Source organism: Aeromonas sp. Y318-3, assembly GCF_027706185.1.
Taxonomy (GTDB): domain Bacteria; phylum Pseudomonadota; class Gammaproteobacteria; order Enterobacterales; family Aeromonadaceae; genus Aeromonas; species Aeromonas veronii.
The window spans coordinates 1-52001 of record NZ_JAPDCN010000025.1; the positions used below are offsets into that span (position 1 = coordinate 1).

Consider the following 52001-nt stretch of genomic DNA (forward strand, 5'->3'; position numbering starts at 1 on the left):
CTGATGGATCCAACCCCTCCGCTGCTATAGTGCAGTCGGCTTCTGACGTTCAGTGCAGCCGTCTTCTGAAAACGACATCAATATAAATGGTTTCAATATTATTTTCGAGAGGGTATTGAGTGGTTTTTATGGGGTATACCTTTTTAGAACCACCACATGACGATCGAAACACAACCTTTCGATAGCCTTTTGATCTGACAGCACAAACTTTAAGTGTGATCCGTCATCACAAAGTCGCTTTTGAGTTGTATTTGAGTATTTAAGCGACGTTGCTCACCATTCCTGATCTGCTGAATGGGATGCCAAAGGAGGAAATCTACAGAAGCTGGGCTTTGAGGTGAGTCATCTTTTCGACTCACCTCAAAGCCAGCAGCCAAGCGTAGCGCGGCAGTTCTTTACCCCATGGCTTGGTAATCTCCCCGTCTGCTGTTCTCTTACCCGCTATAGGGGATAAATGTTAGATACCGCCTACAGCGTGTAAGTTACATTTACCTCCTATAACAGGTAAATATTGATATACCTGCCATAGCGTGTAAATTGGAAGAAGGCACGCTACCAGGTTGTCGAATCATGAAAGTAACCAGCGCCAAGCAGCTGAGCGCCTGTATCAAGGATGCCAGGCTTTCTCAAAAGCTCTCTCAAGGCAAAGTGGCCGAGAAAGTGGGGATTAGGCAAGACACAGTCTCCAGCTTCGAGCTCAATCCTGAGTCCACCAAGCTGGAAACCCTGTTCAAGATCCTCGCAGCACTCGAATTGTCAGTGGATATCAAACCCCGCAATGAGTCATCCGAGAGTCCGGCATCGGGCTGGAAGGAGGAGTGGTAATGGCCAATCTGGCTGTCTACATGAACGGCTATCGGGTAGGCACATTCACCAAAACTACCAGCGGCGCCCATCAGTTTCAGTACCATGAGTCATGGCTAGCACAACCGGGCAGCCGTCCGATCTCACTCTCCATGCCATTGCGCCATCAGGCCTACCGGGGCGATGAAACCTATAACTTCTTCGACAACCTGCTGCCAGATAATACGGAGGTGAGAAACAGGGTTGTAGCACGCTATCAAGCGGCATCAACCCAGCCCTTCGATCTGCTCAGTTGCATTGGCCAGGATAGCGTAGGGGCATTACAGCTGGTTACCGAAGGGCACGACGTTCCAGATGTCAGGCGAATCGACTACAAAGCACTTTCCGATGACGAGCTCGAGCAGATCCTGACCAGCTACAAATCAGGAATCCCTTTGGGGATGGTCAGAGAGCAAGAGGAGTTCCGGATCTCTATCGCCGGGGCGCAAGAAAAGACTGCGCTGCTCTATCTCGATGACCGTTGGTACTTGCCACTTAACGCAACGCCGACAACCCACATTATCAAACTCCCTATCGGCAAGATTGAAAGCCACTCCTACTCGATAGACCTCTCCCAGAGCGTAGAAAACGAATATCTCTGCACTCTGATTGCCAAGGAGTTTGGTCTACCCGTACCTCACTGCTTCATGATGCAGGCTGGCCAGGTCAAAGCACTGGCTGTGGAACGCTTCGACAGACGTTACGCTGCCGATCGCAGTTGGATCATGCGCCTTCCCCAAGAAGATTTCTGTCAGGTATTGAATGTTCCGTCAGCACGGAAATACGAGAACCATGGAGGACCGGGGATCACTGACATCATGAAAACCTTGCTGGGCTCTGCGACACCAGAACAGGATCGCTACCTATTCATGAAATCTCAGGTCCTGTTCTGGCTGCTGGCGGCCACCGATGGCCATGCAAAAAACTTCTCGGTCTTTATTGAGCCGGAAGGGCGTTTTCGCCTGACCCCTTTTTACGACATCCGATCTGTCTATCCAGTATTTGGCGGCCGAGGCCTCAACCGAAGGGACGCCAAGCTCGCTATGGGCCTAGCAAGCAGCAAGGGAAAGAAGTACGCCATTGAGCAGATATTCCCGCGTCATTTCTTCCAAACGGCGAAAGCTGTGGGATTTGAGCGTTCTGCTATGGAAGAGATCCTGACAGAACTGGCCAACTCCGTTGATTATGTTATTGAGCGCGTTACACAGCAATTGCCAGCAGGCTTCCCCGATACCATCAGCAGCACCATTCTAGAGGGCCTAAAAGCCCGCTCAGCCAGGCTGATAAAGGGCTGGGATTAAAATGGCGGTATGTGGGATGACTGCACGGTTAGCCAAACTACCTATGGGAAACTTGCACGGTTCGAAGAGTAAAGCGGCTTTCCAGGTTCCGGACGGTGCTACAGTCGGTTCAAAATATGTTCAAAACTCACCTAAAAAACGGTTTTAAGTGCGTGTGGTGGCATCACGTTGATTCATATGGGAAGGCTGCACGATCGAGAATGGACTATGTGGGAACGCTGCACGATAGCAGAAACCCGTGAGCGGCCTCTCAATATGCTGTTTTAGTTACTTTTACCCCAAGCGGCCCCCGAAAAGTCACTAACATATTGAAGATAATAAATTATTTACATTCTGCATCGGCAAGTAACTCTCCGCACAGCAGGCAACAAAAAGCCCGGGTTTATCCCGGGCTTTTTGTATGTTTTTTATCCGCAAACCTAGAGGCGACGCAGGCACCACATGAAGTAAGCGCCCCCTAACAGGGTGGATACCAGCCCGACCGGCACCTCCTGCGGGAAGAGGATCTGCTGGCCGACCCAGTCAGCCGATACCATCAGCAGTGCGCCGGAAGCGGCGGCCCCAAGCAGGTGCCAACGTGCCCGCACCAACCCCATCAGCTTGGCCATATGTGGCGCCAACAGACCGACGAAGGAGAGCGGCCCGACCACCAGGGTGGCACTGGCGGTGAGCACGGCCACCAGCAGCAGGATGGCGAGCTGGGCACGGTTGAGGCGAATGCCAAGCGCGGTCGCTACAGCACTCCCCATCGGCAGCAGATCGAGCCAGCGGCTCACCAACAGGCAGACGGCCAGCATCAACAGCGCCAGCCCCACCAACTCATAGGCCACCGGCAGGGTGACGTAGTAGGTGGAGCCGGACATCCAGGAGAGCAGTTGCTGCACCCGCAGGTCACCGTTGGCCAGCGCGATGGCCTGCAGCGGCTCAAACAGTGCCGTGATGGCGATACCGGAGAGCAGGATCCGCTCCGGCTGGAAGCCGTGCTTGCGATTGACCACCACCAGCAGCAAGAGACAAGCGAAGGCACCGAGCAGGCCACCGGACAGCATCAGCGGCAGGGGCAATGCAGGCAGCAACAGCGCCGTCGCTATCACCCCCATAAAGGTGCCACCGCTCACCCCCAGCAGCTCCGGGCTCGCCATCGGGTTGTTGCTGACCCGCTGCAACAGGGTGCCCGCCAGCGCCAGCAGCACACCGGCCGCCCCCGCCGCCAGAGTGCGCGGCAGCCGCCACTCCAGCTGGGCCTGCCAGCGGAGCCAGCTTGGCCAGCTCCAGCCCGTCATTCCCTGCCCAACCAGCAGGGAGGCGACCACGGCCAGCAGCAACCCGACCAGCAACAGGCCAATAAGGCGAGCCGGAGCCGGATGGCGAGCCACCAGCAGGCCGGCGTTTGCCTTCGGCGTACCCGACTTGATGCCAAGGCGCGGGATCAGCCAGAGCAGCAGCGGCGCCCCCAGCAGGGCGGTCATGGCGCCGGTGGGGATCAAGACTGGCCAGAAGCGGCTCAGGCTCTGCAACAACAGATCGGTCGCCGCCAGCAGCAGGGCGCCGAGGATCGGTGCCCACAACAGCCGCTGGCCAAGCTGGCGGATCCCGAGCAGCTGCACCATGGCGGGTGCGGCCAGCCCGACAAAGCCGATCAGCCCCACCACGCTCACCACGCAAGCGGTGACAAACACCGCCAGCCCAAGTCCGGCAAAACGCAGATGCTGAAGGGAGACCCCCAGACTGCGGGCGCTGGCATCATCCAGCTCCAGCACCGCCAGCGGGCGAACCAGTACCGCGGCCAGCAAAGCGGCTGCCAGCAGGCGGGGTAACAGGTAACTAACCCCGCTCCAGCTGTTCTGCACTAGCGAGCCACTGCCCCACACCAGCAAGCCTTTCAGCTCCTCCTGAAAGAACAGCAAGAGTCCCATGCTGATGGCCGCCAGATAGAGGTTGATCACCAGCCCGGCAAAGACGATGACCACCGGATTGAGCTGGCGACGCCAGGCCAGGGCAAACACCAGTGCCATCGCGAGGCTGCCACCGGCCATGGCGATCCACTCCCGCCCCAGCAGCAACCAGGAGGGGGCAAACAGGGTCACCATCATCAACGCCAGCTGGGCGCCGGAGGCCACCCCAAGAGTGGTGGGTGATGCGAGCGGGTTGCGCAGCACCTGCTGCATCAGGGTGCCTGCCAGCCCGAGCGCCGCCCCAGCCAGCAGGGTGACAACCAAGCGGGGCAGCCAGCTGAAATGCACCACCGCTTGGCTGACGTCATCCAGATTGGGGGCGAAGAGGCTCTGCCACCAGAGCGCACCGGGCAGCTGGCGAGCCAGCTCCCAATACGCGAGCAAGAGGATCAACCCCAGCAGGATCGAGACCGGCCGCAGCAGCGGCGATGTGAGCAGTCGCTTCATCGGCTCGCCTCCATACGCTCGGCATCTTGCAGCAATGCATCGCTGAGCAGACCGGCGAAACGGCGGGCTGCAAGTACGCCGCCAAAACTCCAGACCGCAGGCAGATGCAGCACGGGCGCCTGCCGTACCAGCGGCAGATGCTGCCACAGCCCAGGCTCCTGCAGCCGTTCGCTCACCCCTACCGGGATAGGATCGACCACCACCAGCCGCGCGGTTGGCAAGGTCATAAACTGCTCGATGCTGACCACCGAGAAACCCCAGTCATTGGTCTGCTCCTGCCAGCCATTGCGCAGGCCGAGCCGCGTCATCACCGCATCGAACAGGCTGTGGCGACCAAACACCCGCACATGGCGCTCATCGATAAACTGCACCACCAGCAGGGGCGGCAGATCCGCAGGCAATCTGGCCTGCATGCTGGTGAGATCCCGATCCAGCCCGGCCAGCAGCCGTTCGCCCTCGGCGGTTTTGCCCACCATACGGGCGAGGGTCAGTGTCACCTCGTGCAGCCGCTGCCACAGATCGGTTTGCCCATCATAGAGGGCGATGGTGCTCACCGGCGCGATGCGGGAAAGAGTTGGCGCCAGCGGGGCCGCCAGCGGCGAGATCAGGATGCGATCGGGTTTGAGCTCCGCCAGCAGCTCACGGTTGGGCTGGGTGCGCAGGCCGATATCCACCACTCCGGCAGGTAGCCGTGGCTCGCCGACCCATGCCTGATAGGGGCCTGCATCCCCCACCGCCAGCGGCGTCACCCCGAGTGCCAGCAGGGTCTCGGCTATGGTCCAGTCGACGGTGGCGATACGGGGTAGCGGCGCAGAGGCGATCGGGGATGTGTCGGCCTGCGCCGCTAGTGGCAGCAGCAGGCTAATAAGGCAAGGTGCCATCTTCTTCAATAAACGGTTCAAGAGAGCCCCCCGGTCAGACGATGGCGATGGGATGAGCATGAGCCGGGTGGCGAATGACCTCCATCGGAATGCCATAGATAGCGTGCAGGGTCTCGCTGGTCATGAGTCCCTCAGGTTCGCCGTGGGTGAGCAGGCGGCCAGAGTGGAGCGCCACCAGCCGATCACAGAAACGGGAGGCCATATTGATGTCGTGAATGACGATGATGACCCCAAGGTTTAGCTGACGGCTCAACTGCTTGACGAGCGTCAGCACCTCCACCTGATGGGCCACATCCAGCGCGGCCAGCGGCTCGTCCAGCAGGATGAAGCGGCTCTCCTGGGCCAGCAGCATCGCCAGCCAGACCCGGCCCCGCTCGCCGCCGGAGAGGGTATCCACCAGCCGCTCGGCAAAGCGTTCGGTATGGGTAAGGGCGATGGCCCGCTCGACCTGACGGTGATCCTCCGCCCCCATCCGGCCCAGCAGGCCGCGCCAGGGGTAGCGGCCCATCTCCACCAGCTCCCGCCCGAGCAGATTCTCGGCGCTCGGCAGATGCTGGGGCAGATAGGCCACCTGACGGGCAAACTCCCGGTTACCCCAGTCGGGTAGCGGCTTGCCATCGAACAGGATCTCGCCATCACTCAAGGGTTGCTGGCGGGCCAGCAGCTTGAGCAGGGTCGATTTGCCCGACCCATTGTGGCCGATGAGGCCATAGACCTGTCCCTGCTCGAAACGCAGGTCGGTGGGGTGCAGCAGCGTGCGGTCATTGACAGTGAAGCTGGCTGATTTCATCTCGAACATAAGCAATTCCTGTGCTGGCTTGCCGCCAGTCTCATCGGTGCCAGCATCAAGCCGGCACCTCGCAATCCAGATGGGCGATCGCATCGCGGCTCACTTCGGCACGGCGCGCGCCGGTCAGTTCGGTGAGCTGGCCCTGACGCATCTCCAGCAGGCGATCGGCCAGCGGGAAGTAGTGATCATCGTGACTGATGGCAATCACCGTCTTGCCCATCTCCTTGAGGCGCGGCAGCAGCACCTGATAGAAGATGCGGCGGAACTGGGGATCCTGATCCGCGGCCCACTCGTCAAACAGCATCACTTCGCGCTGCTCGGCCAGCGCCAGCAGCAGGGCGACCCGCTTGCGCTGCCCTTGGGAGAGCTCGATATCGGCGATAAAGCCATCCTCGATGGTGAGCTTGCTGCCCATCTGCAACCGCTCCAGCCACTCAGCCACCAGCTCATCCTTGGGTTCCGGCCCCAGCAGGTGCTGGAACAGGTGATAGTCGGTGAAGATGGCGGAGAAGAGCGCCAGATAGCCGTTGCGATCGGTGATCGGCTCACCATCCAGCAGGATCCGGCCCGATATCGGCTGGTAAAGGCCGGTCAGCAGCATGGCCAGCGTCGACTTGCCGGAGCCATTGCCACCGATGATGAAGATCTGCTCCCCCTTTTCGATGACCAGATCGATGGGGCCAACGGCAAAACCGCCCTCCCCCTGATAGTGAAAGCTCACCTGCTCCAACTCGATACGCTGCCAGGGGCGCATGGCGGGCGGCAGCGGGAAGTCCGCATCCGGCTCGGCCAGATTGAGGGCGGCGATCTTGTCGAACGCCACCTGAGCGGCAAGCAGGGTCGGCAGGGCGCCAATCCCCTGCAACAGCGGGGTGCGCAGGAACAGCAGGGTCAGGGCGAAGGTGGCGGCCACATTGGTGTTGGCCCAGCCAAGGCCGTTGGCCAGAAAGAAGACCAGACCGATGGCCCCCAGCATCATGATATTCGACCAGTTCACCGCGCTCAGGTGATAGGTGTCGGCGCGGATGATCTGCTGGCGGTAGTCACGGGCATTTTGTTCATAGAGCTGGTGGTAAACGAAGTGAGCCCGCTCGCGGTTGAGCGCCAGCTCCTTGCTGCCGGCGATGATGGCCTGATAGTTCTGATAGAGCCGATCTTCGGCCTGACGCATGTGGGAGAGATGGCGATAAACACGGTTCACCAGCAACCAGCCCACCACCATGGTAATCGTGACCCAGAGCGCGGTCACCCCGAGTAATGCAGGAGAGAGCCAGCCAAGGTAAAGGGCAGAACCCAGCGTGAGTACCAGCCCCTGCACCAGCTCCGGCAGGCGCACGAAGGCGATGGTAATCTGGCCGATATCGCTGGAGAGGGAGGCCAGCAGTGGCCCCTGACCAATCTGGCGGATGCGGGCGACATCGGTATCCAACAGTTGCTTGAGCAGACGGCCACGCAACCGGTAGACAAAATGGTGACCGAGAGTGGTCAGGGCCAGCTGAGATCCGAGTGTGATCACCAGCAGTAACACTATCAGGCTGACCAGCTGACCGAGGATCGGCAGCGGATCACCTATAGACTCGATTAGAGACTGATTGATAAAAGCAATGACGCCAATCCCGCTGACGGCACTGAGCAGACTGAGCAGGGTAATGGTGATAAAAGGCCAACGATATTGGCGATAAACCAGAGACAAGAGTTCCATAACGGACCGGTATTCCAGAGAGATCAGAACAACTGCGGGTGAAAAGAAGGGCGGGAATCCGGTTCCCGCCCGACTTCGATTACCAGCGGTAGTTGATGCTGCCCACTACGCTGCGCGGCTCGCCGTAGTAGCAGTAGTAGTCACAACTGGCAACGTAGGTTTCACCCAGCAGGTTGTTAACGTTGAGCTGGGCACGCCAGTTCTTGGCAAAGTCATACCCGATCATCGCATCCCAGACGGTATGGGCCGGCACCTCGGCAGAGCCGTAGATGGGGGTGTAGTCCGCATTCACGGCGCCAATACCCACGCTGGAACCGATATAACGCACACCGGTACCCAGCTCCAGACCCGAAGCCACCCCTTGCTGCACCTTGTAGTTACCCCAGAAGGAGGCCTGGTGGCGCGGGATCAGGCTGGCACGGCGATCGCCACTGCCAGTGTCGTTGGTTTTGGCATCTGTGTAGGTATAAGCAGCGGTCAGACGCAGCGCATCGGTCACCTGCACGCTCCCTTCCAGCTCAACCCCCTGAGAGGTCACTTCACCCGCCTGGGTCTGCTGGCCGGAACCGGTAGAGACCAGCGAGTTGGTCTGGGCCAGATCGAATAGCGCCAGATTGATGTAACCGTCGAGGAAGGCTGGCGCATACTTCACGCCGGTCTCGTAGAGCTTGCCCTTAAGCGGCTTGTAGGAACTCTTGGTGTTGGGATCTATCCCCGGCAGCACTTCGAACGACTCGGCATAGGCAAAGTAGGGAGAGAGGCCGTTGTCAGCCAGATACATCAGGCTGCCCGAGAGGGAGAGCTCGTGATCGTACTGGCGCTCGTCCTTGCTGGTATTGGTATTGTGGGTCTCCACATAGTCGAAACGGCCACCGGCAGTCAGCAACCAGCGATCGTCCCAGCGGATCTGGTGCTGGGCATAGAGGCCGCTCTGGCCCTTGCTGCTCTTCTGGTGAGTAGCAGTCGACTCATCAAAACCGGGGAAGCCGCTGTAATCCGGGTTCATGGTATTGATGGTGCCCATACCGTAGTTGTCGGCCTCGACCCCTTCATTGACGTGACGCTGCAGATCTACCCCCAGCAGCAAGGTCTGCTCGGTGCTGTCGGTGTTCCAGTAGCCCACCATCTGGTTATCCATGGTGGCACTCTTGGTATTGCCATCACGGTAAACCAGGCCACGACTGGCAGTTGTGCCTTCATAGGTCGGGAAGATATAGGTCTGACGCAGCAGCAGATCGTTGTAGTTGAAGCGGACGTTCTGTTTGAACTCCCAGGTCTGGTTGAGCTGGTGGGCCAGCTCATAACCGGTGGAGATCTGGGTATTGCGGTTGCGATCGTAATCCGGCTGACTCAGGTTGGTGGAGGGATCAATCTGGTCACCTGACGTATTCAGGGTGCCATAGACCGGGAAAAAGCCGTTGGTCGGGACCCCTTCGTCGTGCAGGAAGCTGGCCAGCAGGGTCAGACTGGTACGATCCGAAAGATCGAAGGTGACGCTGGGCGCCAGATAAACCCGATCGTTGTAAGTACCGGTAAGCACACCATCACGCTCTTTATAAAGAGCAACCATGCGGTAACGGCTGTTGTCGGAGAGCGCATCAGAGACGTCCACCCCGACCTGACGATGATCCCGGCTGCCAAGCTGCAGATCCACCTGCCCTTGCGGCGTGGCGGTCGGCCGCTTGCTGATGGCATTGATCACCCCGCCCGGAGGCGCCTCACCGTAAAGGATCGAGGCTGGCCCCTTCAGCACTTCCACACTCTCCAGACCAAACGGTTCGGGCGTCCAGACGTAGTAGCCGGTGCCAAACAAGCGGTTGCCATCCAGATAAGAGGCGGCATCGAAGCCACGCACCTTGAACCAGTCGGTGTTGTTGTCGGAACCATAGAGACCGGTCAATACGCCGGAACGGTAGCGAATCGCTTCATCCAGCTGCAACACGGCGTGCTGATCCAGTTCCTCGCGATTAACTACGGAAACGGCGCGAGGGGTCTCGGCCATCGGCACTTCCACCTTCATGGCCGTACCGGTCACTACCATGGTTTCGCTGGCTTTGGGCAGTTCAGCGGTGGTTTGTTCGGCCATCAGCGGCAGGGAGACGAGCAAACCGGAGAGCGAAAGCACGCCGAAGGCGCCCTTCTTGCCGGGTCCTGTAGTGTATTTTTGCGTAATCATATTAAAGTCTCGTTTATCAATGAGTTATGTTGTTTTAATTGTTATTTGTGGTCGTTTGTCACGACATCACCCTGTTCCATGGGCGAATAAAGCAGCGCAATCCTACTACAGGAGTCGTGATCGAATCGATTCAATAATTGCTAATCATTTGCATCTACATTGTTATCTAGCTGCATCGTTGGCAGGATTTCGCGGGGGATGGGCGTCATCAGGAGAGCCATTAGCGGAGAAGAAAATGAAGAGGAATATAAAGAAGCAGAAAAAAGATCGGCAGGATGGATCCGGCGGCATTATCTGACTGGATCCATTATCCCCAAGCTTTATCCATATTTATCCACACCCTTTGGCGGTAGAATCCGGCTTTGCGTTTCTTTGTCTGAAATCAGGATCCATTCCATGGCCAAACTCAATCTCGTCGTCGGCTCCATGCTGGGCGCCGCCGAATATGTCGCAGACCACGTCGCCAACCTGCTGGAACAGGCTGGCCACCAGACCCGGATCCACAACCCGGCCAAGCTGGCAGAGGTGCTGGATGATGCGGGATCCATCCTGCTGGTGGTCACTTCCACCCATGGTGCCGGGGATGTGCCCGACAACCTGCAACCCTTCACCAAGGATCTTGCCGAGCAGCATCCGGATCTTAATTCATTGAAATATGGCGTGATCGCCCTTGGTGACAGCAGTTATGACACCTTTTGCCAGGGTGGCAAGACGCTGGATCGCCTGCTGGCCGAGTGCGGTGCCAGCCGGATCGGCGAGCGGCTCGACATCGATGTGACCCAACACGAGATCCCCGAAGATGCCGCAGAAGTGTGGATCCGCGACTGGATGACGATGATCGCCTGATCAGCGTGCGGGAGATCCTGAAAAAAAGCTTGATCTCCCCACTTATCCCCAGATCGACTATCCACCATGTTATTAACAGATTGATCCGGGGGAGTTGTTCTACAAGGTTACCCACAACGCCCAGGGGTAATGTGTATAACTACGGTGTAAAGCTCTGCAAAACCTATAGTTATCCATGTATTAGATCCAGACCGACAGACCTCTGTGTATAAAAGTCCTGGTTATCCCCTCGTTCACCGGGCCAGGATCCAAGCTTTTCCACAAGCTAGGATCGCCCTTAAATTAATGATCTTTATGATCAAAAAGTGCTTATCAACAGAAAGGGCGGATCCTAATAAGAGATCCAGTAAAAGATCGATCTAAAGATCCTTAAGATCTAATTAGTGGATCCTCCCTTCATACTGAACGTTAAGTAGACGTTCCCCTCAGGACGCGAAACAGATAGAATGTTCCGCCCTTTAGCCCAGGCAAATAAAGATCTTCAGGCGTGCAGATCAAGGTGATCCCAATGCAATACCATGAACAATTTGATGTGATCGTCGTCGGTGGCGGTCATGCCGGAACCGAAGCAGCAACAGCGGCAGCCCGTATGGGCATGAACACCCTGCTGCTGACCCACAATATCGATACGCTGGGACACATGTCCTGTAATCCGGCGATCGGCGGGATCGGCAAGGGACACCTGGTCAGGGAAGTTGACGCACTCGGCGGGATCATGGCGCGTGCCATCGATCTTGGCGGGATCCAGTTCCGCACCCTCAACTCCTCCAAGGGCCCGGCGGTAAGAGCCACTCGTGCCCAAGCGGATCGCCTGCTCTACAAGGCCGTCGTTCGCCAGATGCTGGAAAACTACCCGAACCTGAAGATCTTCCAGCAGGCCTGTGACGATCTGATCATGGACGGGGATCGTGTTGCCGGTGTGGTCACCCAGAGCGGGATCCGCATCAGCGGCAAGACTGTGGTGCTGACGGTCGGTACCTTCCTGAATGGTTTGATCCACATCGGGATGGAAAACTACAAGGGCGGTCGTGCCGGGGATCCTCCCTCGATCGCCTTGGCCCAGCGCCTGCGTGAACTGCCGCTGCGCATCGATCGCCTCAAGACGGGCACCCCGCCGCGCATAGATGCCCGCAGCGTCGATTTCTCTGTGATGCAGGCCCAGCACGGCGACGATCCGCGTCCGGTCTTCTCGTTTATCGGCGATGCCAGCCAGCATCCCCGTCAGGTGCCCTGCTACGTCACCCACACCAACGAGCGTACCCACGAGGTGATCCGCAATAACCTGGATCGCAGCCCCATGTACGCCGGGGTGATCGAGGGGATCGGCCCGCGCTACTGCCCGTCGATCGAAGACAAGATCACCCGTTTCGCCGACAAGACGGCGCACCAGATCTTCGTCGAGCCGGAAGGCCTGACCACCCACGAACTCTATCCGAACGGGATCTCCACCAGCCTGCCGTTTGACGTGCAGGTGCAGATCGTCCGTTCCGTGCGCGGCTTCGAGAACGCCCACATCACCCGCCCCGGCTATGCCATCGAATATGATTTCTTCGATCCGCGGGATCTCAAGGCCAACATGGAGAGCAAGTGCATTCCAAACCTGTTCTTCGCCGGCCAGATCAACGGCACGACCGGTTACGAAGAGGCGGCGGCACAAGGCCTGATGGCCGGCCTGAACGCGGCCCTGCGTGCCCAGGACAAGGATCCCTGGAACCCGCGTCGGGATCAGGCCTACATGGGCGTGATGATGGACGATCTCTCCACCCTGGGGACCCGCGAGCCTTACCGCATGTTCACCAGCCGCGCCGAATATCGCCTGCTGCTGCGGGAAGACAACGCCGATATCCGCCTGACTGCCATCGGTCGCGAACTGGGTCTGGTGGATGACGAGCGCTGGAGCAAATTCAACGCCAAGATGGAACAGGTTGAGCTGGAGCGTCAGCGCATGCGTTCAACCTGGATCCACCCGCAACACCCGTCACTGGAAGCGGTCAACGCTCTGGTCAACACCCCGCTGACCCGCGAACAGAGTCTGGAAGAGCTGCTGCGTCGCCCCGAGGTAACCTATGATGCGCTGATGGCCATCGAAGGTGTCGGCCCTTCCGTGACCGATCCTGCCGCGGCCGAACAGGTTGAAATCCAGATCAAGTACGCCGGTTACATCGAGCGTCAGCACGATGAAGTGGAAAAGCAGCTGCGCAACGAGAACACCCTGCTGCCGCTGGATCTGGACTATCGCGAGGTGAATGGCCTCTCCAACGAGGTGAAAGCCAAGCTGAACGATGCCAAGCCGCAGACCATTGGTCAGGCTTCCCGCATCTCCGGCATCACCCCGGCGGCCATCTCCATCCTGCTGGTTCACCTGAAAAAACACGGCCTGCTGCGTAAAACCGCCTGAGGATTCTTACCGTTGGAAAATATGCTGGAAAGATTGAACGGCCTGCTCAAGCAGGCCGAAATTGTTATCACCGATACCCAAAAGAGCCAACTGGTGCAGTTGGTCGAGTTGCTGCACAAGTGGAACAAGGCTTACAATCTCACCTCGGTGCGAGATCCGGACGCCATGCTGGTCAAGCATATCCTCGATAGCCTGGTGGTAAGCCCCCACTTGCACGGTGAGCGCTTCATCGACGTGGGGACAGGTCCCGGCCTGCCGGGATTGCCGCTGGCGATCATCAATCCGGACAAGCAGTTCGTCCTGCTCGACAGTCTGGGCAAGCGGATCAACTTCATCCGTCAGGTGATCCAGGAGCTGGGTCTGACCAATGTGACGCCGGTCAAATCCCGGGTTGAAGAGTATCAACCCGAGGTGGGATTTGATGGTGTACTGAGTCGGGCATTTGCCTCGCTGGAGGACATGCTGAGCTGGTGTCACCACCTGCCGTCAGAACAGGGCTGCTTCCTGGCACTCAAGGGACAATATCCCGAGCAGGAGCTGGCCCAGTTGCCTGCCAATATCCGTCTGGTAGCCTGTCATGAGTTGCGGGTGCCGGAGCTGGAAGGCGAACGTCATCTGCTGGAATTCAAACATATCCAGCCCGAATAGGGTCGCAGTTTCATTTAGGGGATCGTGTGGGAAAAGTCATCGCCATAGCCAACCAGAAGGGTGGAGTGGGTAAAACCACCACCTGTGTGAATCTGGCCGCCTCCATGGCTGCCACCCGGCGCAAGGTGCTGGTGATCGATCTGGATCCGCAGGGCAATGCCACCATGGGCAGCGGTGTCGACAAGTATGACGTCGAGCGCACCGCCTATGAGCTGCTGATCGAGGATGCCCCCATCAGCGAAGTGATCATCCCCGAAACCACCGGGGGCTATCACCTGATTGCCGCCAACGCCGACGTGACCGCGGCCGAAATCCGTCTGATGGAATTTTTCGCCCGCGAAATCCGCCTGCGCAATGCGCTGGCTTCGGTGCGGGACAAATACGACTACGTCTTCATCGACTGCCCGCCCTCTCTCAACATGCTGACCGTGAACGCCATGGCCGCCGCCGACTCCGTGCTGGTGCCCATGCAGTGCGAATATTACGCGCTGGAGGGGCTGACCGCCCTGGTCGACACCATCAGCAAGCTGGCCGCTGTGGTCAATCCGGATCTCAAGATCGAAGGGGTGCTGCGCACCATGTTCGATCACCGCAACCGGCTGGCTAATGATGTGTCCGATCAGCTAAAACAGCACTTTGGCGACAAAGTCTACCGCACCATCATTCCCCGCAACGTTAGACTGGCTGAGGCCCCGAGTTTCGGTGCCCCGGCCATGCACTATGACAAATCATCGGTGGGCGCCAAGGCCTACCTGGCACTGGCTGGCGAGATCCTGCGCCGCCAGGAGCAGGAACGTCAGGCGACCATCGCAGACCGAGAGAGCATATGACTCCGAAAAAACGTGGACTGGGCAAGGGGCTGGATGCCCTGCTCAGTACCAGCACGGCTGCCCGCCAGAAACAGGTGATGAGCGATCAACGTACTGAAGAGGCCATGGCCCCCACCAATCAGGGCGAGCTGCGCAAGCTGCCGGTGGAGTGGTTGCAGTCCGGCAAGTACCAGCCCCGCAAAGACATGTCCCAGGATGCACTGGAAGAGCTTGCCAACTCCATCCGCGCCCAGGGGGTGATCCAGCCCATCGTGGTACGCCCTCTCGGCGAACAATCCTTCGAAATCATTGCCGGTGAGCGGCGCTGGCGCGCGTCCCAGCTGGCGCGGCTTGAGGTGGTGCCCTGTATCGTCAAGGATGTACCCGACGAGGCTGCCGTCGCCATCGCGCTGATAGAGAATATTCAGCGGGAAGATCTCAATGCCATCGAAGAGGCGGTCGCTTTACAAAGACTGCTGACCGAATTCGAGCTCACCCACCAGCAGGTGGCCGAGGCGGTGGGCAAATCCCGCACCACGGTGACCAACCTGTTGCGTCTCAACCAGCTCAACGACGATGTGAAGCGTTTCGTCGAGCACGGCGACCTCGATATGGGCCATGCCCGTGCCCTGCTGGCCCTGAGCGGCCAGGCCCAGTCTGAACTGGCCAAGCTGGTTGCCCAGAAAGGGCTGACCGTGCGCGATACCGAGAAGCTGGTGCAAAAAGCGCTCGAACCGGCAAAAGCCAGGGTCGAACCGGCCCGTGATCCGCAGATCGGCTACCTGGAGCGCCAACTGGCAGAAAAAATTGGCAATCAGGTGCAACTTCAGCCTGGCAAGCGGGATAGCGGGAAGTTAGTAATAAGTTACGAGAATTTGTCCGATTTGGACCGTATATTGGGCTATTTTGGCGTGTCGGAATCGTGATTTTTACGCTTTTTGTAGTAATAAAACATCCATTCCTTTTGATATGACCATAACCCTGATTTGCCGCGGAAAGCCGCAAAAATTAAGGATTTTTGTCATATTGCAATAGCTGCCCTCAAGGGTATAATTTGACCGGCTTTAAGAGCTGTTAACATGGGGTCTTCGGATCCCGATTTTTTACAGTTCTGTAATGTTCAGGGGTAGGTTGGTGAAGCAGAAAATAGCCTTGGAAGGTTTGACACTGGCCTTGGTTATGCTCGTTTGTCAGCTCATCCTGATCCTGGCGATGAGTGCCGTCTGGTTTTACCTGACTGGTGCCAGCGCCGGTTATTCCGCCCTCTGCGGAGGGGGGATGTACTGGGTTCCTCAAGCCTTGTTTACTGTCTGGGTGCTGCGCCGCAAGGTGACAACCGAGAGTGTGGGCCTGGTTTTGCGGGACTTTTATGGTGGGGCAGGGATTAAGCTCATTTCTACAACAGGTCTATTCGCCCTGATGTTTGGTGCGGGAGTCGAGGTCGTTACCGTCTCGTTTTTCGCCACTTATATCCTCGCCCTCGTTGTACAGTGGATGGTTTCATTCACGCTTAACAACCACTATTAGGAAAACTCATGTCTGCAACCGGAGAAGTCCTGACTCCTCAGGGATATATCTCCCACCACCTGACCCACCTTCAAGTCGGGTCCGGGTTCTGGACGGTCAATATCGACTCAATGGTATTTTCCGTCGTGCTAGGCGCCCTGTTTATCCTGCTGTTCCGCAAAGTAGCCGTTAACGCTACCAGCGGGGTGCCGGGTAAGCTGCAGTGCTTTGTGGAGATGCTGGTCGAGTTTGTGAATGGTAACGTCAAAGACATCTTTCACGGTCGCAACAAGGTCATCGCACCTTTGGGGCTGACGGTGTTTGTGTGGATCTTCCTGATGAACTTCATGGATCTGATCCCCGTTGACTTTATCCCTCACGCTGCACAATTGATGGGTATTCCCTATCTGCGTGTGGTTCCCTCTGCTGACGTTAACATCACCATGTCCATGGCTTTGGGCGTGTTCTTCTTGATCCTGTATTACAGCATCAAGGTCAAGGGTATCGGCGGGTTTGTGAAGGAGCTGACGCTTCAGCCTTTCAACCACCCGGCGGCCATCCCGGTTAACCTCATCCTGGAAACTGTTACGCTGATTTCCAAACCTGTTTCTCTGGGTCTTCGACTGTTCGGCAACATGTATGCTGGCGAACTGATCTTTATCCTGATTGCTGGTTTGTTACCCTGGTGGTCACAGTGGATCCTGTCCGTGCCTTGGGCAATTTTCCACATCCTGATCATCACTTTGCAGGCATTCATTTTCATGGTTCTGACCATCGTCTATCTGTCGATGGCGCAGGAAGACCATGGTTGATGCAACTCAAATAATCCTTTTTATACAATCAATTACATCTAAATAACTGGAGATCCTCATGGAAAACTTGAACATGGACCTGCTGTACATCGCTGCTGCAATGATGATGGGTCTGGCTGCTATCGGCGCTTCCATCGGTATCGGTATCCTGGGTGGCAAGTTCCTGGAAGGTGCTGCTCGTCAACCGGATCTGATCCCTGTTCTGCGTACCCAGTTCTTCATCGTAATGGGTCTGGTGGATGCGATTCCGATGATCGCCGTTGGTCTGGGTCTGTACGTGATGTTTGCGGTTGCTGGCTAAGTCGTTACGACTCTCCAGGCATAACCCATTAACTAACTTAAGAGGACATCGGCTGTGAATATCAATGCCACCCTCCTCGGCCAAGCAATTGCTTTTTTCTTCTTCGTAGTGTTTTGCATGAAGTACGTATGGCCGCCGCTGATTGCTGCCATCGAAGCCCGTCAGAAAGCTATTGCTGACGGTCTCTCTTCTGCCGAACGTGCCAAGAAAGATCTGGATTTGGCCAAGGCCAACGCCACCGATCAGCTGAAAGAAGCCAAGCTGCAGGCTGCTGAAATCATTGAGCAGGCTAACAAACGTAAAGCCCAGATCATTGATGAAGCTGCCGCTGGTGCCCAGTCTGAGCGGGAAAAAATCCTGGCTCAGGGCCGTGCCGAGATCGAAGCTGAACGTCATCGTGCCAAAGAAGAACTGCGTAAGCAGGTTGCTGCTCTTGCCATTGCTGGTGCAGAGAAGATCCTGGCGCGTCAAATCGACCAGGCTGCCAACAGCGACATCGTCGACAAACTGGTAGCAGAACTGTAACGGGAACGGGGCTATGTCTGAACTGACTACAATCGCTCGCCCCTACGCCAAGGCTGCTTTCGAGTTTGCCGTTGAGCACAAGGCGGTTGACCAGTGGCTGGGTATGCTCGGTTTCGCTGCGCAAGTAGTGGAAAACGAGACCATGCACAACCTGGTAAACGGCTCTGTGGCCGCCGAAGAGCTGGCAACGCTGTTTGTCGGTGTCTGCGGTGAGCAACTCGACGTGCATGGCCAGAACCTGATCCGGGTGATGGCCGAGAATGGTCGCTTGGGTGTGCTGCCGGCGGTCGTTGCTGAATTTGTAGCGTTCAAAGCTGAACTGGATAAAGAGGTTCAGGCTGACGTGATTTCGGCGATCGAACTGACCGACCAGCAGAAAGCCAATATTCAGGCTTCTCTGGAACAACGTCTCGCGCGCAAAGTGAAGCTGAATTGCAGCATCGATGCGTCCTTGATGGCCGGGGTGCTCATCAAGGCCGGTGATCTGGTAATCGACGGCACAGTCCGCGGTAAGCTGGATCGCATGGCTGACGCGCTGCAATCTTGATTGGGGTATTAGAGCATGCAACTGAATTCCACTGAAATCGCCGAGCTGATCAAGCAGCGCATTGCGCAGTTTGATGTAAAGAGCGAAGCGCGTAACGAAGGTACCATCGTCTCTGTGAGCGACGGTATCATTCGTATTCACGGCCTGGCTGATGCCATGCAGGGTGAGATGATCGAGCTGCCGGGCAACCGCTACGCTCTGGCATTGAACCTGGAGCGTGACTCCGTCGGTGCGGTGATTATGGGTTCCTATGACGGTCTGTCAGAAGGAATGAAAGTAAAAGGTACTGGCCGTATTCTGGAAGTGCCGGTAGGTCGTGGTCTGTTGGGCCGGGTGTTGAACACCCTGGGTCAGCCGATCGACGGTAAAGGTCCGATCGACAACGACGGCTTCTCGCCGATCGAAGTGATCGCACCGGGCGTTATCGAGCGTAAGTCTGTTGACCAGCCGGTCCAGACCGGTCTGAAAGCCATCGATGCCATGATCCCTATCGGTCGTGGCCAGCGTGAGCTGATCATCGGTGACCGTCAGGTTGGTAAGACCGCCATCGCGATCGACACCATCATCAACCAGAAAGATTCCGGCATTAAGTGTGTCTACGTTGCGATTGGCCAGAAGGCCTCCACCATCGCCAACGTAGTGCGCAAGCTGGAAGAGCACGGTGCCCTGGCCAACACCATCGTGGTGGTTGCCTCTGCCTCCGAAGCGGCTGCTCTGCAGTACCTGGCTCCGTATGCCGGTTGCTCCATGGGTGAGTACTTCCGTGACCGCGGTGAAGACGCACTGATCATCTATGATGACCTGTCCAAGCAGGCCGTAGCTTATCGCCAGATCTCCCTGTTGCTGCGCCGTCCGCCAGGACGTGAAGCTTACCCGGGTGACGTTTTCTATCTGCACTCCCGTCTGCTGGAGCGTGCTGCTCGCGTTAACGCCGAGTACGTAGAGAAGTTCACCAAGGGTGAAGTGAAAGGCAAAACCGGTTCTTTAACCGCGCTGCCAATCATCGAAACCCAGGCAGGTGACGTATCTGCGTTCGTTCCGACCAACGTGATCTCCATCACCGATGGTCAGATCTTCCTGACTTCACAGCTGTTCAACTCCGGTATTCGTCCGGCGGTTGACCCGGGTATCTCTGTATCCCGTGTAGGTGGCGCTGCTCAGACCAAGATCGTCAAGAAGCTGTCCGGTGGTATCCGTACCGCGCTGGCCCAGTATCGCGAACTGGCGGCATTCGCCCAGTTCTCTTCCGATCTGGACGAGGCGACTCGCAAGCAGCTGGATCACGGTGTGAAAGTGACCGAGCTGATGAAGCAGAAGCAGTACTCTCCGCTGAGCGTGGCTCACCAGTCTCTGGTGCTGTTCGCCGCCGAGAAAGGCTATCTCTCCGATGTCGAGCTGAACAAGATCGTCGACTTCGAAGCCGCTCTGCTCTCTTACGCCAATACCCAGCATGCCGAGCTGATGGCTGAAATCAATGCCAAAGCCGACTACAACGACGCGATCGTTGGCAAGCTGACTGCGTTGCTGGATAGCTTCAAAGCAACCCAGACCTGGTAAGCGTGTGTGGCAGCGTGAGCTGCCACTTGATGGAGAGTAAGAGATGGCCGGCGCAAAAGAGATACGTAACAAGATCGGGAGTGTGAAAAACACTCAGAAGATCACCGGCGCTATGGAAATGGTGGCAGCAAGCAAAATGCGCCGTGCGCAGGAACGCATGTCTGCCAGCCGTCCGTACGCTGAAACCATGCGCAAGGTGATCGGCCATATCGCTCAGGGGAACTTGGAATACAAGCACCCCTACCTCATCGAACGTGAGGTCAAGCGAGTGGGTTACATCGTCGTCTCCACCGACCGTGGCCTGTGTGGTGGTCTGAACATCAACCTGTTCAAGGCTGCCCTCAATGATATGAAGCAATGGAGCGCGAAAGGTGCCAAGGTTGACCTGGCACTGATCGGTAACAAGGCCTCCAACTTCTTTGAACGGCACGGCGCCAAGGTTAAAGCTCATGTCGCAGGACTGGGCGATAGTCCGAGCGTCAATGACCTGATTGGTTCAGTCAAGGTCATGCTGAAGGCTTACGACAACGGTGAGATTGACAAGCTGTATCTGGTGTACAACAAGTTCGTCAACACCATGGTGCAGCAACCACGGGTCGATCAACTGCTGCCTTTGCCCGTAACTGAAGACAGCAAGCTCGCCAAGAAACACCACTGGGATTACCTCTATGAGCCGGATCCCAAGAAGCTGCTGGATACCCTGCTGGTTCGCTATGTCGAATCTCAGGTTTACCAGGGTGTAGTGGAAAACTTGGCAAGTGAACAGGCAGCCCGAATGGTTGCCATGCAAGCCGCGACTGACAACGCCGGTAACCTGATTAACGATCTGCAACTGGTATACAACAAGGCCCGTCAGGCCAGTATTACCCAGGAGCTGACAGAGATCGTATCCGGTGCTGCTGCGGTGTAAGGCAAGGGTTATCAAAGGTTTAGAGGATTTGACATGAGTAACGGTTTCATCGTCCAAATCATCGGCGCTGTTGTGGACATCGAGTTCCCGCAGAATGCCGTGCCCCAGGTGTACGATGCACTGAAGGTCGTTAGCGAAGGTCAAGGCCAGGGTCTGGTGCTGGAAGTTCAGCAACAGATCGGTGGCGGCGTCGTTCGTTGCATCACCATGGGCTCCTCCGACGGTCTGCGTCGTGGGTTGGAAGTAGTGAATAGCGGTAAATCCATCCAGGTTCCGGTCGGTACTGCGACTCTGGGTCGGATCATGAACGTACTGGGCGAGCCAATCGACGAAAAAGGTCCGATCGGTGAAGAAGAGTGCTGGTCTATCCACCGCGCTGCCCCCAGCTACGAAGATCAGTCCAACAGCAACGATCTGCTGGAAACAGGCATCAAGGTTATCGACCTGGTATGCCCGTTCGCCAAGGGTGGTAAAGTGGGTCTGTTCGGTGGTGCCGGTGTAGGCAAAACCGTAAACATGATGGAGCTGATCCGTAACATCGCGATCGAACACAGTGGTTATTCTGTGTTCGCCGGTGTAGGTGAGCGTACCCGTGAGGGTAACGACTTCTACCACGAGATGATGGAGTCCAACGTACTGGACAAAGTATCTCTGGTTTACGGTCAGATGAACGAGCCGCCCGGAAACCGTCTGCGCGTTGCGCTGACCGGCCTGACCATGGCAGAGAAGTTCCGTGACGAGGGTCGTGACGTGCTGTTCTTCGTGGACAACATCTACCGTTACACCCTGGCCGGTACTGAAGTATCCGCACTGCTGGGCCGTATGCCTTCTGCAGTAGGTTACCAGCCGACCCTGGCCGAGGAGATGGGTGTTCTGCAAGAACGTATCACCTCCACCAAGACCGGTTCCATCACCTCCGTACAGGCCGTTTACGTGCCTGCGGATGACTTGACTGACCCGTCTCCGGCGACCACCTTCGCCCACCTGGATGCGACCGTCGTACTGTCCCGTCAAATCGCGGCACTGGGTATCTACCCGGCCGTTGACCCGCTGGACTCTACCTCTCGTCAGCTGGATCCGCTGGTGGTTGGCAAAGAGCACTACGAGACCGCTCGTGGCGTTCAGACCGTACTGCAGCGCTACAAAGAGCTGAAGGACATCATCGCCATCCTGGGTATGGATGAACTGTCAGAAGAAGACAAACTGACCGTAGCCCGTGCCCGTAAGATCGAGCGTTTCCTGTCCCAGCCGTTCTTCGTAGCAGAAGTGTTTACCGGTTCTCCGGGTAAATACGTGCCGCTGAAAGAGACCATCCGTGGTTTCCAGGGCATCCTGAAAGGCGAGTATGACGATCTGCCCGAGCAGGCGTTCTACATGGTTGGCGGTATCGACGAAGTCGTCGAGAAATCCAAGAAACTGTAAGCCTCGACAGGAGGGCCCATGGCAGAGATGATCTCCTTTCACCTGGATGTGGTGAGCGCCGAAGGAAAACTGTTTTCCGGTCGCGTGCAAACTGCTCAGGTATCAGGCTCCGAAGGTGAGTTGGGTCTCCGCCACGGTCATGCTCCGTTGCTGACTGCCATCAAGCCGGGCCTGGTCCGCTTGGTGAAGCAGAACGGAACTGAAGAGGTGCTGTACATCTCCGGCGGTATGCTGGAAGTACAACCTGAATCCGTGACCGTGCTGGCGGACACTGCTATTCGTGCTGACGACTTGGATGAGGCGAAAGCCCAGGAAGCCAAGCGCGCAGCCGAAGAGCGGATCCACAGCTCCCATGGTGATATCGACTACGCCCAGGCCGCCACCGAGCTGGCCAAGGCGATGGCTCAACTGCGAGTCATCGATATCGTCAAAAAGAATTACCGCTAATAACGGTGATGTAAAAAGCGACCTTCGGGTCGCTTTTTTTTTACCCGTTGGATAGACTCCGCCGAGTATTTCCTCATGTTCCAAAGGTCAATTTATGTCCCTCAACGTCGTGATCCTGGCGGCGGGTAAAGGTACCCGCATGCGTTCTTCCCTGCCCAAGGTACTCCACCCGGTAGCCAACAAACCCATGGTTTCCCATGTGATCGATACTGCCCGTCAGGTTGGTGCCGAGCAGCTGCATCTGGTCTATGGCCACGGTGCCGAACTGCTGAAAGAGCGGATCGTGGCGGCCGATGTGAACTGGGTGCTGCAAGCGCAGCAGCTGGGAACTGGTCATGCCGTCGCCCAGGCGATCCCGTTCTGGAAGGATGAAGACGATGTGCTGGTGCTCTACGGCGATACCCCGCTGATCCAGCCCGAGACCCTGCAGCGCTTGCTCGCCGCCAAGGCTGAAAACGGGATGGCACTGCTGACCGTAGTGCTCGACAACCCGACCGGCTATGGCCGTATCGTCCGTGAAAACGGTCAGGTGGTCGGTATCGTCGAGCAGAAGGATGCCAATGCCGAACAGCTGGCGATCCGTGAGGTGAATACCGGCGTGCTGGTGGCCAATGGGGGCCAGTTGCGTCAATGGTTGTCTCGTCTCGACAACAAGAATGCCCAGGGTGAGTTCTATCTGACGGATGTGATCGCCATGGCTCACGGCGATAATTGCCCGATTGCCGCTGTGCATCCAGAGCGTGCCGCTGAAGTTGAAGGGGCCAACAATCGGGTGCAATTGGCCCAACTTGAGCGCAGCTATCAGCAGATGCAGGCCGAGAAACTGATGATTGCTGGTGCAACCATGATCGACCCCACACGCTTTGATTTGCGTGGGGTTTTGGAAATTGGTGAAGAGGTTGTTATTGATGCAAACGTCATCATTGAGGGCAAGGTGACTCTCGGCAATCATGTTCGTATCGGAGCCGGTTGCGTACTGAAAGATTGTGTCATTGGCGATCACACCGAGGTGAAACCCTACTCGGTTATCGAGGGTGCGCAGGTGGCAGATCAGTGCTCAGTGGGTCCGTTTACCCGCTTGCGTCCGGGGGCGGTTCTGGAGCAGGATGCGCACGTTGGCAACTTCGTCGAGATGAAGAAGGCCCGTCTTGGGGTTGGTTCCAAGTGCGGTCATCTGACCTATCTGGGTGATGCCGAGATCGGAGCCGGGGTGAATATCGGTGCCGGTACCATCACCTGCAACTACGACGGGGTCAACAAATTCCAGACCATCATCGAGGATGATGTATTCGTTGGTTCTGATACCCAACTAGTAGCGCCTGTTCGCATCGGCAAGGGGGCCACCCTGGGTGCCGGCTCTACTATTACCAAGGACGTGGGCGAACATGAACTCGTGATTACCCGGGTACCCCAGCGCCATATCAAGAACTGGGCTCGTCCGGTCAAGAAAACTGATAAGTGATATCAGTATGAAGGCGACCCATGAACAAGCGAATTATCAAGCTCGCAGATGCGAGCCACAGTCTGTTTTCCCGCTTTGTCGATTTGGTGGGAATTTCAGTCTCAATGGTGCTGCTCTCGCGGCACTTCGGTTTGTTTCATGGATTGGACGAGATGTCTCTGACCACGCTGGGCATGGTGGTCTTCTTTCTGGTTTCCCAGAATACCGGGCTTTATTGCAGCCGGGTTCGTAAATATTTGGCGCAGTCTCTGCTGCGCCTCATCTTCTCCTGGTTGGTAACAGCGACCCTGCTCTACCTGCTGGTCTATCTGGTTCCCCTCTTCAAACCTTACCACCCTTTCCCGCAGGAGCTGGCTGTGCTCTGGCTTGCCATGGCCTGCCTTATTTCCACCGGTTATCGGGTGCTGTACCGGCTGGTGACCCTCTGGTTCAGTCGCTCCTCCTGTTGTCGCCGCGTAGCCATTATCGGAGTCACGCCTGCCGGGTTGGCATTGGAGAAATCCCTGTGGGAGAGCCCGCGTCACGATATTCAGATGCTCGGTTTTTTCGATGCCCGTAGCGAAGAGCGTTTCGGTTACCCGACTCGCAGCCCCTTGCTGGGTGAGGTCGATGAACTGCTTGAGCTGGCTCGCAAAGGGCTGGTCGACGAAGTCTATCTGGCGCTGCCCCTGACTGCCCGGGAGCGCATCAATCACTACCTCTACGAACTCTCCGACACTACGGTCGATACTTATCTGGTACCTGATTTCTACGAGTACGGCCTGACCGTATCTCATATCGATCGGGTCGGCGATATCTATACCTTCAGCTTTTTCGATTCTCCGTTTGAAGGGGGGGCAGCCCTGCTCAAACGCATTGAAGATCTGGTTCTGGGCTCACTTATTTTGCTGCTCATCTCTCCGGTCATGGCGCTGGTGGCACTCGGGGTGCGTCTCTCTTCACCCGGACCTGTACTCTTCAAGCAGGATCGCTACGGTTTGGGGGGAAAACGGATACAGGTATGGAAATTCCGCTCCATGCGCGTCATGGAGAATGATGCCGTGGTGACTCAGGCTACCAGAGGCGATCCCAGAGTGACGCCATTCGGTGCATTCTTGCGTCGCACCTCGCTGGATGAGTTGCCACAATTTTTCAATGTAATTCAGGGCTCCATGTCGATCGTGGGACCGCGGCCCCATGCCGTGGCGCACAATGAGCAGTATCGTTCTCTGGTTGATCGCTACATGCTTCGCCACAAGGTAAAACCGGGGATTACGGGATTGGCCCAGATAAATGGATTTCGTGGCGAAACCGACACCCTCGACAAGATGGAGATGCGGGTCAAGTTCGATCTCAAGTACATCCAGTACTGGTCACTCTGGCTGGATTTAAAAATCATTTTCCTGACAGTATTCAAGGGGTTTGTCGGTGCATCCGCTTACTAGCCTCATTTGCGCCGGAGTGCTGCTCTCCCCCTCTCTTTCTGTCCATGCCGAGGTTTCTCCCGTATCCCATCAGGGGCCGCTTGGTCTGGAGATCCAGACCGATGTGGAGAATCGTTATGGTCACGACAGCAACCTATTGTGGCAGCGCGACAGTAGTCAGGCGATAGGCTCAGATTTCATCGGGATCACCCCGGAATTTCGCATGGTGGGCGAACGCGGTCTGGATCGCTATCAGTTCAGCTATCTGGGTGACTATCGTCGCTATGACAGCAGTCATGCCGATGACTATGCCGATCACCAATTCCAGTTTGACGGCAGCTGGCGTTTCTCCCTGCGCAACGCCTTCAAGCTGATGTACCAGTATCGGCTGGGCCATGAGGCGCGTGGCGAGGGGCTGACTGAAGGCTTTATGTTGCGGGGAGATATTTCTCCCTGTCCCAGCGACGCTGATGAGAAGGAAGGTCGTGCGCTCTGTGGTGATGGTACATTTGGCAGATTTCAGATAAATGAGCCGCTGCGGTTCAAACGCAGCGAAGTAGGTGGCCGTTACAGTTACGGCGCTCCCGATGCCAGAGGCAAGCTGGAGCTGGCGCTCTCCCACAAGGATCTGGGCTATCTCGACAAGCACCTCTACCAGCATGACTTTGAACGCTATATGGCCGAGCAGGAGTGGCAGGAGAACACCGCTATTGTCGAGCTGTTCGATCAGGTGAGTCATGTCAGCCGTTTTCGTTACACCCTGCAGACCAATCTGCGACGCTATCCGGCCAATCCGCGCAAGGATTCCGACGAATTTTTCCTTATCACAGGGGTGATGAGCCAGATGACCGGCAAGACCCGGATCGATGCCAATATCGGCGGGATCTACAAGCGTTTCGTCAACGATCCGCAGGCAGAGAGTTTCAAAGGGCTGAACTGGGATCTGCGTTTGGAGTGGCAACCGCTCGATTACAGCAAGCTCGCGCTGCTCTCCAGCCGGACCATTCGTGATCCGGGTGGTGACGGCGGCTATGTCAGCAGCCAGCTATATGGCGCCGAGTGGCAGCACCACTGGTCACCCGGAGTGGCGACCACGCTCTCTTATCACGATATCCGGGATGATTATCACCAGTCGGTGGTCTGTGGTAACGACAACCGCCACCGTCAGGACGACATCCATCGCTGGGGCATGGGCATCAGCTACGACATTCGTCCCTCCGTCAATCTGGGGCTCCACTACCTGCAGGCCGACTCCGGTTCCAGCTTTGCCGGGCAGCCCATCGACATCGGCGGCAATTGCTATGGCCGTGCCCTCGGTTACGACAAACAACAGCTTTCTCTTTCACTCAAGGTAGCCATTTAACATGAACAAAAGCGTGATGGTGCTTCTGCTTGGCTGGTTGTTCAGCCTGTCGGTCTGGGCTGGCCAGGGCCCGCAAGGCAACGATTCCGCCTACCGGCTTGCGCCGGGTGACGAGGTTGAAATCCGGGTGTATGGCGAGCCGGATCTGTCGATGAAGTTCAAGGTTGATACCAGTGGTCAGGTCAATTACCCCTATCTGGGTCAGGTGCTGCTGATGGGCCACACCACCACTGAGGTGGCCGAGCTGCTGACCAGAGGGCTCAAGCACGGCGTGCTGCTCGACCCCATGGTGACGGTCAACGTGACCACTTTTCGTCAGGTGTTTGTAGCTGGTGAGGTGGCTCACCCGGGTGGCTACGAATACCAGCCCGGCCTGACGGTGGAGAAGGCCGTCGCGCTGGCGGGTGGTTTCACCGATCGCGCCGCTAGACGGGATATCAGCCTGCGCCGCAATGGCAGCGATCAGTTGCTGGAAGAGGTGAGCCTGCAACGGCAACTCAATCCCGGCGACATCATCACCATCGAACAAAGTTTCTTCTGATCCAGGACGCTCTTCATGACTTCATTGTTGGTTGAAAATGGCCGTGCGCTAGAGAGCCGCCTCGATTTCAGCGGCCCCTGGCGGGTGCTCAAGGCAAACTGGTGGAAGGTGGTGCTGTTTGCCGCCGTGGTGACCCTTGTGGCAGCCCCCTTTATCCTCAGCATGCCACCCTACTACCAGTCCAGTGCGACCCTGCTGCTGAAGGCTGATGCCAACAGCGCTTCACCTATCGAGCCCGTCTATCGGGTTGATACCAGCCGCCGCGAGTACTACAACACCCAGTTCGAGCTGCTCAAGTCACGCCGGGTGGCCGAGAAGGTGGTCACTCATCTGGGCTTGGCCGAGTTGCCGGAATTCAACGGGCAGCCCAATCCGGACAGCTGGTTTAGCCGCATCAAGGGATTCTGGAGTGCCGGACATCAGGAGGATGCCTCCTCACGAAACCAGCACGCAATGGAGTATCTGGCTAAACATCTTTCTATTTCGCCGGTGCGCGATACCCAGCTGGTCAGCATCGGGTTCGAATCCCGCTCTCCCGAGCTGGCCGCTAGCGTCGCCAATGAGGTGGCCCAGACCTACATCGATCTCAATGTGGAGGAGCGGGTCGATGCCAACACCACGGCATCGCACTGGAACCAGAGCCGGTTGGTCGAGATAAAGGCCAGTCTGGAGAAGCAGGAGAAGCAGCTCGGCGATTTTCTTGCCCGCAATGATCTGCTGACGTTTCGCGGCGTAGATGGTTTGCAAACCGAAGAGCTCGGCATCATCACCAACAAGTACGCGGATGCCCGCGAGCGGCGGCTGGCGGCGCAGGCCGAATTCCAGTCCATTCAGGAGTACGGCCGCAATCCGGCGGCGCTGGCCTCCCTGCCCGAGGTCTCCAACCATCCCCAGATGCAGGATCTGCGCATCGCCCTCATCAAGGCCCAGCAGGAGCTCTCTGAGCTGGCCAAGCGTTATGGCCCCAAGCATGACCGTATTCTGCAGGCCGAAGCGCGCATCAAGGCGCTCAATACCCAGTCAAACCAGCTGATGCGGGAGATTGCCGACGGTATCGAGGATCGCTACCAGAGCAGCCAGCGCAAGGAGCAGGAGTACCTTGCCCAGCTTGACGAGAAGAAGCGGGAGTTCTCCTCGCTGGCAGTCAAGAAGGATGAGTACAACAATCTGAAGAACAATATCGACAAGACCCGTCAGCTCTATAACGAGCTGTTCCGCCGTCAGGAAGAGACCCGCCTGAACGCTCAGTTGCACGAGTCGAATGCCATCCTCTACGATGCTGCATCGGTGCCCTTGTTGCCAGCCAAGCCAAACAAGATGCTGTTTCTGCTGATGGTGGTGATCATGGCGGGCATGGTTGCCGTGCTGGCCGTCATCACTGCCGGAGCACTGCGCAATACCCTGGATCGTCTGAGCCAGCTGGTCTCCCAGCTCGGTGGGCGGGTGCTTGGCGAAATCCCGCGGCTGCCAGCCTTGCAGGATCAGAGTGCCCTGCTGCGGGTGGGAGCGGTCAATCCCAGAGTAGGTGCCAGTGCCGATGACCTCTACGCCATTATGCGGCTGGAGTCGGGTCAGCTGCAGCGCATCATGATCACCTCGACCCGTGCTGGTGAGGGCAAGTCAACGCTGGCGGCACTTTGCGCCGCCAGCTTTGCCCGCCATGAGCGGGTGCTGCTGGTGGATGGGGATCTGCGCCGGGGCGCCCTCGGTCGCCAGTTGCTGGGGCAGGAAGCCAGACCGGGGTTGGCCGAGCTGCTCTCAGGCGAAGCCGACTTGGCTGCCTGTCTGGTGCCAAAAGAGGGATTGACCCTGCTGCCTGCTGGTCAGCCGGTATCTTCCCCGCTGGCACTGCTTGGTTCCCCGCGCTGGAGCGAACTGCTGGCAACCCTTGCCGGGCAATTTGACCGCATCATAGTGGACACTCCTGCGCTGGAGGTCGGCAAGGATGCTCTGCTGCTGGGGCAACCGCTGGATGGTGCCATTCATGTGGTTCAGTCCGGGCAACTGCCGGCCAGCCGGGTGCTGAGCGTGCTGGCACAGTTGCGGGATGCCAGAGTGGCGGTTCTGGGGACTGTGCTGACCCAGGTCGCCGAGCGGGATCTGGAAGGGGCTGAGAACCTGAGATTCTGTGGTGCTCCCACCCGGGGCGCACTATGAAACTGCTGCGCAGCATCACCACCATAGGTGGTGCTTCCGTGCTATCCCAGCTGATCGGGGCGCTCTCGGTCTGGTCACTTTCGCACAAGTTCGACATGGCTGCGGTCGGGCTCTATGCCCTCAGCTACAGTCTGGTGCTGATCGGTGCCCAACTTGCCACCTTTGCCTCGCAACTGCTGTTGCCCAAGCTGGAGGAGGCCGAGCTGCCCGGCAACCTGATCTTTTCCCTGTTGCAGGTCTGGCTGCTCCCCATCCCCTATGTGCTGGTGGTGGTCTGCTTTTTCTCGCTGTCGCTCTGGCCGCTCTACCTGCTGACCGTGACCCACGGGCTGATCCTCATCGCCGAGAATCTGGCTCTGCGGGCCGGTCACTACCAGCGGCTCGGTCTGCAGCGTATCTCGGCCTCTGCGGTGGTGCTGCTCTGCCTGCTGCTTGCCCCTGACATGGTGCACTTTTATCAGTTATGGGCCTGTCTGTTGCTGCTGGTGATCGGGGGCTGGTTGTGGTCTGCCTTTGCCTGGCACAGTGCCATGCTGAGGGAGGCTTCCCCGCGTCGCCTGCTGCACTTCTTCTCCCGCCATAAAGCGCATCTGGCTGGTGTCGGCAGTGCCGAAGTGCTGGCGATGGTGACGGCCAATCTGCCAACCGTGTTGATCAACTTCTGGTTTTCCCCTTTGGTGGCGGGCTACTTTGCCGTGGTCAACCGCTTCTGTCTGGCGCCCGTGGTGATTGTCGGCAACGCCATCCGCCACTCCATCTTCTCGCGATGGTCGGAGGATTTCCGCCTGCGCCGTTTCAACGGGGAGGAGTTTCGCAAGGTGAAGCGGCTGCTGCTGGCGATGGGCAGTGCGGCCACCCTCGGGATCCTCATCTGCTATCCGCTGGTGATGAAGTGGTTCTTCAATGCGGAGTGGATCGCCTCCATCGATACCTCCCGCTACATGTTGCCTTATGTGTTTACTGCGGTAGCCATCTGCCCGCTGACCGTAATCGAGCTGGTGTTCGGCTCGCCCCGCTACTTTTTGCGGATCCAGCTTGAGCAGCTGCTGGTCGTGGTGATCGCCTTCGTGCTGATGCCCTGGCTGCAACAGGAGTACGAGCTTTGTGTGCTGGCCTTTTCTTTGCTGACTGCGGTGCGCTACGGCTTCGTCTTTTTGCGGGTCAACCGCCGGGCTGCAGAGTTGCAGGGGCGGATGGAGCTGGCACAGTGAACAGTGCCTTTATCATGCAGGCCAATCTGCTGTTGTCGCTGGTGATCTGCGGCCTGGCCCAGTACGTCACCGGCATTACAGCCTTCCTCTGGCTGCCCTTCCTGCTGGCGATTGCCACCTTGATGTTGCTGCCGCTGCAGACGCGTTACAGCCCGCTGCGGCTCGACTATCAGGAGAAGGTGCTGCTGCTGCTCTACTGTGGCTTGCTGGTGCTGGCGCTGCTGGGCACCCTGCTTCAGCAGGGGGGCATGGTGACTATCATCGGTTTCAAGAACGAGCTGGCGCTCTCTCTGCTGCTCCCCTGCCTGTTACTGGGCTTCTGCCGCGAGTCACAGATTTACCGCATCATGAAGCTGGTGGAGTGGGTCTTCTACCTGCAGATCCCGGTGGTGCTGTTTCAGGTGCTGGTGGTGGTGCCGAAACGAGTGGCACTGCGTGGCGAGTTTGAAAAGTGGGACTCGGTGGTCGGCACCTTCGGGGGGGATCCCATGGGGGGCGGCAATACCGGTGCTCTCGGCTTCTTCTGTCTGCTGGTGATGCTGATCAAGCTATCCGAGTTTCGCCATGGCCTCATTTCGCGTCGTTCGGTTGCTTTTCACATTCTTGCCGCCTTTGCCATCTGCGTGCTGGCCGAGGTGAAGTTCGTTATCCTGCTGTCCCCCTTGCTGCTGGCCTGGGTCTGGCTCTCTCCAAGCTATGTCAGGGGGATGAAAAGCTATGACCTCAAGCGTCTGCTGCTGATTGCGCTGGCGATGACGGCGTTGGTGGCAGCGGCCGTTCTGGTGCTGGCTGCCTCCTACTCATCCGCATTCGAGGGGGCCGGACAACAGGGGGCCATTGAGCTGTTTATCGACTCCCTCGGCTATATCTTCGATCCCAACCACATCAATCCGGAAACCGGCGAGCTGGGGCGGGTGACGACGCTCTTTTTCTGGGCCAGCAACGGTGATCACCACGGTCTCAGCAATCTGCTGTTTGGTTATGGCCTCAACACCACTAACCATGGCAGCACCCTGCCCGGTTTTCTCAACCCCCTGTTCAACGTGCTGCTCGACTCCACCTCCCTCAGCGTGTTGCTGTGGGAGGTGGGACTGATGGGCACCCTGATCTTCATCGCGCTGATCGTTCTGCTGCTCTGGTGCTGCCGTCCCCGACCGTTGCTGGATCGCCAGCTGCTGAGTGCGGCAGATGTGCGTCTGCTCAGCTACCAACCCGCTTTCATCGCGTTCGGGATCGCCTGCCTGCTGAGCTTGCCTTACAGCCAGCTGCTGATGCTGATCCCGGTACAGCAGTTCCTCTTCTATTTCGTGCTGGGTGCCGCCCTGGTGATCCGTTCTTCGGTTCGGCAGGCCACCCGTTCCTGTGAGGTGTCATGACTCCATCCCCCCTTATCTCCGTCATCATCAAGACCTACAACGAGGAGGCAGGGATTGCCGACACCATAGCAAGCATCAGGAGCGCTCTGGCCGACTATTCCCACCAGATTATCGTGGCGGACAGTCTCTCGACCGACCGCACCCAGGCGATTGCCTGCCAGCTGGGTGTGACTGTCGTCAGCCTGACCAACCCGGCCGATCGCTGTTGCGGCGTGGGGCCACAGCTTGGCTACCTCTTCAGCGAAGGGGAGTTCCTGCTGCTGCTCGATGGCGACATGAAGCTGGAGCCGGAGTTTGTGCCGGCCGCCCTTGCGCACATGCACTCCCACCCCGAATGCGGTGGAGTGGCCGGGCGGGCCGAGATGGATGATGCCCACAGCTATGAGTTCAAGTCGCGCAAGCAGCGCATCAACCAGATCTATCCGCTGGGCGAGTCGCGCTGGCTGTGTGGTGGCGGCCTGTTTCGACGCAGCGCCATCGAGCAGATCGGCTATCTCACCAATCGCAACCTGCACGGTTACGAAGAGGCGGAGCTGGGTATCCGGCTGCGTCAGGCGGGCTATCGGCTGGAGCGGCTCGATGTCCCCTTCTTCTTTCACACCTCCCACACCATGGACTCCCTTGCCCTGATCCGTTACCGCTGGCGCATGGGGTATTTGTTTGCCAGCGGCGAGCTGGTGCGCTCGGCGTGGGGGCAGCCCTATTTTCGCGAGGTGCTGTCGGTGATCCGCTCTGAGCTGCTGTTCGGACTCTACCTGCTGACACTCCTGTTCTGCGTGCTGCTTTTCGTAGCCGGACTGCCGTTCTGGTTGCCGTTGCTGGCACTGACACCGCTGGGTGGCTTCATCGCTCTCAAGTGGTTGAAGAACCGCTCCCTGCAAGATGCCCTGCGCAGTGTCATGAACCTCTCCATCTATGCAGCCGGGCTGGTGCGCGGCCTGCTGTTGCCCCAGCGTTCTCCGCGCGAGGCGCCCGCCCATCGTCTGATCCAGGAGTCATTGCCGTGAAGGTGCTCTTTGCCAACAAGTTCTTTTTCATGAAGGGAGGTGCCGAGACCGTCCTCTTTCAGGAGCGGGAGATGGTGCGTCAGGCGGGTTATCAGGTGCTCGACTTTGCCATGCAGCATCCGGATAACCTCCCCTCGCCCCAGAGCGGCTACTTTCCGGCCAACGTCGATTATCACCAGCGGCACGGGCTCTTCGATCGGCTGAAGATCGCCGCTCGCTTCATTCACAATCAGGAGGCCTGTGATCGGCTGGCGGAGCTTATCCGTGCCGAGCGGCCCGATATCGTTCACTTTCACAACATCTACCACCAGCTCACCCCGGCGATCATCCGGGTGGCCAAATCCCTGGGCTGCAAGACGGTGCTGACAGCCCACGACTACAAGGTGGCCTGTCCCAACTACAGCATGCTGGTCGATGGCGAGCCGTTCGATCTGACCCGGATCGAGGGTTCCTGGCTCAAGCTGTTTCGCCATCAGTGGCAGGAGGGGTCATGGGGCAAGAGCCTGCTGCTCTCTGCCGAGGCGGCCTGGCAGCAGTGGCGCCGCAACTATGAGCAGGTCGATGCATTGGTGGCGCCGAGCGCCTTCATGGCCGGGATGCTTCGCACCCGGCTGCCCGCTTCCCGCATCGAGGTGATCCTCAATGGTATAGATGTCGAGTCGAGCCGCGAAAGCGGAGAGGATCGGGGGTACTTTCTGTTCCTCGGGCGCCTGATGGCCGAGAAAGGGGTCGAGACGCTTGCCCGTGCCCATCAGCGCATGACTCGGCCAGCGGGCCTCAAAATTGTGGGCGGTGGCCCGCTGCTGGCGCACCTCGGGCAGCATTATCCCAATGCCGAACTGCTGGGGTTCAAGCAGGGGGAAGCGTTGCTCGATCTGCTGCGCCACGCCAAGGCCGTGGTGGTGCCGTCCGAGTGGTACGAGAACTGCTCCATGTCGGTACTGGAGGCGATGGCCTATGGCAAACCGGTGATCGGGGCTCGAATTGGCGGGATTCCGGAGCAGATCCGCGACGGTCTCGATGGCCTGCTGTTCGAGGCGGGCAATGCCGACGAGCTGGCCCGCTGCATGGACAGGCTGGTGGCCGAGCCGGAGCAGACGGCGGCCATGGGGCGTTCGGCCCGCCAGCGGCTGATCGACAACTACTCCCTCGCCAGCCACCAGCAAGTCCTGCTGGCGCTCTACCAGTCGTTGCTGGAGGAGAAACGGAGATGAGTTTTTGGCACGAGTTGAAAGCCGAACTGGCGCTCAATCCGAGCAAGACGGCGCGCTTGTTCCTGCTCTGCTACCGGCTGGCACAGGGAGGCCGCTTTCTGGCGTTACCCGGCTTGCTGCTGCTCAAGGGATTCAAGCTGCTGTGCGGCCTCGATATCTCGCCAAGAGCCCGGCTGGGTTGGGGTCTGCGCCTCTATCACCCGCAGAATATCGTCATCGGTGACGGTGTGCAGATGGGGCGTGACTGTACTCTGCGCCACAACTGCACTCTGGGCAACAAGCCTGATCGCCAAAGCGGCGAGCTCCTCTCGCCCACCGTGGGGGACGGGGTCGAGTTCGGCACCGGCGCCATCGTTATCGGGGCCATCGCCATTGGTGATCATGCCTGTGTCGGTGCCGGTGCCGTCGTTACTCGTTCCGTCCCGGCTCGCGCCGTTGTTGCGGGCAATCCCGCCAGAATCATTCGAGAAGATCATGAAGCAGATTAGTGTGACCGTGCTCGGTACCCGGGGGATCCCCCATGTACTGGGCGGTGTCGAAACCCATTGTCAGTCCCTCTATCCGGAGCTGCACCGCCAGTTCGAAGTGGCGGCGACCGTACTGGCTCGCGCCCCCTATGTGAGTTACCGAAGCGGCGAGTTTGAAGGAGTGGCTCTCGAGGCGTTGCCCGCCCCCAAAAAGAAGTCGCTGGAGGCAATCCTCCACTCTCTGCTCGCGGCTTTTTACTGCCGCAGCCATGCCTGCGATCTGGTGCATGTCCATGCCATCGGTCCGGGGCTGGTGGTGCCGCTGCTGAGGTTGCTTGGCAAACGGGTGGTCTTTACCCATCACGGCCCCGACTATGACCGCCAGAAGTGGGGGGGGCTGGCCAAGTGGGTATTACGCCTTGGCGAGCGCTGGGCGGTACGTTATGCCAGCGAGGTGATCGTCATCTCCGAAGTGATCAACGAGGCGATCCGCCGCCAGTACGATCGCCAGGATGCCCACCTCATCTACAACGGGGTGAAACGGGTCGAGTTGCCGGCAGCGGACAAGAGGGAGCTGACGCTGGCCCGTTTCGGACTGACCGCTGGCAGCTATCTGGTGGCGGTGGGCCGCTTCGTCGAAGAGAAGGGGCTGCACGATCTCATCGCCGCCTACCGCCAGCTCGATACCGAGCTGCCGCTGGTGCTGGTGGGGGATACGGATCACCCGACCCCCTACAGCGAGCGCCTGCTGCGCATAGCGGATGAAACACCGGGGGTGATCCGTACCGGTTTCCTCAATGGCGAGGCGCTGATCAGCGTCTTTTCACAGGCTACCCTGTTTGCCATGCCCTCTTATCACGAGGGGTTGCCGATAGCCCTGCTGGAGGCGCTCTCCTTCTCCCTGCCGGTGGTGGTGAGCGACATTCCCGCCAATCTGGCGGTGGCGCTGCAACAGGAGTGCTATTTCCCGGTCGGCGATGTGAGTGCGCTGGCAGAGCGACTCAACGCCCAGCTGCCTCGCGGCAAGGTCGATTACAGCGACTATCTGCAGCGGTATGACTGGCAGCGGATCGCCGGCCAGACCATGGCGGTCTACCGCAAGGCTCTGGGCATATCCGCAGGAGAAAACCAATGAGCCAATTACCGCAGAAACCGCAGGGGGCGATCGACCGCTTCTACCGTGCTCTCTCCCCCGAGGTGGCCGAGAGCCTGAGTGAAACTCAGCGCGACGGTATCGAGCAGGCGCTGCGGCTGATGAGTGATGGCAAGTCGCACGCCATCAACGTCAACAGCGCCTTCGGCATCGGTCGCTGGCGCTGCTATCTGGTGGTGTTGATGGGACGGGATCGCCGTCATCGCGGGCGGGAAAGCGGCTTTCGCTTTCACCTCAAGGTGCTGCTGACCACCCTGCTGTTGCTGCTGGGGATCTGCGGTATGGTGCTGCTGCTCTATCTGGTGAAGTCAGCCCTTGGCATCGACATCTTCAAGCACTTCTCGTTCGGGGTGTGGGATCTGTTCAAAAAGAGTGTGCTGATGTGACGAAAGAGGGCTCCCGCGGGAGCCCTCTTTCGTTACTGGATGTCGATCTCGGCCAGACGATACCAGCCACTCTCTTCCAGACCTGCAATACCGAGCTGCAGGGCGGGCTGCTTGTCCTGACCGATGAAGGCCAGCTCGAGATAGTAGTGACCGCGTGCCATCCGGCCCGGCAGGGTCAGGCTGTCGCGAGTGGTAGCCTTGCTGCCCGGGATCCAGCGGGTCATGTCGTTGCGGGTCACCAGCATGGCGCCGACCTGGCCTTCCTCGTTGACCAGCCGGTAAGTGAGCGGCCAGTTGCGATAGGCCGGCGCTACCCCGTCGTTGTGCCAGTTGCCGTTGAGGGTAAGGGTAGCCCCCGGCTTCATGGTTCCCTTGAGGATCAGCTGGTCCAGCACGATGCGATAGCCCAGCTTGCGCAGGGCATTGTCGACGATGGGTCGATATTGGGGGGGAACCGGATCCGACTTGAGATTGATGGTGGAGGCGTGTTGGGCCAGCGCCCAGTCAAAGGTGGCCTTGACCTCCTCCATGGTGTACTGCTGTTGGCCTGGCCACTCGCTCAGCTTGCCGCACACCTCGAAACTGACCGGCGCCCGCTGCCAGCTGGAATCGAAGTTCGCCACATCGGTGCGGGCGCTCGCCAGTCGTTCCGGGTAGGCGTTGCGCATGTGGCTCCAGCTTTGGGAGAAGTGGTGCCAGTCGCCGAGGCAGTCTGCCCGCCAGCCAGCTCCCTTGCCCACGGCATACTCGAACATGGGCAGGTTGTTGATCAGCATCAGCTTGGGGGTTCGCGGAAAAGCGGCCATCTGCAGGTCAACATAGGGTTTGAGCTGCTCGCTGCTGTAGCGCTGTTCCAGCGTTGGGCCGGGGAAGTTGCTCATGTGCCACTCTCCCCATGAACCTATCATGCCGATGTCGACATGACTCAGCGCCGGGTTGCCATCGTAATGGTCTCCCAGCGCCTGGAACAGCCGGGTGGCCCGGGCGAGGAACTGCGGGTCGCTGTAGTCGGGCACAAAGGTCTGGTGGTTGTTCACCCACTCTCCCCGAATCCCCTTGTTGATGAGCCACTCCGGGATCTTGCTGCCCGAGAAGGGCTCATCAAGGGTCATGACCCTGAGGGCAATCGATTGTTTCGGGGTGGCGTGCTGTGCCTGATCGATGGCCCTGTCGATCAGAGCAAAGTTGTATTCGCCCTCCCGTGGTTCCAGCTCGCTCCAGTAGAAGCGGAAGTAGTCGACCGTGCTGACCGGATGTTCAGCCAGAGAGAGGGGATGACCCCAGCTGTTGTGAAACTCTTCGATACCGACGCCGGGATTGTGCAAGAGGTCGTCGACCGGTTCGGGATGAATGGTGAGGGTACCGGCCAGAGCTCCCTGAGCCCATAGCAAGCCGGAATAGAGCAGGATCCTGCCCGGATGCATTTTCATGTGATCGTCCGCCAGTGGAACATGATTGCATGCTAGGAAATTGGCGGACAAAGGCCCAGCCGGTTCCGCTGTTTTCGAGAAGAACCGACTGAAGCCTTTGCTGTTTCGGTCAGAGATTGACGGAGGTTGTGCTCTCAGTCGTCATTGTCATGTCCGGCTGGGTGGGACTCGACACTCTGTTGTCCCATCACCTGATACCAGTCGAGCTTGCGGGTCAGCAGCATGATCAGTGCCAGAGTGGCGAACAACAGCACGGCACCGAGCAGCAGGGCGATCTCTTCGGCCTGCAGCAGGCTGTAGAGGATGGCATAGACCAGCCCGAGCAGCGCTGCGAAGCCGATCCCCTGTTTCGGGCCGCCCAGCACATGGCTCAGATAGAAGCCGTTGAGCAGTACGCTGGCCAGTGCGGCCACCAGATAGGACCAGCCAAAGCCGAGGTGTTCGGTCAGCGCCAGCAGCACCAGATAGAAGATAGCCAGCCCCATGCCCACCAGCGCGTACTGGATCGGGTGAACCCGCAGCCCCTTGAGCAGCTCGAACATAAAGAAGCTGATAAAGGTGAGGCCGATGAAGAGCAGGGCATATTTGGCCGCCCGTTCGTTGAGCTGATAGTGATCCACCGGCTGCACCAGACTGACGCTGAAGGTGGAGAGATTGCTATCGCCCCCGTTCATCATCCGGTTGAAGCGGGTCTCCATGTCGCTGGCGAACCAACTGGTTTGCCAGTTGGCCTCAAACCCTTGTGGACTCAGGGTGCGACTGCCCGGCAGAAAGTCGCCGATAAAGTTGGGATGGGGCCAGTTGCCCGCCAGCAGCAGGGTGCTCTCCTTACCAAGCGGTACTATGTCGAGGGCGTTCATCCCCTGCAGATTGAGCTCCAGATGAAAGGTGCCATCCTGCTGCGGCAGGCTGTCGAGCGGGGCATGGATACCCGCCAGTGCATCACCGAGGCGGGCGCCGGGGGCAAACGGGATCCGCTGTGTGCCGAGTTGCAGTTCGGGGACGCTGTTGATACCGCGGGCATCGGAGAGCACCAGGCTCAGGTAGGGTTTGCCCGCCACCAGCTCGGCCGTTTCACCGAGCGGTGAGGTCGCGTCATTCAGCAGACTCTGCCGGGTTGGCAGGCGGCCCGAGAGGGAGAGGCGGGTCTGATAGACCTGCGCCTGATAGATGCCCAGCTTGCGCGGGGTGACCTCCATGTTGGCCTTGATATCCAACTGCTCCGGCAGCAGGTAGCGGTAGATCTGCTCCTGACGGACGAAGCGCTTGCCATCCTGCTCGACCGTCACCGAACGGGTATAGGGCTGCACCAGGATAGGCCCCATCAGCCGTTGCGGGCCGCTGCTGCTGGCCGTGATGCTGTGAATGGCCTGACTGCGGTAAGCCTGACGCTCCCGGTTCAGCTCCATGATGGATTGCACCGGCACCATCAACAGCAGGCTGAGCAACAGCAGCAGAAATATCTTGTGGGTGAATATCTGTTTGACCATGACACGTCTCCTTGTTGGATGGAGTGAGTCTGTCAGTCCGGCGTGAAGTGGTGATGGGCTTGTGTGAAGTGGCTGTGAACTGTTGAAAAACGGCGCCATCAGGCGCCGTGGGATTGTTCAGGGGCGGGAGCGCACCAGCCGAGCGGCTTGTGCGAAACGATCGGTGTGGCCGTCGATCAGCCCGTGCATAAAATCGATGTAATAGACCAGTTCCGGCATCTCCTCAATGGAGCTGGAGGTCCAGTAGGGGGCTGAATTTTCCCCGTTGTCATGGATATCGGAGAAGAAGCGCGGGTCTGTCATCGGCGCCCGGCAATCCTCGTCGAGCAGGGTGAAGAGCTCCTCGATGGTGGGGAGTCGCCACCCCTCGCCAAGGCGGGCAGCTTCATCTTTGGCTTCAAGCAGCGTCAGCAGGGCCGGTGTGCCCACGCACCCTTTCCCCTCCTGCCACTGGCTGCCGAGGCTGCACGCCTGCCATTCGAGGTGGTTTAGCCGATCATGGATGACTTCTCCCTGCCGTGTCAGGTGGTCGGAGAGATCACAGGCAGCCAGCGCCATGCTGGCCGGAAGCCAGAGCAGCAATAGAAATAATTTCATGTTTGTCTCGTTTACGAATGGCGGTCAGCCCGTCGCTGGTGGGCTGACCGTGGTTATCGGGGGTTTATCTGGCGGGAAGCGAGATCACTGCTTTTTAAGTTGTGCAGGCAGGGCGGCCAGCACCTCTTCTTTCGCCTTGAGGGAGGCGAACTGCTTGCCGGGCTTTTGCACCACGGTATGGACGAAGATCAGCTGTTTGCCCGGTTTGCTGGCCCAGCCGACGAACCAGCCGATCTGCTGATCGCGGTTGAGGCTGCCATCCAGCTTTTTCGGGTTGCCCATGCCGGTCTTGCCGTGGATCTGCCAGCCGTCGATCTCGCTCACCTTGAGGATATTGGCGGTGTACTGCAGGGTCTGCGCCGAGACCGGCAGCTTGCCGCTGAGCATCTTGCCGAGGAAGCGGGCCTGTTCCTCCGGACTGATGGCGAGGCTGGAGCTGAGCCAAGCCTGGGTCAGGCCGTCATGTTTGCCCGGATTGCCGGAGAGATCCCGGTTGCCGTAGTCGAAGCGGTCGACATATTGCTGGAAGCGCTCCATCCCCAGCCATTCGGTGAGCTGCTGGGAAAACCAGACCACCGAGTAGGTTTCCCAGCGGCGCGGGGTGGTGGTTTCACGCCAGGCGGGCAGCCAGCCGTCATAGCTCGGTTTGTAAGGCAGCGCCGGATGATCTTCATCCACCAGATAGCCACTGTCGTAACCCATCAGCGCCAGTGGGATCTTGAAGGTGGACGCGGGTGGCAGCTGGCTGGAGCAGTCCCCTTCACTGGAGAGGGTCTGGCCGTTGCCGTCAGCATAGAGAAAGCAGCCGCTGGCGGCGGAGGCAGGCAGGGCTGCGAGCAGACCGGCAGCCAGCAGGCTGGAGAGAAGCAGGCGGGACATAGCATTTCCTTGAGCAAATGGATGAGAGAAAGCGGCAGTCTAATGCCGCTTTGTGTGGGGAATGTGAAGTTGCGGGGGGACTAGGCGAACGGCAGCCAGAGTTCCGCCAGCGCGCCCCCTTCCGGCCGGTTGCTCAGGGTCAGACGGCCGCCATGCTGGTGGGCCACCTCATGGGCGAAGCTGAGCCCCAGACCGCTGCTCTTGCCCTTGTCCGGGCGCGGCAGGGAGTAGAAGCGCTCGAAGATGCGCGGCAGGGCGTAGTCGGGAATGCCGGGGCCGCTGTCGGTGACCCGAAAACAGTAGCCCTCCTCCTGCTGGCTGCCGCTCAGGGTGACTTGCCCGTTGGCGGGAGAGAAGTCGATGGCGTTATCCAGCAGGTTGCCGATGGCCTGCTCCACCAGCAGCGGATCCCACTTCTGTTTCGGCGCGCTGGCCAGCTCGGCCACCAACTCGACCTGATGGCGCTGGGCGATGATCTGGCGGGCGTCGAGGGTGCGCTTGCCCAGTTTTGCCGGTTCCACCGACTGGCGATCCAGCCCCTGCCCCGACTCCAGCCGCGCGAGTTGCAGCATTCGCTCGATCAGCTGCTGCATGCGCGCGGTTTCCAGATTGATGTTGCCGATAAACCGTTTGGCAACTTCGGGGGGCGGCGTTTCAGCCAAAATCTCCCCTGCCCCGCGAATGGCGGCCAGCGGGCTCTTCAGCTCGTGGGTCAGGCTGTGCACATAGGCTTCGATGTAGCTTTTGCCATCAAGCTGGTGGCGCATGGTCTCCAGTGAGCGGCCGAGCCGATCCAGCTCGACGGTGTGCAGCCGTGGCAGCAGTGCCGCCTCCCCCTTGCTGACCGAGTCGGCGTAGTGCACCAGCTTGCCGATGGCACGGTTGAGCCACCACACCAGCAGGCTGCCGATCAGCAGCGAGATGAGCAGCATCTGGCCGCCGGCCCGCAGCAGCTCCTGTTCCCCCCGCTCGATGGCGGGCATCAGGGTGCGATTGGGTTTGGCGACGGTGAGGGAGCCGATGATCTCGGCCCCCTCCCGCAGCGGCGCTGCCACATACATGGTCGAGCTGGCGGCATCGTCGGGATCTGTGCGGGTGCTGCGGGCGCCATACTGGCCGCGCAGAGTGCGGTAGACATCGTTCCAGCGGGAATAGTCTTTGCCCAGATCCGTGCCGTCGGAGTCGTAAATCACCATGCCCTTCTGGTCAGTGACATAGATGCGGTACTCCGCCTGCTGCTTGAGGTGGCCATCGATCATCGCATTGATGGGATTCTGGTTGAGGCGGGCGAAGGCGCTGGCCAACCGCCCGTTCATCATATTGCCCTCTTTCAGATCATCGAGCGCGAGCGGCGCCAGCAGCTGGGTCATGTCTACCAGAGTATCCTCGGTGGCGCTGCGCACTCCCGGTTTTATCTCCTCGACGAAGATCTCCAGCACGAACCAGGCGGCCAGCGCGAAGATCAGCAGCAGGCCGCACAGCAGTTGCAACCCGAGTCTCATGCCAGCTCCAGGCTGTAGCCCAGCCCGCGGTGGGTGAGGATCAGGTTGGCCTCGGGATCATGTTCGCGCAGCTTGGCGCGGATGGTCTTGATGTGGGTATCGACGGTGCGATCCAGACTATCCTCCGCATCCTGCCACACCAGATCCATCAGCTGTTGGCGGGAGTAGACCCGGCCCGGCGCAAGCATCAGGGTCTTGAGCAGCAGATATTCGTAGCGGGTGAGGGCCAGCGGTTGGCCGCGAAAATGGATGCGGGCCCGCTCCTCATCCAGTACCAGCAGGGCGCTGGGCTGGGGGGCGACGGGCTGGCTGCGGCGCAGGATGACCCGCACCCGGGCACACACTTCCCGTGGCGAGAAGGGTTTGGCCACATAGTCGTCGGCACCGATCTCCAGCCCGATCAGCCGGTCTATCTCCTCGCTGCGGGCGGTGAGGAACATCAGGGGGATATCGGTCAGCGCCCTCACCTGCTTGCAGAGTTCGAAGCCGCTGATGTCGGGCAGCCCCACATCGAGGATCAGGAAGTCGGGTCGAGTCTGTTCCAGTCGTGTCAGCAACTGTTGGCCCAGCATGAACCACTCCACCTCGAACCCGTCGGTCTGCAGGGCGTAAATCAGGGTGTCGGCGATGCTGGCCTCATCCTCCACCAGCCAGATGACTCTCTTTTGCATGGCATCCTCGTCGCAAATTGGCACCCCATTCTGGCATCGAACCAAATCGGATCCTATTTGCTGTTTTATTTTTCCGAAAAAGGGGCTAATATTTCGATGTTCTTTCGAATCGAAACTTAAAAATGACCAAACGTAATACTCAACAACGCCGTCACACCATAGTGACCCTGGTACAAGAGCAGGGTGAAGTGAGCGTCGACGCTCTCGCCAAACACTTTTCTACCTCCGAAGTGACCATCCGTAAAGATCTGGCGGTACTGGAGACCGGTGGTCTGCTGCTGCGCCGTTACGGTGGTGCTGTCCCTTTGCCGAGCGAGATGGTGGTCGAGGTCAACCCTGAACAAGTTTCGAACCGAAAGTTAGCCATTGCCCGTGCGGCGGCCGAGCGGCTGCGTGATCACAACCGCGTCATCATCGACAGCGGCAGCACCACCAGCGCCATGATCCCCATGCTGGGCAACAAGCGCGGCCTCATCGTGATGACCAACTCCCTCAATGTGGCCGGAGCCCTGCGCGAGCTGGAAAATGAGCCTACCCTGTTAATGACCGGTGGCACTTGGGACCCTCACTCCGAATCCTTCCAGGGGCAGGTGGCGGAACAGGTGCTGCGCTCCTACGACTTCGACCAGCTCTTTATCGGTGCCGACGGTATCGACCCGGAGCGTGGCACCACCACCTTCAACGAGCTGGTGGGCCTGTCGCGTGTCATGGCCGAGGTATCGCGGGAGGTCATTGTGATGGTCGAATCGGAAAAGATCGGCCGCAAGATCCCCAATCTCGAACTTCCCTGGTCGAGCATCCATACCCTGGTGACCGACGAGGGGCTGGCCAGCGAGGCCAGAGAACAGATTCAAGCCCAGGGGGTGACGCTTATCTGCGCCCCGGTCACTTGCTGACATCGAGCTCTGAACCATCCAACTGACTTTACGATTTGCATCTCAAGGAGAAGTGTATGTGTGGCATCGTCGGGGCTGTCGCCCAACGTGATGTGGCTGAAATTCTGGTAGAGGGCCTGCGCCGTCTGGAGTACCGCGGTTATGACTCAGCCGGTGTGGCCGTGTTCAGCGCCAACCAGCCGTTGCAGCGGGTTCGCCGTCTGGGCAAGGTGGCTGAGCTGGCCAAGGCGCTCGACGAGCAGTCCGTCCACGGCGGTACCGGCATCGCCCATACCCGCTGGGCCACTCACGGCGAGCCCTCCGAACGCAACGCCCACCCCCACGTCTCCGAGCATATCGTGGTGGTGCACAACGGCATCATCGAGAACCACGAAGAGCTGCGGGAAGAGTTGAAGGCGCTGGGCTATGTGTTCAGTTCCGACACCGATACCGAAGTGATTGCCCATCTGGTGCACCACGAGCTGAAATCCGCCGACTCCCTGCTGGCCGCCATGCAAAAGGCGGTGAAGCAGCTGCGCGGCGCTTACGGTACCGTGGTGATGGACAGCCGCGACGACAGCCGCGTGGTGGTGGCCCGCTCCGGTTCACCGCTGGTGATCGGCCGCGGTATCGGCGAGAACTTTATCGCCTCCGACCAGATGGCGCTGCTGCCGGTGACCCGTCGCTTCATCTTCCTGGAAGAGGGTGATGTGGCCGAAGTAACCCGTCGCGATGTGCATATCTTCGATACCAACGGTAACGCCGTGGTGCGTGAAGAGCAGGAGTCCGAACTCTCCCACGATGCCGGTGACAAGGGCGAATACCGTCACTACATGCTCAAAGAGATCCACGAGCAACCCAAAGCGATCACCAACACCTTGGAAGGGCGTCTGGGCAGCGATCACGTGGTGGTCGAATCGTTCGGCAACGGCGCTCGCGCCATCTTTGACAAGGTCGAGCACGTGCAGATCGTCGCCTGCGGCACCTCCTATCACTCCGGCATGGTGGCTCGCTACTGGTTCGAAGAGATCGCTGGCGTATCCTGCGATGTGGAGATCGCCTCCGAGTTCCGCTATCGCAAATCGGTAGTGCGCCCCAACAGCCTGCTGGTGACCCTCTCCCAGAGCGGCGAGACCGCCGATACCCTGGCGGCGCTGCGTCTGGCCAAGGAATCCGGCTACATGAGCTCGCTGGCTATCTGCAACGTGCCGGGCTCCTCGCTGGTGCGTGAATCGGATCTGGCCTTTATGACCCGTGCCGGTGCCGAGATCGGCGTAGCCTCCACCAAGGCGTTCACCACCCAGCTGGCTGGCCTGTTGATGCTGGTGGCCTCGGTCGGTCACTGCCGTGGCCACCTGAGCGCGGCCGCCGAAGCCGAACTGGTCAAGGCGCTGCAAGCCTTGCCGCTGCGTATTAAAGAGAGCCTGGCGCTGGCCAAGGATATCGAAACCCTGGCCGAAGAGTTTGCCGACAAGCAGCACAGCCTGTTCCTCGGCCGTGGCAGCCAGTACCCCATCGCCATGGAAGGGGCGCTCAAGCTAAAAGAGATCTCCTACATCCACGCCGAAGCTTACGCCGCTGGCGAACTGAAGCACGGCCCGCTGGCGCTGATCGATGCCGAAATGCCCATCATTGTGGTGGCGCCGAACAACGATCTGCTGGAGAAGCTCAAGTCCAACGTGGAAGAGGTGCGCGCCCGTGGCGGTATTCTCTACGTGTTCGCCGATGCCGATACCGGCTTCAAGAGTGACGAGACCATGCGGGTCATGAACCTCAACCATGTGGAAGAGGTGATCGCCCCCATCGTCTATACAGTGCCGCTGCAGCTGCTCTCCTACCACGTTGCCCTGATCAAGGGCACTGACGTGGACCAGCCGCGCAACCTGGCAAAATCGGTGACCGTTGAGTAAGTCACTCTCTCAAATGAAAAAGAGCCGCTATTGCGGCTCTTTTTGTTTCGGCTGAGGGGTTACGACAGCCGCAGGTTGGTGATGGTGACCTCGTCGAGGGAGGGCACTATGATGCCGCTGGTGATCCCTTTGGCGATGGCCTGACTGCGGTTCTTTGAGTCGGTCTTGTTGGTCACCTGAGTCAGGTGAAAGTTGACCGTCCGCTCACTGATGCCGAGGATGGTGGCGATCTCCCAGGAGGTCTTGCCCTCGCTGGCCCAGAACAGGCACTCCTTCTCCCGATCCGACAGTTCGGTCAGGTATTTCATCATATCCGGTCTGCTTTTGATCAGTTGCAGTGCAGAGTTGAAGATGTAGCTGGCGCAGAACGACAGCAGCGGGACATTTTCAAACATCAGGTCGGAGTTGGATTTCTCCTTGGTGATGAAAGAGAGGATGCCGTGCTCGCCCTGCGGGGTGTGCAGCGGAAAGGAGACGCCATTGCGTACCCCGAAATCAGCCGCAAGGTTCATCACGTCGCGGCTGGCGCTGGGTAGCCAGGGCGAATCGCAGTCGAGCTTGTTCCAGAAGATCGGCTGGGTCTGTTTCAGCCCCAGATAGACCACCGGATCCTGAGTCAGATACTGGTTTTCGCTGTAGGCGTCAAACCAGGTGGTCGGACAGTTGTTGAACAGTGCCACGTGGGATTTTTGCATGCTGATGGGGAAAATAATCAGCAGCCGAAAGTAATCAAAGCCCATTTGATGACTGAAGCGCTCCAGCAGTTGCTGGATATCGCTGGTTTTTGTTGCCTTGGTGAACTTGTCTATATGTTCCCAGATCGCATCGTTGAGCATTACTTTCTCCTTTTTCGATCTCTATCACACTGATCGAAAAGATTTTTTCTCGTTATTTATATTTGTGCGGTGGCTATTGGCGCCACTTATTCCGTGCGTGCTTAAAAATTATCCTGTTTTTGTGCATAAAGGCCAAGAAAATCCTCTCGTTGCCAGTCCGCCCTGCATTTGAGATAATGATAATAGTTATCATTAGTAAGATGTATTTCAATGAACAAATTATGGGGTGTGGCCCTGCTGCCACTGTCAGTCCACTTTGCTGCCATCGGGGATGAGCTGGTTGCTCCCGCCCTCAAGAACAGCATAGCTGCCGGGAAAGCCTCCCAGCAGCGGGTGGAAAAAGCCGCCGATGCCGCCGTTGCCGCACGACTGGAGCTGCAAAACGCCCAGCTGCAACTGCGTGACCTCGAAGCCTACAACCGCTACATGCAATCTCTGGTGGCCGATCAGCAAAATGAGCTGGGTAAATTGAGCCAGCAGCTGGAAGCGGTGCAAGAGACCCGTCAGGGCTTGATCCCGCTGATGTTGCAGATGCAGGCAGATCTGGAACAGCTGGTGCAAAATGACATCCCGCTGCGTAAGGAAGATCGGCTGGCGCGGGTTGAACAGTTGAAAGCGACCCTGGCTCGCGCAGACGTTAGCGAGGCGGAGAAATTCCGTCAGCTGCTGCAGGCCTATAAGATCGAAGCCGAGTACGGCAGCCGGATGGACAGCTATTCCGCCGAGCTGGAGCTGGATGGTTCTCCGCGTCGGGTCGATGTGCTGGCGCTGGGTCGGGTCTCCCTGCTGGCGATGACTGCCGATCGCAGTCAGGCATGGCGCTGGTCTGCCGAGGCTAAGCAGTGGCAAGCCCTCGACAGCCAGTGGCTCTCCCCTATCGCCGAGGCGATGGATGTGGCCGCCGACAAGAAAGTTCCCCAGTTGCTCAATGTCCCCCTCTCTGTCAGCCGCAGTCAGGAGGCCCAATCATGAGAGTCACCATGAAGTGGTTCCCCCTCCTTATTGCCCTCTCCTGCGGTACCAACGCCGCTGTCGCCGATGAGTGGCAGCAGCAGGAACAGGCTCGTGAACAGCAGGCTCAGCAAGATCTGGCGACCGTTGCCAAGGAGCTCGGCACTGCCCGCGCCAGACTGGCCGAGGCCCAGCGCCTGAGCAAGGAGCTGGCTGGCAAGTTCGCCAGCAACGAGAAGCAGCTGGTCGAGCTTAACGCCCAGTGGGAGCAAGCCTCCGGCGATATGAACGAGATCTTCGCGGTCACCCGTCAGGGCGCCAGCGATGCGGTCAAGCTGCTGAGCGAATCCGCCGCCGAGGGCCAGTTCCCGGAACGTCTCGCCCCGCTGAAAGCCATGGCACAGGATAAACAGGTGCCGGATCGCGCCGCCCTCGCCCTGCTACCCGCCACGCTGCTGCAGGAGATCCGCGAATCTGGCTGGATTGCCCAGTTCAACGGCAAGGTGCTCGATGCCCAGGGGGCTGCCAGCGAGCAGTCGCTGACCCGGGTTGGCAGTTTTGCCCTGCTGGGGAGCGAAGGCTTCCTGCAACCGACCGCCGAAGGCTTGAGCCCGGTACTGGGTCTGCCCGGTAGCGTGCTCTCTGCCGTTGCGGCTTATCAGGGTCAGGAAGGGGAAGCGCTGCCGCTTGATCCTTCGCATGGCACTCTGCTGGCGATGCTGGCACAGGCGCCCACCTTCTGGCAGCAGGTACAACAAGGTGGTCAGGTCGGCGCCATTATCGTGCTGTTGGCCGCCATCGGTTTGGGAATTGCAGCAGTACGGCTGTGGAGCCTCTCCCGAGAACTGGGTCGGGTGCGCCGCCAGCTCAAGAGCGGCGAGTATCACGCCGACAACGCCCTCGGCCGGGTGCTGACGGTGGCAGACAAACACCCCGAGCTGAGCATGGAGACCCTCGAGCTGCGTCTTGATGAGGCGATCCTGCAGGAGACTCCTCGCATGGAGCGCGGCATCGGCATGGTCAAGGTAATCGCGGCCATCGCCCCCATGCTGGGCCTGCTCGGTACCGTGACCGGGATGATCGGCACCTTCCAGGCCATCACCCAGTTTGGCACCGGCGATCCCAAGATCATGGCGGGCGGCATCTCCATGGCGCTGGTCACCACGGTACAGGGTCTGGTGGCGGCCATTCCGCTGATCCTGGCCCACAGCCTGCTGCAGTCCCGCTTCACCGAGCTCTCCAATGTGCTGGAGCAGCAAGTAGCCGGCATTCTGGCTGAGCGCGCCGAGAGCAATAACGGCGGGATGGAGCGAGCAGCATGATGCTCGACATCTGGCAACAGCTGCAGAGTTTCATGGGCCGTGGCGGCCCTGTGCTCTGGGTCATTCTGGCCCTGCTGGTGCTGATGTGGATTTTGATGATCGAGCGGTTGCTCTACCTCAATCTGGGTTTTGGCCCCTTGCAGCAACAGCTTCTCGGCCGCTGGCAGGCCCGCAGCGAGCGCCACAGCTGGCACGCCCGAGCGATCCGCAGCCGCTGGCTGGCGCAGGCAGAGCTGGAACTGAACCGTCATCTGATCTTCATCCGCACCCTGGTGGTGCTCTGTCCCATGCTGGGGTTGCTGGGCACTGTGACCGGCATGATCGGCGTATTCGATGCGTTGGCCGCGGCCAACCGCTTTAACCCGGAGAGCATGGCGGGCGGGATCTCCCGCGCCACTATCCCCACCATGGCAGGCATGGTGGTGGCGCTCTCCGGCGTGTTGTTACTCAGTCGGCTCGAGAGTCAGGCCAAGCGTGCGCTGGCCAAGACCCGGGACGGCCTGCGAGAAGAGAAGGTAATGCAATGAGACGGCAATCCAAACGCCAGCGTGACGAAGTGCAGATCGACATGACCCCCATGCTGGATATCGTGTTCATCATGCTGATCTTCTTTATTGTCACCACCTCCTTCGTGCGTGAAGCCGGACTCGAGGTGCACAGACCCCAGGCCAGTCAGGCCAAGGCGCAGAAATCCTCCAGCATCATGCTGGCGATTGGGGCTCAGGGTCAGATCTTCCTCGACCGCAAGCAGATCGATGTGGAGCGGGTACAGGCCACCATCGCCCGCCTGCTGGCGGAGCAGCCCGATGCCAGTCTGGTGATCCAGGCCGATGAGCGGGTGCCCCACGGCAAGGTGGTGCGGGTGATGGATGAGGCCAAGGCGGCGGGTATCGCCAATATCGCCGTGGCGGTGGCGCCAAAATGAAATACAAGCTGATGAGCCTGGGGCTGGGGATTGCCCTCAGTCTGGGCATCCTGCTGTTTATGGCCACGCTGGTTGAACCGCCCCGGGGCGAGAAGGTGGCGAGCGAACAGAAGCCCATCGTCATCAATATGCAGAGCGAGGTGACCGAGGTGCAGGTGCGCGAGCGTCCGGTGCCGCAGGAACCCGAACCTCTGCCAGAGCCCCCTGCCGCATTGGCCTCCACACCGCTGCCGATGCCTGCAGCGGCCCCCTTGGCGGCCGTTGAGCCGAGTCTGGATCTGGTCTCCAGCCTCAGCACGGTGCAGGTCTATGCCCCTGGTGTGGCGACCAGTACCGCACCGGTATTGAGTGGCAACTACCACGGCCAGCAGCAGGGTGCGGGTATCGGCGTCGGTGACATGCTGATGCCGTTGCAACGGATCGAGCCGGTCTACCCCTATCGTGCCCAACAGTCAGGGATCGAAGGATTCGTCACCCTGCGCTTTAGCGTGAATGCCGAAGGTGGAGTGCAGGATGTGGAAGTGGTCGAGGCCAAACCCAAGCGTCAGTTCGAGCGGGCGGCCATTCAGGCGATCAACAAGTGGCGCTATCAGCCGAGACCGGGCGCCACCGACAAGCTGGTGCAAGTCATCACGCTCAAATTCAAACTGGAGTCATAACTATGTTGCGGATCTGGATCTGTCTGCTTGCCTTGGTCGGCCAAGCCTGTCTGGCGATGGAGGTCAGCCCTCACTTCTCCCGTCAGCTTGAACCCGTGATGAAGCTCTATCAGTCCGGTCAGTGGCAACAAGCCCAGAGCAAGGCGTCCGGCCTCAAGCCAAATAGCGATGCCGAGCGTGCCTGGCTGGCGCAGTTGCAAGCCTCGCTGGCGGCCAATCTGCAACAGACCGCCCAGGCGAGCCGTTATGTCGAACAGGCTCTTGCCTATAAAGAGTGGCCCGAGCAGCAACAGCTCCAGCTGTTGCGACTGCGCGGCGATATTCAGGCCCAGCAATCCAACTGGTCTGGCGCCATCGCCAGCTACAAGGCGGCACTGGGACTCAAGCAAGACGATGCACTGCGCCTGCGTCTGGCTGGTCTCTATTACCACAACAAGCAGTACGGTGACGCCGCCAGTCAGAGCGAACAGTTGTTGAAAAAGGGTTGGCAGAAACAGGCCGCCATTATTCGTCTATCCGCCCTCACCGCTCAGCAACGTTATGGCGTGGCTGCCGATCAGGCGGCCGAGTTGATCAGCCACGAACCCAAAGAGAGCAAATGGTGGCAACAGGCGGTATCGCTCAACCTCTCCGCCAAACGTGGCGATCAGGCGTTGGCTCTGCTTCAAACAGCTATCGACAGAAAACTGATGGATGATGCGTCTGCCCGCAATCAGCTGATCCGTCTCTATGCCTGGCAAGGGCTGCCTTATCGTGGGGCCCGTCTGCTGGAAGCGGCCATGGCCAAGGGACAGATGAAGCAAAGTGCTGAAAACCGCCAACTGCTTGCCCAATTGTGGGAAGGTGCCCGGGAGTGGTCACAAGCAGTTGATAGCTGGCAGCAGCTGGCCAGCCTACATGGTCAGCCCAAAGCTGCCATGCGCGCCGCCGAACTGATGCTGCAACAGGGCAAGACTGATGCTGCCATGATCCAGCTCGCCGCCATCAAGTCGGTAAAAGGCGAGCAAGGCAATCGTGCCAAAGCGCTGCTGGTGCAGGCACACCTTAATAAGGAGCAGTATGCCCAGGCGCTGGAACTGGCCCGTGAGCTGCAGCAGCAGGATAACTGGCAGCAGAAGGCAACCAGCTGGGTCAACTATATCCGGGCACAAAGCGAAGAGTTGAGCAAAAAAGCGGCGTAAAAGAGGTGCCAAGGGGCTGTTTTGGGGCGTTCAGTTCGCTTTTTCAGCAAACGAACGTATTTTTGCAAAAAGCCCTTGTCATCCCGGCGAGGCTCCCTATAATGCGCCCCTACCAGCACGGCGGAACACGCCGAACTGATGAGCCAGCTTCCTAGTGAAGTGGGCGCCGAAAGAAAGCGAAAACAATCGCTTGACTTTCGAAGTGAGAAG

At 58.9% G+C, this 52001-nt stretch carries 48 protein-coding genes; 36 read left to right on the top strand and 12 right to left on the bottom strand.

Features of this window, described 5'->3' with window-relative positions:
• The first annotated feature begins 570 nt into the window (after nucleotides 1-570).
• The gene (locus OKB77_RS22240) at nucleotides 571-825 is read left to right on the top strand and encodes a helix-turn-helix domain-containing protein (protein WP_017410478.1); all 255 of its coding nucleotides are present in this window, start codon (nucleotides 571-573) and stop codon (nucleotides 823-825) included.
• Entirely contained in the window at nucleotides 825-2144 is a 1320-nt protein-coding gene (locus OKB77_RS22245) for a type II toxin-antitoxin system HipA family toxin (RefSeq protein ID WP_270818524.1), read from the top strand. The genes OKB77_RS22240 and OKB77_RS22245 overlap by 1 nt, the downstream gene beginning before the upstream one ends.
• Nucleotides 2145-2563: 419 nt before the next feature.
• On the opposite strand, the gene fhuB is transcribed toward OKB77_RS22245, so the two are convergent.
• From fhuB to OKB77_RS22270, 5 genes are all read right to left on the bottom strand, one after another.
• Nucleotides 2564-4546 carry a Fe(3+)-hydroxamate ABC transporter permease FhuB gene (fhuB, locus tag OKB77_RS22250; protein WP_199415666.1) on the bottom strand — a complete coding sequence of 661 codons (1983 nt, stop codon included), beginning with the start codon at nucleotides 4544-4546 and terminating at the stop codon, nucleotides 2564-2566.
• The gene (locus tag OKB77_RS22255) at nucleotides 4543-5427 is read right to left on the bottom strand and encodes an ABC transporter substrate-binding protein (protein ID WP_064339078.1); all 885 of its coding nucleotides are present in this window, start codon (nucleotides 5425-5427) and stop codon (nucleotides 4543-4545) included. Before OKB77_RS22255 ends, fhuB begins: the two co-directional genes overlap by 4 nt.
• Nucleotides 5428-5461: 34 nt before the next feature.
• On the bottom strand, nucleotides 5462-6226 hold the full coding sequence (locus tag OKB77_RS22260; protein WP_064339077.1) for an ATP-binding cassette domain-containing protein: 765 nt from the start codon (nucleotides 6224-6226) through the stop codon (nucleotides 5462-5464).
• Between the two features lie 46 nt (nucleotides 6227-6272).
• Nucleotides 6273-7919 carry a multidrug ABC transporter permease/ATP-binding protein gene (locus tag OKB77_RS22265; RefSeq protein ID WP_199415665.1) on the bottom strand — a complete coding sequence of 549 codons (1647 nt, stop codon included), beginning with the start codon at nucleotides 7917-7919 and terminating at the stop codon, nucleotides 6273-6275.
• Between the two features lie 79 nt (nucleotides 7920-7998).
• Entirely contained in the window at nucleotides 7999-10095 is a 2097-nt protein-coding gene (locus tag OKB77_RS22270; RefSeq protein WP_199415664.1) for a TonB-dependent siderophore receptor, read from the bottom strand.
• A 396-nt stretch (nucleotides 10096-10491) separates the two neighbouring features.
• Here OKB77_RS22270 and mioC point away from each other — a divergent pair, with 396 nt between their 5' ends.
• From mioC to OKB77_RS22400, 26 genes are all read left to right on the top strand, one after another.
• The gene (gene mioC / locus OKB77_RS22275; protein WP_265776390.1) at nucleotides 10492-10941 is read left to right on the top strand and encodes an FMN-binding protein MioC; all 450 of its coding nucleotides are present in this window, start codon (nucleotides 10492-10494) and stop codon (nucleotides 10939-10941) included.
• Nucleotides 10942-11449: 508 nt separating this feature from the next.
• The gene (mnmG, locus tag OKB77_RS22280; protein WP_042063321.1) at nucleotides 11450-13339 is read left to right on the top strand and encodes a tRNA uridine-5-carboxymethylaminomethyl(34) synthesis enzyme MnmG; all 1890 of its coding nucleotides are present in this window, start codon (nucleotides 11450-11452) and stop codon (nucleotides 13337-13339) included.
• A gap of 21 nt (nucleotides 13340-13360) precedes the next feature.
• The gene (rsmG, locus tag OKB77_RS22285; protein WP_005339331.1) at nucleotides 13361-13987 is read left to right on the top strand and encodes a 16S rRNA (guanine(527)-N(7))-methyltransferase RsmG; all 627 of its coding nucleotides are present in this window, start codon (nucleotides 13361-13363) and stop codon (nucleotides 13985-13987) included.
• Nucleotides 13988-14013: 26 nt separating this feature from the next.
• Nucleotides 14014-14817 carry a ParA family protein gene (locus OKB77_RS22290; protein ID WP_005342341.1) on the top strand — a complete coding sequence of 268 codons (804 nt, stop codon included), beginning with the start codon at nucleotides 14014-14016 and terminating at the stop codon, nucleotides 14815-14817.
• Nucleotides 14814-15722 (top strand): ParB/RepB/Spo0J family partition protein, encoded by a 909-nt coding sequence (locus OKB77_RS22295; protein ID WP_005342343.1) that lies wholly within the window; start codon nucleotides 14814-14816, stop codon nucleotides 15720-15722. The genes OKB77_RS22290 and OKB77_RS22295 overlap by 4 nt, the downstream gene beginning before the upstream one ends.
• 190 nt (nucleotides 15723-15912) lie before the next feature.
• Entirely contained in the window at nucleotides 15913-16323 is a 411-nt protein-coding gene (locus OKB77_RS22300) for an ATP synthase subunit I (protein ID WP_199415663.1), read from the top strand.
• Between the two features lie 8 nt (nucleotides 16324-16331).
• On the top strand, nucleotides 16332-17114 hold the full coding sequence (gene atpB / locus OKB77_RS22305; RefSeq protein WP_005339335.1) for a F0F1 ATP synthase subunit A: 783 nt from the start codon (nucleotides 16332-16334) through the stop codon (nucleotides 17112-17114).
• 58 nt (nucleotides 17115-17172) lie between these two features.
• Nucleotides 17173-17415 carry a F0F1 ATP synthase subunit C gene (gene atpE / locus OKB77_RS22310; protein ID WP_005307205.1) on the top strand — a complete coding sequence of 81 codons (243 nt, stop codon included), beginning with the start codon at nucleotides 17173-17175 and terminating at the stop codon, nucleotides 17413-17415.
• Between the two features lie 54 nt (nucleotides 17416-17469).
• Complete coding sequence (gene atpF / locus OKB77_RS22315) at nucleotides 17470-17940, top strand: F0F1 ATP synthase subunit B (protein ID WP_005339336.1); 471 nt, start codon at nucleotides 17470-17472, stop codon at nucleotides 17938-17940.
• Nucleotides 17941-17953: 13 nt separating this feature from the next.
• Nucleotides 17954-18487: a F0F1 ATP synthase subunit delta gene (gene atpH / locus OKB77_RS22320; RefSeq protein ID WP_005339341.1), complete on the top strand. Its 534-nt coding sequence runs from the start codon at nucleotides 17954-17956 to the stop codon at nucleotides 18485-18487.
• A 15-nt stretch (nucleotides 18488-18502) separates the two neighbouring features.
• Complete coding sequence (gene atpA / locus OKB77_RS22325) at nucleotides 18503-20044, top strand: F0F1 ATP synthase subunit alpha (RefSeq protein ID WP_005339342.1); 1542 nt, start codon at nucleotides 18503-18505, stop codon at nucleotides 20042-20044.
• 43 nt (nucleotides 20045-20087) lie between these two features.
• A complete protein-coding gene (gene atpG / locus OKB77_RS22330; protein WP_005339343.1) occupies nucleotides 20088-20954 on the top strand; it encodes a F0F1 ATP synthase subunit gamma in 867 nt (288 codons plus the stop codon).
• Between the two features lie 33 nt (nucleotides 20955-20987).
• A complete protein-coding gene (atpD, locus tag OKB77_RS22335) occupies nucleotides 20988-22376 on the top strand; it encodes a F0F1 ATP synthase subunit beta (protein ID WP_005339344.1) in 1389 nt (462 codons plus the stop codon).
• 18 nt (nucleotides 22377-22394) lie between these two features.
• Nucleotides 22395-22823, top strand: a complete 429-nt coding sequence (locus tag OKB77_RS22340) for a F0F1 ATP synthase subunit epsilon (RefSeq protein ID WP_005342354.1) — start codon at nucleotides 22395-22397, stop codon at nucleotides 22821-22823.
• A gap of 94 nt (nucleotides 22824-22917) precedes the next feature.
• Nucleotides 22918-24285: a bifunctional UDP-N-acetylglucosamine diphosphorylase/glucosamine-1-phosphate N-acetyltransferase GlmU gene (glmU, locus tag OKB77_RS22345; protein ID WP_199427997.1), complete on the top strand. Its 1368-nt coding sequence runs from the start codon at nucleotides 22918-22920 to the stop codon at nucleotides 24283-24285.
• A 20-nt stretch (nucleotides 24286-24305) separates the two neighbouring features.
• On the top strand, nucleotides 24306-25709 hold the full coding sequence (locus OKB77_RS22350) for an undecaprenyl-phosphate glucose phosphotransferase (protein ID WP_199415661.1): 1404 nt from the start codon (nucleotides 24306-24308) through the stop codon (nucleotides 25707-25709).
• The gene (locus OKB77_RS22355; protein WP_148660639.1) at nucleotides 25693-27051 is read left to right on the top strand and encodes an outer membrane beta-barrel protein; all 1359 of its coding nucleotides are present in this window, start codon (nucleotides 25693-25695) and stop codon (nucleotides 27049-27051) included. The genes OKB77_RS22350 and OKB77_RS22355 overlap by 17 nt, the downstream gene beginning before the upstream one ends.
• Nucleotide 27052: 1 nt before the next feature.
• The gene (locus OKB77_RS22360; protein ID WP_197971566.1) at nucleotides 27053-27592 is read left to right on the top strand and encodes a polysaccharide biosynthesis/export family protein; all 540 of its coding nucleotides are present in this window, start codon (nucleotides 27053-27055) and stop codon (nucleotides 27590-27592) included.
• 15 nt (nucleotides 27593-27607) lie between these two features.
• Nucleotides 27608-29749: a GumC family protein gene (locus OKB77_RS22365; RefSeq protein ID WP_064339070.1), complete on the top strand. Its 2142-nt coding sequence runs from the start codon at nucleotides 27608-27610 to the stop codon at nucleotides 29747-29749.
• Nucleotides 29746-30960, top strand: coding sequence for a lipopolysaccharide biosynthesis protein (locus OKB77_RS22370; protein WP_064339069.1), 1215 nt, complete (start codon nucleotides 29746-29748; stop codon nucleotides 30958-30960). The genes OKB77_RS22365 and OKB77_RS22370 overlap by 4 nt, the downstream gene beginning before the upstream one ends.
• Complete coding sequence (locus OKB77_RS22375; protein WP_232098380.1) at nucleotides 30957-32336, top strand: capsular biosynthesis protein; 1380 nt, start codon at nucleotides 30957-30959, stop codon at nucleotides 32334-32336. The genes OKB77_RS22370 and OKB77_RS22375 overlap by 4 nt, the downstream gene beginning before the upstream one ends.
• On the top strand, nucleotides 32333-33343 hold the full coding sequence (locus OKB77_RS22380) for a glycosyltransferase family 2 protein (protein ID WP_064339068.1): 1011 nt from the start codon (nucleotides 32333-32335) through the stop codon (nucleotides 33341-33343). The genes OKB77_RS22375 and OKB77_RS22380 overlap by 4 nt, the downstream gene beginning before the upstream one ends.
• Nucleotides 33340-34557: a glycosyltransferase family 4 protein gene (locus OKB77_RS22385; RefSeq protein WP_064339067.1), complete on the top strand. Its 1218-nt coding sequence runs from the start codon at nucleotides 33340-33342 to the stop codon at nucleotides 34555-34557. The genes OKB77_RS22380 and OKB77_RS22385 overlap by 4 nt, the downstream gene beginning before the upstream one ends.
• Nucleotides 34554-35045, top strand: coding sequence for a serine acetyltransferase (locus OKB77_RS22390; protein ID WP_156854579.1), 492 nt, complete (start codon nucleotides 34554-34556; stop codon nucleotides 35043-35045). Before OKB77_RS22385 ends, OKB77_RS22390 begins: the two co-directional genes overlap by 4 nt.
• Nucleotides 35032-36159 (top strand): glycosyltransferase family 4 protein, encoded by a 1128-nt coding sequence (locus tag OKB77_RS22395; protein ID WP_199428619.1) that lies wholly within the window; start codon nucleotides 35032-35034, stop codon nucleotides 36157-36159. The genes OKB77_RS22390 and OKB77_RS22395 overlap by 14 nt, the downstream gene beginning before the upstream one ends.
• The gene (locus OKB77_RS22400) at nucleotides 36156-36563 is read left to right on the top strand and encodes a hypothetical protein (protein ID WP_033115229.1); all 408 of its coding nucleotides are present in this window, start codon (nucleotides 36156-36158) and stop codon (nucleotides 36561-36563) included. Before OKB77_RS22395 ends, OKB77_RS22400 begins: the two co-directional genes overlap by 4 nt.
• A 32-nt stretch (nucleotides 36564-36595) precedes the next feature.
• Here the strand turns inward: OKB77_RS22400 and OKB77_RS22405 are convergent, their stop codons facing one another.
• From OKB77_RS22405 to blrA, 6 genes are all read right to left on the bottom strand, one after another.
• A complete protein-coding gene (locus tag OKB77_RS22405; protein ID WP_064339064.1) occupies nucleotides 36596-37993 on the bottom strand; it encodes a DUF4832 domain-containing protein in 1398 nt (465 codons plus the stop codon).
• A 134-nt stretch (nucleotides 37994-38127) separates the two neighbouring features.
• Entirely contained in the window at nucleotides 38128-39483 is a 1356-nt protein-coding gene (creD, locus tag OKB77_RS22410) for a cell envelope integrity protein CreD (protein WP_150390040.1), read from the bottom strand.
• Between the two features lie 117 nt (nucleotides 39484-39600).
• Nucleotides 39601-40080, bottom strand: a complete 480-nt coding sequence (locus OKB77_RS22415; protein ID WP_199415655.1) for an Lcl C-terminal domain-containing protein — start codon at nucleotides 40078-40080, stop codon at nucleotides 39601-39603.
• Between the two features lie 84 nt (nucleotides 40081-40164).
• Nucleotides 40165-40959: an OXA-12 family class D beta-lactamase gene (blaOXA, locus tag OKB77_RS22420; protein ID WP_265776392.1), complete on the bottom strand. Its 795-nt coding sequence runs from the start codon at nucleotides 40957-40959 to the stop codon at nucleotides 40165-40167.
• Between the two features lie 80 nt (nucleotides 40960-41039).
• A complete protein-coding gene (gene blrB / locus OKB77_RS22425) occupies nucleotides 41040-42461 on the bottom strand; it encodes a beta-lactam sensor histidine kinase BlrB (RefSeq protein ID WP_270818533.1) in 1422 nt (473 codons plus the stop codon).
• Entirely contained in the window at nucleotides 42458-43132 is a 675-nt protein-coding gene (gene blrA, locus OKB77_RS22430; RefSeq protein ID WP_064339059.1) for a beta-lactam response regulator transcription factor BlrA, read from the bottom strand. The genes blrB and blrA overlap by 4 nt, the downstream gene beginning before the upstream one ends.
• A gap of 122 nt (nucleotides 43133-43254) precedes the next feature.
• Here blrA and OKB77_RS22435 point away from each other — a divergent pair, with 122 nt between their 5' ends.
• Complete coding sequence (locus OKB77_RS22435) at nucleotides 43255-44028, top strand: DeoR/GlpR family DNA-binding transcription regulator (protein WP_005355851.1); 774 nt, start codon at nucleotides 43255-43257, stop codon at nucleotides 44026-44028.
• Nucleotides 44029-44084: 56 nt separating this feature from the next.
• On the top strand, nucleotides 44085-45917 hold the full coding sequence (gene glmS / locus OKB77_RS22440; protein WP_064339058.1) for a glutamine--fructose-6-phosphate transaminase (isomerizing): 1833 nt from the start codon (nucleotides 44085-44087) through the stop codon (nucleotides 45915-45917).
• 59 nt (nucleotides 45918-45976) lie between these two features.
• On the opposite strand, the gene OKB77_RS22445 is transcribed toward glmS, so the two are convergent.
• Nucleotides 45977-46753, bottom strand: a complete 777-nt coding sequence (locus OKB77_RS22445) for a helix-turn-helix transcriptional regulator (protein ID WP_005357256.1) — start codon at nucleotides 46751-46753, stop codon at nucleotides 45977-45979.
• Nucleotides 46754-46963: 210 nt separating this feature from the next.
• Between OKB77_RS22445 and OKB77_RS22450 the strand changes: the two genes are divergently transcribed.
• From OKB77_RS22450 to OKB77_RS22475, 6 genes are read left to right on the top strand one after another with little or no spacing between them, the layout of a single operon-like run.
• On the top strand, nucleotides 46964-47725 hold the full coding sequence (locus OKB77_RS22450; protein WP_064339057.1) for a DUF3450 domain-containing protein: 762 nt from the start codon (nucleotides 46964-46966) through the stop codon (nucleotides 47723-47725).
• Entirely contained in the window at nucleotides 47722-49026 is a 1305-nt protein-coding gene (locus tag OKB77_RS22455) for a MotA/TolQ/ExbB proton channel family protein (RefSeq protein WP_270818538.1), read from the top strand. The genes OKB77_RS22450 and OKB77_RS22455 overlap by 4 nt, the downstream gene beginning before the upstream one ends.
• On the top strand, nucleotides 49023-49553 hold the full coding sequence (locus tag OKB77_RS22460) for a MotA/TolQ/ExbB proton channel family protein (RefSeq protein WP_005339367.1): 531 nt from the start codon (nucleotides 49023-49025) through the stop codon (nucleotides 49551-49553). The genes OKB77_RS22455 and OKB77_RS22460 overlap by 4 nt, the downstream gene beginning before the upstream one ends.
• The gene (locus OKB77_RS22465; protein ID WP_005339369.1) at nucleotides 49550-49951 is read left to right on the top strand and encodes an ExbD/TolR family protein; all 402 of its coding nucleotides are present in this window, start codon (nucleotides 49550-49552) and stop codon (nucleotides 49949-49951) included. Before OKB77_RS22460 ends, OKB77_RS22465 begins: the two co-directional genes overlap by 4 nt.
• On the top strand, nucleotides 49948-50610 hold the full coding sequence (locus tag OKB77_RS22470) for an energy transducer TonB (RefSeq protein ID WP_064339055.1): 663 nt from the start codon (nucleotides 49948-49950) through the stop codon (nucleotides 50608-50610). Before OKB77_RS22465 ends, OKB77_RS22470 begins: the two co-directional genes overlap by 4 nt.
• Nucleotides 50611-50612: 2 nt before the next feature.
• Nucleotides 50613-51791: a tetratricopeptide repeat protein gene (locus tag OKB77_RS22475; protein ID WP_150390044.1), complete on the top strand. Its 1179-nt coding sequence runs from the start codon at nucleotides 50613-50615 to the stop codon at nucleotides 51789-51791.
• Nucleotides 51792-52001 lie beyond the last annotated feature (210 nt).

Coding starts and splice junctions, on each gene's coding strand:
- OKB77_RS22380 (WP_064339068.1), top strand. CDS start 32,333: ATGACTCCATCCCCCCTTATCTCCGTCATCATCAAGACCTACAACGAG.
- blaOXA (WP_265776392.1), bottom strand. CDS start 40,959: ATGTCCCGCCTGCTTCTCTCCAGCCTGCTGGCTGCCGGTCTGCTCGCA.
- atpG (WP_005339343.1), top strand. CDS start 20,088: ATGGCCGGCGCAAAAGAGATACGTAACAAGATCGGGAGTGTGAAAAAC.
- OKB77_RS22445 (WP_005357256.1), bottom strand. CDS start 46,753: ATGCTCAACGATGCGATCTGGGAACATATAGACAAGTTCACCAAGGCA.
- atpE (WP_005307205.1), top strand. CDS start 17,173: ATGGAAAACTTGAACATGGACCTGCTGTACATCGCTGCTGCAATGATG.
- atpA (WP_005339342.1), top strand. CDS start 18,503: ATGCAACTGAATTCCACTGAAATCGCCGAGCTGATCAAGCAGCGCATT.
- OKB77_RS22260 (WP_064339077.1), bottom strand. CDS start 6,226: ATGTTCGAGATGAAATCAGCCAGCTTCACTGTCAATGACCGCACGCTG.
- atpD (WP_005339344.1), top strand. CDS start 20,988: ATGAGTAACGGTTTCATCGTCCAAATCATCGGCGCTGTTGTGGACATC.
- OKB77_RS22350 (WP_199415661.1), top strand. CDS start 24,306: ATGAACAAGCGAATTATCAAGCTCGCAGATGCGAGCCACAGTCTGTTT.
- OKB77_RS22240 (WP_017410478.1), top strand. CDS start 571: ATGAAAGTAACCAGCGCCAAGCAGCTGAGCGCCTGTATCAAGGATGCC.
- mnmG (WP_042063321.1), top strand. CDS start 11,450: ATGCAATACCATGAACAATTTGATGTGATCGTCGTCGGTGGCGGTCAT.
- OKB77_RS22390 (WP_156854579.1), top strand. CDS start 34,554: ATGAGTTTTTGGCACGAGTTGAAAGCCGAACTGGCGCTCAATCCGAGC.
- OKB77_RS22265 (WP_199415665.1), bottom strand. CDS start 7,919: ATGGAACTCTTGTCTCTGGTTTATCGCCAATATCGTTGGCCTTTTATC.
- blrA (WP_064339059.1), bottom strand. CDS start 43,132: ATGCAAAAGAGAGTCATCTGGCTGGTGGAGGATGAGGCCAGCATCGCC.
- atpH (WP_005339341.1), top strand. CDS start 17,954: ATGTCTGAACTGACTACAATCGCTCGCCCCTACGCCAAGGCTGCTTTC.
- OKB77_RS22400 (WP_033115229.1), top strand. CDS start 36,156: ATGAGCCAATTACCGCAGAAACCGCAGGGGGCGATCGACCGCTTCTAC.
- rsmG (WP_005339331.1), top strand. CDS start 13,361: ATGCTGGAAAGATTGAACGGCCTGCTCAAGCAGGCCGAAATTGTTATC.
- OKB77_RS22450 (WP_064339057.1), top strand. CDS start 46,964: ATGAACAAATTATGGGGTGTGGCCCTGCTGCCACTGTCAGTCCACTTT.
- OKB77_RS22255 (WP_064339078.1), bottom strand. CDS start 5,427: ATGGCACCTTGCCTTATTAGCCTGCTGCTGCCACTAGCGGCGCAGGCC.
- blrB (WP_270818533.1), bottom strand. CDS start 42,461: ATGAGACTCGGGTTGCAACTGCTGTGCGGCCTGCTGCTGATCTTCGCG.
- OKB77_RS22475 (WP_150390044.1), top strand. CDS start 50,613: ATGTTGCGGATCTGGATCTGTCTGCTTGCCTTGGTCGGCCAAGCCTGT.
- fhuB (WP_199415666.1), bottom strand. CDS start 4,546: ATGAAGCGACTGCTCACATCGCCGCTGCTGCGGCCGGTCTCGATCCTG.
- OKB77_RS22395 (WP_199428619.1), top strand. CDS start 35,032: ATGAAGCAGATTAGTGTGACCGTGCTCGGTACCCGGGGGATCCCCCAT.
- glmU (WP_199427997.1), top strand. CDS start 22,918: ATGTCCCTCAACGTCGTGATCCTGGCGGCGGGTAAAGGTACCCGCATG.
- OKB77_RS22435 (WP_005355851.1), top strand. CDS start 43,255: ATGACCAAACGTAATACTCAACAACGCCGTCACACCATAGTGACCCTG.
- OKB77_RS22360 (WP_197971566.1), top strand. CDS start 27,053: ATGAACAAAAGCGTGATGGTGCTTCTGCTTGGCTGGTTGTTCAGCCTG.
- OKB77_RS22405 (WP_064339064.1), bottom strand. CDS start 37,993: ATGAAAATGCATCCGGGCAGGATCCTGCTCTATTCCGGCTTGCTATGG.
- OKB77_RS22415 (WP_199415655.1), bottom strand. CDS start 40,080: ATGAAATTATTTCTATTGCTGCTCTGGCTTCCGGCCAGCATGGCGCTG.
- OKB77_RS22340 (WP_005342354.1), top strand. CDS start 22,395: ATGGCAGAGATGATCTCCTTTCACCTGGATGTGGTGAGCGCCGAAGGA.
- OKB77_RS22245 (WP_270818524.1), top strand. CDS start 825: ATGGCCAATCTGGCTGTCTACATGAACGGCTATCGGGTAGGCACATTC.
- atpB (WP_005339335.1), top strand. CDS start 16,332: ATGTCTGCAACCGGAGAAGTCCTGACTCCTCAGGGATATATCTCCCAC.
- OKB77_RS22365 (WP_064339070.1), top strand. CDS start 27,608: ATGACTTCATTGTTGGTTGAAAATGGCCGTGCGCTAGAGAGCCGCCTC.
- OKB77_RS22370 (WP_064339069.1), top strand. CDS start 29,746: ATGAAACTGCTGCGCAGCATCACCACCATAGGTGGTGCTTCCGTGCTA.
- OKB77_RS22455 (WP_270818538.1), top strand. CDS start 47,722: ATGAGAGTCACCATGAAGTGGTTCCCCCTCCTTATTGCCCTCTCCTGC.
- glmS (WP_064339058.1), top strand. CDS start 44,085: ATGTGTGGCATCGTCGGGGCTGTCGCCCAACGTGATGTGGCTGAAATT.
- creD (WP_150390040.1), bottom strand. CDS start 39,483: ATGGTCAAACAGATATTCACCCACAAGATATTTCTGCTGCTGTTGCTC.
- OKB77_RS22470 (WP_064339055.1), top strand. CDS start 49,948: ATGAAATACAAGCTGATGAGCCTGGGGCTGGGGATTGCCCTCAGTCTG.
- OKB77_RS22300 (WP_199415663.1), top strand. CDS start 15,913: ATGTTCAGGGGTAGGTTGGTGAAGCAGAAAATAGCCTTGGAAGGTTTG.
- OKB77_RS22270 (WP_199415664.1), bottom strand. CDS start 10,095: ATGATTACGCAAAAATACACTACAGGACCCGGCAAGAAGGGCGCCTTC.
- OKB77_RS22295 (WP_005342343.1), top strand. CDS start 14,814: ATGACTCCGAAAAAACGTGGACTGGGCAAGGGGCTGGATGCCCTGCTC.
- OKB77_RS22460 (WP_005339367.1), top strand. CDS start 49,023: ATGATGCTCGACATCTGGCAACAGCTGCAGAGTTTCATGGGCCGTGGC.
- mioC (WP_265776390.1), top strand. CDS start 10,492: ATGGCCAAACTCAATCTCGTCGTCGGCTCCATGCTGGGCGCCGCCGAA.
- OKB77_RS22465 (WP_005339369.1), top strand. CDS start 49,550: ATGAGACGGCAATCCAAACGCCAGCGTGACGAAGTGCAGATCGACATG.